The organism is Micromonospora parva (assembly GCF_000718515.1).
In the GTDB taxonomy this organism is placed as follows: Bacteria; Actinomycetota; Actinomycetes; order Mycobacteriales; family Micromonosporaceae; genus Micromonospora; species Micromonospora parva.
In genome coordinates this window covers 221,173-277,287 of the sequence record NZ_JNZS01000010.1, presented here as the reverse complement: position 1 = coordinate 277,287, position 56,115 = coordinate 221,173, and the positions used below count along the sequence as shown (strand labels likewise).

General features: G+C 71.0%; 57 protein-coding genes (2 of these 57 cut by a window edge). 20 read left to right on the top strand and 37 right to left on the bottom strand.

All coding sequences use genetic code 11. The features are described from left to right. Nucleotides 1-301 carry the 5' end (the start) of a proteasome ATPase gene (gene arc, locus IF22_RS0116435; protein ID WP_030332887.1) on the bottom strand. It extends 1,484 nt beyond the left edge of the window, so 301 of the gene's 1,785 nt are visible here — the first part of the coding sequence; it begins with the start codon at nt 299-301; its stop codon lies beyond the left edge, outside the window. 178 nt (nt 302-479) lie between these two features. Here arc and IF22_RS0116430 point away from each other — a divergent pair, with 178 nt between their 5' ends. Further along, nucleotides 480-773, top strand: coding sequence for a ferredoxin (locus IF22_RS0116430; RefSeq protein WP_030332886.1), 294 nt, complete (start codon nt 480-482; stop codon nt 771-773). Between the two features lie 48 nt (nt 774-821). Here the strand turns inward: IF22_RS0116430 and IF22_RS0116425 are convergent, their stop codons facing one another. The 3 genes from IF22_RS0116425 to IF22_RS0116415 are packed head-to-tail and all read right to left on the bottom strand — an operon-like array spanning nt 822 to nt 3,530. Continuing rightward, on the bottom strand, nt 822-1,394 hold the full coding sequence (locus IF22_RS0116425) for a hypothetical protein (RefSeq protein ID WP_030332883.1): 573 nt from the start codon (nt 1,392-1,394) through the stop codon (nt 822-824). A gap of 46 nt (nt 1,395-1,440) precedes the next feature. Next, nucleotides 1,441-2,442 carry a tRNA (adenine-N1)-methyltransferase gene (locus IF22_RS0116420; protein ID WP_030332881.1) on the bottom strand — a complete coding sequence of 334 codons (1,002 nt, stop codon included), beginning with the start codon at nt 2,440-2,442 and terminating at the stop codon, nt 1,441-1,443. Further along, nucleotides 2,439-3,530, bottom strand: coding sequence for a site-2 protease family protein (locus tag IF22_RS0116415; RefSeq protein WP_036411658.1), 1,092 nt, complete (start codon nt 3,528-3,530; stop codon nt 2,439-2,441). Before IF22_RS0116415 ends, IF22_RS0116420 begins: the two co-directional genes overlap by 4 nt. 140 nt (nt 3,531-3,670) lie before the next feature. Between IF22_RS0116415 and IF22_RS0116410 the strand changes: the two genes are divergently transcribed. The 4 genes from IF22_RS0116410 to IF22_RS0116395 all read left to right on the top strand — a co-directional run bounded on the left by IF22_RS0116410 (nt 3,671) and on the right by IF22_RS0116395 (nt 9,130). Further along, nucleotides 3,671-4,585: a RecB family exonuclease gene (locus IF22_RS0116410; protein ID WP_030332877.1), complete on the top strand. Its 915-nt coding sequence runs from the start codon at nt 3,671-3,673 to the stop codon at nt 4,583-4,585. Between the two features lie 177 nt (nt 4,586-4,762). Continuing rightward, nucleotides 4,763-5,449, top strand: coding sequence for a response regulator (locus tag IF22_RS0116405; protein WP_030332874.1), 687 nt, complete (start codon nt 4,763-4,765; stop codon nt 5,447-5,449). A gap of 358 nt (nt 5,450-5,807) precedes the next feature. Continuing rightward, nucleotides 5,808-6,575, top strand: coding sequence for an ABC transporter ATP-binding protein (locus tag IF22_RS0116400; RefSeq protein WP_030332873.1), 768 nt, complete (start codon nt 5,808-5,810; stop codon nt 6,573-6,575). After that, on the top strand, nt 6,575-9,130 hold the full coding sequence (locus IF22_RS0116395) for an ABC transporter permease (protein ID WP_030332870.1): 2,556 nt from the start codon (nt 6,575-6,577) through the stop codon (nt 9,128-9,130). Before IF22_RS0116400 ends, IF22_RS0116395 begins: the two co-directional genes overlap by 1 nt. A 46-nt stretch (nt 9,131-9,176) precedes the next feature. Here the strand turns inward: IF22_RS0116395 and IF22_RS0116390 are convergent, their stop codons facing one another. The 3 genes from IF22_RS0116390 to IF22_RS0116380 all read right to left on the bottom strand — a co-directional run bounded on the left by IF22_RS0116390 (nt 9,177) and on the right by IF22_RS0116380 (nt 11,033). Then, nucleotides 9,177-9,827, bottom strand: a complete 651-nt coding sequence (locus IF22_RS0116390; protein WP_030332868.1) for an HAD family hydrolase — start codon at nt 9,825-9,827, stop codon at nt 9,177-9,179. Nucleotides 9,828-9,947: 120 nt separating this feature from the next. Further along, nucleotides 9,948-10,691, bottom strand: coding sequence for a neutral zinc metallopeptidase (locus IF22_RS0116385; RefSeq protein WP_030332866.1), 744 nt, complete (start codon nt 10,689-10,691; stop codon nt 9,948-9,950). 138 nt (nt 10,692-10,829) lie between these two features. Next, entirely contained in the window at nt 10,830-11,033 is a 204-nt protein-coding gene (locus tag IF22_RS0116380) for a hypothetical protein (protein ID WP_030332864.1), read from the bottom strand. 204 nt (nt 11,034-11,237) lie between these two features. On the opposite strand from IF22_RS0116380, the gene IF22_RS0116375 reads away from it, so the two are divergent. Next, nucleotides 11,238-11,630: a YciI family protein gene (locus IF22_RS0116375; protein ID WP_245233651.1), complete on the top strand. Its 393-nt coding sequence runs from the start codon at nt 11,238-11,240 to the stop codon at nt 11,628-11,630. 3 nt (nt 11,631-11,633) lie between these two features. Next, nucleotides 11,634-12,890 carry an RNA polymerase sigma factor gene (locus IF22_RS0116370; protein ID WP_030332860.1) on the top strand — a complete coding sequence of 419 codons (1,257 nt, stop codon included), beginning with the start codon at nt 11,634-11,636 and terminating at the stop codon, nt 12,888-12,890. Nucleotides 12,891-12,953: 63 nt separating this feature from the next. Here the strand turns inward: IF22_RS0116370 and IF22_RS0116365 are convergent, their stop codons facing one another. Then, nucleotides 12,954-14,054 (bottom strand): calcium:cation antiporter, encoded by a 1,101-nt coding sequence (locus tag IF22_RS0116365; RefSeq protein WP_030332858.1) that lies wholly within the window; start codon nt 14,052-14,054, stop codon nt 12,954-12,956. A 109-nt stretch (nt 14,055-14,163) separates the two neighbouring features. Here IF22_RS0116365 and IF22_RS0116360 point away from each other — a divergent pair, with 109 nt between their 5' ends. Further along, nucleotides 14,164-14,526 (top strand): ArsR/SmtB family transcription factor, encoded by a 363-nt coding sequence (locus IF22_RS0116360; protein WP_030332856.1) that lies wholly within the window; start codon nt 14,164-14,166, stop codon nt 14,524-14,526. After that, nucleotides 14,523-15,029: an SRPBCC family protein gene (locus tag IF22_RS0116355; RefSeq protein ID WP_030332854.1), complete on the top strand. Its 507-nt coding sequence runs from the start codon at nt 14,523-14,525 to the stop codon at nt 15,027-15,029. Before IF22_RS0116360 ends, IF22_RS0116355 begins: the two co-directional genes overlap by 4 nt. On the opposite strand, the gene mug is transcribed toward IF22_RS0116355, so the two are convergent. Next, the gene (mug, locus tag IF22_RS0116350) at nt 15,026-15,595 is read right to left on the bottom strand and encodes a G/U mismatch-specific DNA glycosylase (RefSeq protein ID WP_030332853.1); all 570 of its coding nucleotides are present in this window, start codon (nt 15,593-15,595) and stop codon (nt 15,026-15,028) included. The two genes, IF22_RS0116355 and mug, sit on opposite strands and share 4 nt — an antisense overlap. Nucleotides 15,596-15,656: 61 nt before the next feature. Here mug and IF22_RS0116345 point away from each other — a divergent pair, with 61 nt between their 5' ends. Then, entirely contained in the window at nt 15,657-16,400 is a 744-nt protein-coding gene (locus IF22_RS0116345) for an SAM-dependent methyltransferase (protein ID WP_030332852.1), read from the top strand. Here the strand turns inward: IF22_RS0116345 and IF22_RS0116340 are convergent. The 3 genes from IF22_RS0116340 to IF22_RS0116330 all read right to left on the bottom strand — a co-directional run bounded on the left by IF22_RS0116340 (nt 16,379) and on the right by IF22_RS0116330 (nt 19,553). Further along, the gene (locus IF22_RS0116340; protein WP_245233647.1) at nt 16,379-17,338 is read right to left on the bottom strand and encodes a phosphatase PAP2 family protein; all 960 of its coding nucleotides are present in this window, start codon (nt 17,336-17,338) and stop codon (nt 16,379-16,381) included. The genes IF22_RS0116345 and IF22_RS0116340 overlap by 22 nt on opposite strands. A 104-nt stretch (nt 17,339-17,442) precedes the next feature. Beyond that, nucleotides 17,443-19,083, bottom strand: coding sequence for an MDR family MFS transporter (locus IF22_RS0116335; protein ID WP_030332850.1), 1,641 nt, complete (start codon nt 19,081-19,083; stop codon nt 17,443-17,445). Next, a complete protein-coding gene (locus tag IF22_RS0116330) occupies nt 19,080-19,553 on the bottom strand; it encodes a MarR family winged helix-turn-helix transcriptional regulator (RefSeq protein ID WP_030332849.1) in 474 nt (157 codons plus the stop codon). Before IF22_RS0116330 ends, IF22_RS0116335 begins: the two co-directional genes overlap by 4 nt. Nucleotides 19,554-19,661: 108 nt before the next feature. Between IF22_RS0116330 and IF22_RS0116325 the strand changes: the two genes are divergently transcribed. From IF22_RS0116325 to IF22_RS0116315, 3 genes are all read left to right on the top strand, one after another. Next, nucleotides 19,662-20,324, top strand: coding sequence for a TetR/AcrR family transcriptional regulator (locus IF22_RS0116325; RefSeq protein ID WP_081883856.1), 663 nt, complete (start codon nt 19,662-19,664; stop codon nt 20,322-20,324). Nucleotides 20,325-20,761: 437 nt separating this feature from the next. Beyond that, nucleotides 20,762-21,901: a ThuA domain-containing protein gene (locus IF22_RS0116320; RefSeq protein WP_425339850.1), complete on the top strand. Its 1,140-nt coding sequence runs from the start codon at nt 20,762-20,764 to the stop codon at nt 21,899-21,901. A gap of 87 nt (nt 21,902-21,988) precedes the next feature. Beyond that, nucleotides 21,989-24,820 (top strand): PQQ-dependent sugar dehydrogenase, encoded by a 2,832-nt coding sequence (locus tag IF22_RS0116315; protein ID WP_030332844.1) that lies wholly within the window; start codon nt 21,989-21,991, stop codon nt 24,818-24,820. A gap of 53 nt (nt 24,821-24,873) precedes the next feature. Here IF22_RS0116315 and IF22_RS0116310 read toward each other — a convergent pair whose 3' ends face one another. Further along, nucleotides 24,874-25,641: a helix-turn-helix domain-containing protein gene (locus IF22_RS0116310; protein ID WP_209444566.1), complete on the bottom strand. Its 768-nt coding sequence runs from the start codon at nt 25,639-25,641 to the stop codon at nt 24,874-24,876. 80 nt (nt 25,642-25,721) lie between these two features. On the opposite strand from IF22_RS0116310, the gene IF22_RS0116305 reads away from it, so the two are divergent. Continuing rightward, nucleotides 25,722-26,108 (top strand): nuclear transport factor 2 family protein, encoded by a 387-nt coding sequence (locus IF22_RS0116305; protein WP_030332840.1) that lies wholly within the window; start codon nt 25,722-25,724, stop codon nt 26,106-26,108. On the opposite strand, the gene IF22_RS0116300 is transcribed toward IF22_RS0116305, so the two are convergent. Continuing rightward, nucleotides 26,105-27,049 carry an acyltransferase domain-containing protein gene (locus tag IF22_RS0116300; protein ID WP_030332837.1) on the bottom strand — a complete coding sequence of 315 codons (945 nt, stop codon included), beginning with the start codon at nt 27,047-27,049 and terminating at the stop codon, nt 26,105-26,107. The genes IF22_RS0116305 and IF22_RS0116300 overlap by 4 nt on opposite strands. A gap of 29 nt (nt 27,050-27,078) precedes the next feature. Then, entirely contained in the window at nt 27,079-27,663 is a 585-nt protein-coding gene (locus IF22_RS0116295; RefSeq protein WP_030332835.1) for a hypothetical protein, read from the bottom strand. A gap of 173 nt (nt 27,664-27,836) precedes the next feature. On the opposite strand from IF22_RS0116295, the gene IF22_RS0116290 reads away from it, so the two are divergent. Continuing rightward, nucleotides 27,837-28,748, top strand: a complete 912-nt coding sequence (locus tag IF22_RS0116290; protein WP_030332834.1) for an NAD-dependent epimerase/dehydratase family protein — start codon at nt 27,837-27,839, stop codon at nt 28,746-28,748. Here the strand turns inward: IF22_RS0116290 and IF22_RS0116285 are convergent. Next, the gene (locus tag IF22_RS0116285; protein ID WP_030332832.1) at nt 28,722-29,627 is read right to left on the bottom strand and encodes a LysR family transcriptional regulator; all 906 of its coding nucleotides are present in this window, start codon (nt 29,625-29,627) and stop codon (nt 28,722-28,724) included. The genes IF22_RS0116290 and IF22_RS0116285 overlap by 27 nt on opposite strands. Before the next feature lie 168 nt (nt 29,628-29,795). Between IF22_RS0116285 and IF22_RS0116280 the strand changes: the two genes are divergently transcribed. Then, on the top strand, nt 29,796-30,515 hold the full coding sequence (locus IF22_RS0116280) for an SDR family oxidoreductase (protein WP_030332830.1): 720 nt from the start codon (nt 29,796-29,798) through the stop codon (nt 30,513-30,515). Between the two features lie 125 nt (nt 30,516-30,640). Here IF22_RS0116280 and IF22_RS0116275 read toward each other — a convergent pair whose 3' ends face one another. Beyond that, the gene (locus IF22_RS0116275) at nt 30,641-31,081 is read right to left on the bottom strand and encodes a VOC family protein (RefSeq protein ID WP_030332827.1); all 441 of its coding nucleotides are present in this window, start codon (nt 31,079-31,081) and stop codon (nt 30,641-30,643) included. Between the two features lie 262 nt (nt 31,082-31,343). On the opposite strand from IF22_RS0116275, the gene IF22_RS35025 reads away from it, so the two are divergent. Beyond that, a complete protein-coding gene (locus IF22_RS35025) occupies nt 31,344-31,868 on the top strand; it encodes a hypothetical protein (protein WP_156057580.1) in 525 nt (174 codons plus the stop codon). A 192-nt stretch (nt 31,869-32,060) separates the two neighbouring features. Here IF22_RS35025 and IF22_RS0116260 read toward each other — a convergent pair whose 3' ends face one another. From IF22_RS0116260 to metH, 6 genes are all read right to left on the bottom strand, one after another. Continuing rightward, nucleotides 32,061-32,273: a hypothetical protein gene (locus tag IF22_RS0116260; RefSeq protein ID WP_036411652.1), complete on the bottom strand. Its 213-nt coding sequence runs from the start codon at nt 32,271-32,273 to the stop codon at nt 32,061-32,063. A gap of 326 nt (nt 32,274-32,599) precedes the next feature. Further along, nucleotides 32,600-33,376, bottom strand: coding sequence for an MBL fold metallo-hydrolase (locus tag IF22_RS0116255; RefSeq protein ID WP_051708534.1), 777 nt, complete (start codon nt 33,374-33,376; stop codon nt 32,600-32,602). 76 nt (nt 33,377-33,452) lie between these two features. Continuing rightward, nucleotides 33,453-33,947, bottom strand: coding sequence for a PspC domain-containing protein (locus IF22_RS0116250; protein WP_030332821.1), 495 nt, complete (start codon nt 33,945-33,947; stop codon nt 33,453-33,455). Between the two features lie 37 nt (nt 33,948-33,984). Next, nucleotides 33,985-34,308 carry a PadR family transcriptional regulator gene (locus IF22_RS0116245; protein WP_030332820.1) on the bottom strand — a complete coding sequence of 108 codons (324 nt, stop codon included), beginning with the start codon at nt 34,306-34,308 and terminating at the stop codon, nt 33,985-33,987. An 84-nt stretch (nt 34,309-34,392) separates the two neighbouring features. After that, entirely contained in the window at nt 34,393-36,018 is a 1,626-nt protein-coding gene (locus tag IF22_RS0116240; protein ID WP_081883855.1) for a DUF885 domain-containing protein, read from the bottom strand. Nucleotides 36,019-36,163: 145 nt separating this feature from the next. Then, nucleotides 36,164-39,664, bottom strand: a complete 3,501-nt coding sequence (gene metH, locus IF22_RS0116235; protein ID WP_030332816.1) for a methionine synthase — start codon at nt 39,662-39,664, stop codon at nt 36,164-36,166. A 276-nt stretch (nt 39,665-39,940) separates the two neighbouring features. On the opposite strand from metH, the gene IF22_RS0116225 reads away from it, so the two are divergent. Together IF22_RS0116225 and IF22_RS0116220 are read left to right on the top strand one after the other, a co-directional pair. Next, complete coding sequence (locus IF22_RS0116225; RefSeq protein ID WP_030332815.1) at nt 39,941-40,810, top strand: PAC2 family protein; 870 nt, start codon at nt 39,941-39,943, stop codon at nt 40,808-40,810. A gap of 123 nt (nt 40,811-40,933) precedes the next feature. Then, on the top strand, nt 40,934-41,725 hold the full coding sequence (locus IF22_RS0116220) for a GntR family transcriptional regulator (RefSeq protein ID WP_030332812.1): 792 nt from the start codon (nt 40,934-40,936) through the stop codon (nt 41,723-41,725). 334 nt (nt 41,726-42,059) lie between these two features. On the opposite strand, the gene mshC is transcribed toward IF22_RS0116220, so the two are convergent. The 4 genes from mshC to IF22_RS0116200 form a co-directional block, all read right to left on the bottom strand. Then, nucleotides 42,060-43,298: a cysteine--1-D-myo-inosityl 2-amino-2-deoxy-alpha-D-glucopyranoside ligase gene (mshC, locus tag IF22_RS0116215; protein ID WP_030332810.1), complete on the bottom strand. Its 1,239-nt coding sequence runs from the start codon at nt 43,296-43,298 to the stop codon at nt 42,060-42,062. Nucleotides 43,299-43,364: 66 nt separating this feature from the next. After that, the gene (locus IF22_RS0116210; RefSeq protein ID WP_030332808.1) at nt 43,365-44,183 is read right to left on the bottom strand and encodes an SCO1664 family protein; all 819 of its coding nucleotides are present in this window, start codon (nt 44,181-44,183) and stop codon (nt 43,365-43,367) included. After that, on the bottom strand, nt 44,180-44,761 hold the full coding sequence (locus IF22_RS0116205) for a DUF3090 domain-containing protein (protein ID WP_030332806.1): 582 nt from the start codon (nt 44,759-44,761) through the stop codon (nt 44,180-44,182). The genes IF22_RS0116210 and IF22_RS0116205 overlap by 4 nt, the downstream gene beginning before the upstream one ends. Before the next feature lie 145 nt (nt 44,762-44,906). After that, nucleotides 44,907-45,620, bottom strand: coding sequence for an MSMEG_4193 family putative phosphomutase (locus tag IF22_RS0116200; protein ID WP_030332804.1), 714 nt, complete (start codon nt 45,618-45,620; stop codon nt 44,907-44,909). Between the two features lie 198 nt (nt 45,621-45,818). On the opposite strand from IF22_RS0116200, the gene IF22_RS0116195 reads away from it, so the two are divergent. Beyond that, nucleotides 45,819-46,538, top strand: a complete 720-nt coding sequence (locus IF22_RS0116195; protein ID WP_051708559.1) for a YoaK family protein — start codon at nt 45,819-45,821, stop codon at nt 46,536-46,538. Nucleotides 46,539-46,570: 32 nt separating this feature from the next. On the opposite strand, the gene IF22_RS0116190 is transcribed toward IF22_RS0116195, so the two are convergent. The 10 genes from IF22_RS0116190 to IF22_RS0116145 form a co-directional block, all read right to left on the bottom strand. Further along, nucleotides 46,571-48,232: an ammonium transporter gene (locus IF22_RS0116190; RefSeq protein WP_030332801.1), complete on the bottom strand. Its 1,662-nt coding sequence runs from the start codon at nt 48,230-48,232 to the stop codon at nt 46,571-46,573. Between the two features lie 26 nt (nt 48,233-48,258). Next, on the bottom strand, nt 48,259-49,284 hold the full coding sequence (yut, locus tag IF22_RS0116185; RefSeq protein ID WP_030332799.1) for an urea transporter: 1,026 nt from the start codon (nt 49,282-49,284) through the stop codon (nt 48,259-48,261). Between the two features lie 19 nt (nt 49,285-49,303). Continuing rightward, entirely contained in the window at nt 49,304-50,221 is a 918-nt protein-coding gene (locus tag IF22_RS0116180) for an urease accessory protein UreD (protein WP_030332797.1), read from the bottom strand. Then, nucleotides 50,218-50,847, bottom strand: coding sequence for an urease accessory protein UreG (gene ureG, locus IF22_RS0116175; RefSeq protein WP_030332796.1), 630 nt, complete (start codon nt 50,845-50,847; stop codon nt 50,218-50,220). The genes IF22_RS0116180 and ureG overlap by 4 nt, the downstream gene beginning before the upstream one ends. 43 nt (nt 50,848-50,890) lie before the next feature. Then, nucleotides 50,891-51,568 (bottom strand): urease accessory protein UreF, encoded by a 678-nt coding sequence (locus IF22_RS0116170; protein ID WP_245233646.1) that lies wholly within the window; start codon nt 51,566-51,568, stop codon nt 50,891-50,893. Nucleotides 51,569-51,590: 22 nt separating this feature from the next. Beyond that, nucleotides 51,591-52,154, bottom strand: a complete 564-nt coding sequence (locus IF22_RS0116165) for an urease accessory protein UreE (protein ID WP_051708532.1) — start codon at nt 52,152-52,154, stop codon at nt 51,591-51,593. A gap of 62 nt (nt 52,155-52,216) precedes the next feature. After that, nucleotides 52,217-53,935, bottom strand: coding sequence for an urease subunit alpha (locus IF22_RS0116160; RefSeq protein ID WP_030332788.1), 1,719 nt, complete (start codon nt 53,933-53,935; stop codon nt 52,217-52,219). A gap of 48 nt (nt 53,936-53,983) precedes the next feature. Next, on the bottom strand, nt 53,984-54,445 hold the full coding sequence (locus IF22_RS0116155; protein ID WP_030332786.1) for an urease subunit beta: 462 nt from the start codon (nt 54,443-54,445) through the stop codon (nt 53,984-53,986). A gap of 10 nt (nt 54,446-54,455) precedes the next feature. After that, nucleotides 54,456-54,758, bottom strand: a complete 303-nt coding sequence (locus IF22_RS0116150) for an urease subunit gamma (protein ID WP_030332784.1) — start codon at nt 54,756-54,758, stop codon at nt 54,456-54,458. A 172-nt stretch (nt 54,759-54,930) separates the two neighbouring features. Then, a protein-coding gene (locus IF22_RS0116145) for a sugar porter family MFS transporter (RefSeq protein WP_030332782.1) crosses the window boundary here: on the bottom strand, nt 54,931-56,115 show its 3' portion. Its footprint extends 261 nt past the window's final position; 1,185 of the gene's 1,446 nt are visible here — the last part of the coding sequence; the start codon falls outside the window, past its right edge — the gene reads right to left on this strand; its stop codon occupies nt 54,931-54,933.

The following is a 56,115-nucleotide window of genomic DNA, read 5'->3' as shown; positions in this document are numbered from 1 at the left end:
CGCCGTAACCGCTCGGCGGTTGCGCGAGCCGGTCGATCTCCTCCTTGAGCGTCACGATCTGCGTGCGAGCCTCCTTGAGGGTGCTCACCAGCCGGTCGTTGTTCTCGGTCAGCCGCGCCAACTGCGCCTGGGTGGCCGCCAGCCGCTCTTCGAGCTGCCGGACGTGTCGGGGGCTTTCGGTCAACTTGCGCCGCACCAGGGCGAGTTCCTCTTGCAGGAACGCGACCTGCGTGGAGAGATCGTGGGCTTCCTTCTCCCACCGTGCGGCGCGCGAGTCCGCGTCGTCGCTACGTGCTGCCACGTCCCACCTCCCCGGGGGGCTTGAACGTTCTGCCCTAACACTAGCCGCTATGAGGCCGATTCGGTCCCACGCAACACCCTCGTCACCGAACCTTGATCGCCAAGGGTGGCCTGGCGGGCCGTTACCGGCGTTCGGGTACCGTCGGAGCGTGGGACGGGAGAACATGGGGGGTGCACCGGTGGCCGAGGTCGCGACCGACGAGTTGCAGGTCTGGGTTGACCAGGATCTCTGCACCGGCGACGGGCTCTGCGTGCAGTACGCGCCGGAGGTTTTCGAGTTCGACATCGACGGCCTGGCCTACGTCAAGGGCGTCGACGGTGAGCTGCGGATGGCGCCGGGCAGCCGGGTCGACGTTCCCGCGCACCTGCGACTCGAGGTGATCGACTCGGCGAAGGAGTGTCCGGGCGACTGCATCCACGTGGTGCGCGGCGACGGCGTCGAGGTCGCCGGCCCGGAGGCCGAGGACGACTGACCCACCGGCCGGACCGCGCGGCCCGGCCGGGTCCAGAAGGGGTACGCCTCAGAGCATCGGCCGGCCGACCACCGAGGCGACCAACCGCGCGAACTCCTCCAACCGGGCGATCTGCCCGGCCCCGCCGTCGTCGAGGGTCTTACCGAACCGCAGCGCGTCGTGCCGGGGTGTGCCGGCCATCTCCTCGCTCGGCGGCGCCTCGTCCAACGAGGTGAGCAGCAGGTAGACGTCGATGCTGTCGACCCGGATCTCGCCGCTGTCGGAGCGGTTGAGCCGTCGCCGGCAGCCCACCTCGGTGACGGTGGAGACCGGCACCACCCGCAGCGACGAGGTCATCGAGCCGGGTGGGCCCTCCTCCGGCGGCACGTCCTCGCCGTGCCAGAGGATGAGCCGGCTGCCGTCACAGACGACGACCTCCTGCCACACCCCGTTGACCTCGTTGACGAAGCGTTCCAGGGTGAAGCCGAGCACCGACGCGCCGCGCAGCACGCCACCGAGCGCCTCCAGGGCGACGTCCGGGTCCCGCAGGTAGGCCCGCGCCGCGGACTCCAGGTCCTGGTAGGGCGACCAGTCGGGAAAGACCGCGGGGAGGTCTCCACCGCCGTAGCCCGGTCGGCTCATGCCAGCGTCTCCCCCTGCTCGGCGCTGCCGACACCCCGCTCGATGGTCACGGCCTGTCCATCTCCCCCGTACCGTTGGCCTGAGCGCCCGCGGCCTGGGCGGCGGCGGCCTGTCGGGCCGCCTCCGCCTCGCGCAGGTCCTGGCGGCGCTGCGCGTACGCCTCGGTGCCCTTGCTGGGTTTGCGGCGACGCGGCGGCGCGGTGACCCCCGGGGCCAGCTTGCGCGCGGACACCAGGAAGGCGGTGTGCGCGATCATCCGGTGGTCGGGGCGGACGGCGAGGCCCTCGGCGTGCCAGTCGCGCACCAGGGACTCCCAGGCCCGTGGCTCGGTCCAGCCGCCGCGCTCGCGCAACGCCTCCACCAGCTCGGAGAGCTGCGGTGTGGTGGCGACGTAGCCGATGAACACCCCGCCGGGCACCAGCGCCCGCTCGACCATGTCGAGGGTCTCCCAGGGGGTCAGCATGTCCAGGATGATCCGGTCGAAGCCGGTCTCCTGGCACTGCGCGACGTCGCCGACGTGCAGGTTCCACGAGGGGTGCGGCCCGTTGAAGAACGCCTCGACGTTGCGCTTGGCGATCTGGGCGAAGTCGTCGCGCAGCTCGAACGAGTGCAGCTCGCCCTCGGTGCCGACGGCGCGCAGCAGGGAGCAGCTCAGCGCGCCGGAGCCGGCGCCGGCCTCCAGCACCTTCGCACCGGGGAAGATGTCACCCATCGCGACGATCTGCGCCGAGTCCTTCGGGTAGATCACCTGGGCGCCGCGCGGCATGGACAGCACGTAGTCCGACAGGAGCGGCCGCAGGGCCAGGAACGCGGTGCCGCCACCGGAGGTGGTCACCACGCTGCCGTCGGGGAGCCCGATCAGCGCGTCGTGCGCCAGGATGCCGCGGTGGGTGTGGAACTCCTTGCCGGGCTCCAGCGTCACGGTGTGCATCCGCCCCTTGGGGTCGGTCAGCTGGACCCGGTCGCCGGGCCGGAACGGCCCGCGGTGCACGGGTGTCAGCGCCGGGGTGGCGGCGTCGGCGGCGACGGTGGAGGGAGTTGCGGTCACGGTGTCATCTTCCGGTTGGGTTCGAGGAGCTGTGCCAGGTCCCCGATGTGCAGAATGCCGACGACATCTTCGCCTGAGGTCACCACGTACTGCGCGCCCGGGTGGGTCTGTACGGCCTCCATCACCCGCTCGCCGTCCCACCCGAGCGACAACGTGGGAAGTGTGCCCAGCGACCGGGCGACGGCGTCCACCGCCAGCCACGGTCGGCGCTCGACCGGCACCGCGTGTGCGGCGGTCGGGTCGACCAGCGCCACCGGTCGACCGGTCGAGTCGGTGACCAGCAGCGCGGCGTTCGGCTGCCCGCTCTCGGCGCGCCTGCGCTCGGCCTCGGCCAGCGGTGTGCCGGTGGCCACCGGCCAGACCGGGCGGGCCAGCCGGGCGAGGTCGATCAGCGGGAACCGGCGGCTGACCCGGGCGGCCCGGATCGACTGCCCGGCGCCGCGCCAGAGGGTGACGGCGACCAGCAGCATCAGCGGCAGTGCCAGCGGCGCCAGCCGCCGCTCGACGGTGAGCAGCAGCACCAGGGCCGCGGTGCCGACGGCGACGATCCGGCCGGCCCACCCGGCGACCTCGGTGCCGAGGTGCCGGTCGCGGGTCAGCATCCACACGGCGGCGCGCAGCGCCCGGCCGCCGTCGAGCGGCAGGCCGGGCAGGCTGTTGAACAGCGCCACGATGACGTTGCTGACCGCGAGCTGGAAGGCGAGCTGGTGGGCCACTGTCCCCTCGGGCAGGGCGAGGGTGGCGGCGACCGCCAGGACGCCGAGCACCGCGGAGACGGCCGGGCCGGCCAGCGAGACCAGCAGGTCGACGCGGGGCGACGGGGCGTCCCGGTCCATCTCGGTGTAGCCGCCGAGCAGCTCCAGGGTGATCCCGCGCACACCGATGCCGTACCGGCGGGCGGTGAGGGCGTGGCCCAGCTCGTGCAGCAGCACCGAACCGAGCAGCGACACGACGAACCCGAAGCCGATCAGGTAGCCGCTGAGCTGCGGCAGGCCCAGTTGCCGGCGGGCGAACTCGCCGTACAGCACCGCGATGAGCACCGCGAGCAGGACCATCGAGCCGTTGAGGTGCAACGGCACCCCGAACACCCGTCCGACGTTCAGGCCGAGACGCCGGTCCGGTCGGCGCGGCGGCCGGGTTGTCTGCTCCATCGCCACGATGCTACGGACCGCCGCTGTGCGGGGCGGGCGGCGGTCGGTGTCACACCGGTGCCCTAACCTTTGCCGACATGACGGCGGAATCGGTCACCACCCCCCAGCCCTCCCCCGCGGCGCAGGCGCCGCCGACGGTGCGGGCCTCGCTGTCGCCGTCGCGGGCGGCGGATTTCAAGACCTGCCCGCTGCTCTACCGGTTCCGCAGCATCGACCGGCTGCCCGAGCGCACCACCATCGAGCAGGCCCGGGGCACGCTGGTGCACGCGGTGCTGGAGCGTCTGTTCGACCTGCCCGCCACCGGCCGCACGCCGGAGGCTGCCGGTGACCTGGTGGCCCCCCAGTGGGACCGACTGGTCACCGAGCAGCCGGAGCTGGCCGGGATCTTCGACGACGCGGAGCCGGCCGGCCCGGTGGAGTTCCTCCGCTCCGCGGCCGGGCTGTTGCAGGGTTACTTCGCGGTCGAGGACCCGACCCGGTTGGAGCCGGCCGAACGCGAGAGCCTGATCTCCGCGGTGGTCGACGAGGAGCTGCTGATCCGGGGCTACCTCGACCGGCTCGACGTCGCCCCGGACGGCGCGCTGCGGGTGGTCGACTACAAGACCGGTGGCGCTCCACGGGAGGCGTTCGAGGCGCGGGCGCTGTTCCAGCTGAAGTTCTACGCCCTGGTGCTGTGGCGCACCCGGGGGGTGGTGCCGCGGGTGCTGCGCCTGCTCTACCTGCGCGACGCCGAGGTGTTGGACTACACCCCGGACGCCGACGAGCTGGTCCGCTTCGAACGCACGGTGGTGGCGCTGTGGCGGGCGATCGAGCAGGCCACCGCCCGGCAGGACTTCCGGCCCCGGCCGAGCCGGCTCTGCGACTGGTGCAGCCACCAGGCGCTGTGTCCCAGCTTCGGCGGCACCCCGCCGCCGTTCCCGGTCGCCGCCGCGAGCGCCGACCCGCTGCGCGACTCCCGGTCCACCCCGGTGGCGCCGGGCGCCGACGAGTGAGCGCCCGCTGACCGACGCGCCTGCCCCGGCGCGGCGTCACCGGTGAACCGACCGCAACGGCGCCGCATCGGTCGGGACAGGGCGACCGGCCGGCCTCTACGGTGATCCGCGACGCGCCGGTTCCCGTGGGCGAGGATGACCGGTGCGCGCCACGAGGCCGGCGGGACGGGAGACGAGATGAGCGATCGGGCACCCTCGGCGCGGCCGGTGCGGATCCTGCTCGCCGACGACCAGCCGCTGCTGCGGACCGGGTTCCGGATGGTGCTGGGCGCCGAGAGCGACCTGGACGTGGTGGCCGAGGCCGGTGACGGGGTGGAGGCGGTGGAGTTGTCCCGCCGGCTGCTGCCGGACGTCGTGCTGATGGACATCCGGATGCCCCGGATGGACGGGGTGGCGGCGACCCGGGCGATCGTCGACGCCCGACTGCCGGTACGGGTGCTGGTGCTGACGACCTTCGACCTGGACGAGTACGTGGTGGGCGCGTTGCGGGCCGGTGCCAGCGGGTTCCTGGCCAAGGACGTGCCGGCCGAGGACCTGATCGCGGCGATCCGCACCGTCGCCGGGGGCGACGCGGTGGTGGCGCCTCGGATTCTGCGGCGACTGCTGGACCGCTTCGCGGAGCTGCTGCCCGACCCGGCGGTGACGCCGTCGGCGGCGCTCGACGCGCTCACCGACCGGGAGCGTGAGGTGCTCGTGCAGGTCGCCCGGGGGTTGTCCAACGCCGAGATCGCGAGGGTCCTGTCGGTGAGCGAGACCACCATAAAGACCCACGTCGGGCACGTGCTGACCAAGCTGCGGCTGCGCGACCGGGTGCAGGCGGTCGTGCTGGCGTACGAGTCGGGGCTGGTCCGCCCCCGGGCGTAGCCCACACCGGCCCGGCTACCTCACCTGGCGTACTCGAAGATCCCTCCGTGGGGGGACGGCTGGCGTTGTCGCCGTCACCTACCGTGACCGGAGACGGTCCGGTTCGGTTGACCCTCCTGTGGCGTCAGGCGGAAGTGTTGGTGCTGCCGCCCGCCGGGGGGTGGGGAAAAACGGTCTGCCGGTCGTCATGTCAGGGGCAACCCTGATCCGACATGGGGGTGCACCCGCAGCGGGAAATCCGCACCGGGTCCCCCCAGGGTCGGACGGGACGGGCGAGGAAAGCACCGATGATTGAACGGTCGCGCCGGACCATCGGGGGGCGGCGTGCGTTTTCGGACAGACGGAAGAGGTAGATGACGTGACCGCGACGGTAGGCCAGCAGGCGCAGGCCGCGGCCCGGGCGAACGACGTGTGGAAGGTGTACGGCAGCGGCGAGGCTCAGGTCATCGCGCTGCGGGGGGTCAGCGCCGAGTTCGAACGTGGCCGCTTCACCGCGATCATGGGCCCGTCGGGTTCCGGCAAGTCGACGCTGATGCACTGCCTGGCCGGTCTGGACTCGGTGACCCGGGGGACGGTGTCGATCGGTGAGACGACTGTCACCGGGCTGGGCGACGCGGGGCTGACGAAGCTGCGCCGCGACAAGGTGGGCTTCATCTTCCAGCAGTTCAACCTGCTGCCGACGCTGACCGCCAAGGAGAACATCCTGCTGCCACTGTCGATCGCCGGGCGCAAGCCGGACCCGGCCTGGTACGACACGGTGATCGAGACGGTGGGACTGAAGGATCGACTGGACCACCGGCCGGCGCAGCTCTCCGGTGGGCAGCAGCAGCGGGTGGCGTGCGCGCGGGCGCTGGTCTCCCGCCCCGAGGTGATCTTCGCGGACGAGCCGACCGGCAACCTGGACTCACGCTCCGGCGCGGAGGTGCTCAACTTCCTGCGTAACTCGGTGCGCGAGCACGGCCAGACCATCGTGATGGTCACCCACGACCCGACGGCCGCCGCGTACGCCGACCGGGTGGTCTTCCTCGCCGACGGTGAGATCGTCTCGGAGCTGATCGAGCCGACCGCCGAGACGGTGCTGGACACCATGAAGAAGCTGGACACTCCGGCCGAGGTGGGCAACTGATGTTCCGCGCGACGCTGAAGAGTCTGCTGGCCCGCAAGGTCCGGCTGATCCTGTCCGGCCTGGCGGTGGTGCTCGGGGTGATGTTCGTCTCCGGCGCGTTCGTCCTCACCGACACGCTGGGTCGCTCCTTCGACTCGATCTTCGCCGACGCCTACTCGGACGTCGACGTGAACGTCGCGGCGAAGCCGAAGGTGCAGGTCAACGAGATGGAGGGTGAGCAGACGGCCGCCGCGCTGCCCGCCGCCGTGGTGGACCGGGTCACGCAGGTGCCGGGGGTGGCGTCGGCTACCGGTGTCGTCGCCGCCGACGGCGCCCGGATCATCGGCAGCAACGGCAAGGTGGTGACCTCGTTCGGTCCGCCGCAGTTGGGCGAGAACTGGACCGGCGAGGGCGAGCTGCTGCGGCTGCGTGAGGGGCGCGCGCCGCAGGCCGAGGACGAGATCGTCATCAACAAGGCGTTGGCCACGGCCGCGAAGGTGCAGGTCGGCCAGAAGGTCGGCGTGCTCACCGCGTTCGAGTCGAAGAAGCGGGACTTCACCCTGGTCGGTGTCGTCGGTTACAGCGGTGACCGGGACTCGATCGGTGGTGCCAACGAGGTCTTCTTCACCACTCCGGTGGCGCAGCGGCTGATGCTCGGCGAGCCCGATGTGTTCAGCAACATCACCGTACGCGCTGCCGGCGGGGTCTCCGACGAGACGCTGCGCGACGACGTGAGCGGTGCCCTCGGCGCGGACTTCGAGGTGAAGACCGGCGAGCAGTTGGCCGCGGACGCCGCGGGTGGCCTGAAGGAGGGCCTGTCCTTCTTCAACAAGATCCTGCTCGGTTTCGCGGCGGTGGCGCTGCTGGTGGGCACCTTCCTGATCCTCAACACGTTCTCGATCATCGTGGCGCAGCGGACCCGGGAGTTGGCGCTGATGCGCGCCATCGGGGCCAGCGGGCGGCAGATCATCGGTTCGGTGGTGCTGGAGGCCATCGCGGTGGGGTTGATCGCGTCGGTGCTCGGCCTGGCGGCCGGTATCGGGGTGGGCGCGCTGCTGGCGTTCCTGTTCGGCAAGTTCGCCGGTGGGCTGACCCTGGCCGGGATCGGCGTGCCGGCGGCGGCGGTGATCGGTGCGTTCGCCGTCGGTCTGGTGATCACCGTGGTGGCGGCGCTGCTGCCGGCGCTGCGGGCGTCGCGGATCCCGCCGATCGCGGCCATGCAGGACGTGGCCACCCCGGACCGGCCGTTGACCAAGGTCACCGTGGCCGGATCGCTGGTCACCGGCGTCGGCGCGGTGCTGCTGTTCCTCGGGCTCAGCGGCAACGCCGGCGGTCAGACGCTGTCCACCATCCTCGGTGGGGTGCTGTTCGCCTTCATCGGGGTGGCGCTGCTGACCCCGCTGATCAGCCGGCCGGTGGTGAGCCTGCTGGGCGCGATCTTCTCCTGGTCGGTGCCGGGCAAGCTGGGCCGGCTCAACTCCGGGCGCAACCCGCGCCGCACGGCGATCACCGCCGCCGCGCTGATGGTCGGCATCGCGCTGGTCACCGGCGTCACTGTCATCCTCGACTCGGCCAAGGGCAGCATCAGCGCGCTCGCCCAGGACACCATCAAGGCCGAGCTGGTGATCGCCGGCGTGCAGGGCGGTCCGCGTCCGCCGTCGTTCGACCCGGGGGTGCTGGACCAGGCCAAGGCCCTGCCCGGTGTGCAGCTGGTCGACGGCGAGTACGGCGACATGGCGAAGATCGACGGCGAGAGCACCTGGGTGGCGGCGAGCAGCGACCCGGCGTCGCTGCGGCAGATCTTCGGGGCGAAGCCGACCGCCGGTGACATCGACCGGATCGGGCCGACGCAGATGCTGGCCAGCTCGGACACGGCCACCTCCCGTGGCTGGTCGGTCGGCTCGACGGTGACGGTGCAGCTGACCCGGGGCGAGGCCCGCACCTACACGGTCAGCGGCATCTACGAGTCGTCGCAGCTGACCAACCCGGTGACGCTGCCTCCGGCTGCGGCGAAGAACTTCGCCATCCCGCAGCCCATCCAGGGCTTCATCCAGCTGGCACCGGGCACCCGGGTCTCCGACGTTCAACCGCAGGTCGAGGCGTTGCTCGCGGACAGCCCCGAGGTGTCGGTGGCCGACCGGGACGCGTTCATCAAGCAGCAGACGAGTTCGCTCGACGGGTTGCTCACGATGATCCAGATCCTGCTCGCGCTGGCCATCGTGATCGCCGTACTGGGCATCATCAACACCCTGGCCCTGTCGGTGCTGGAGCGGACCCGCGAGTTGGGTCTGCTGCGGGCGATCGGCCTGCGCCGGTCCCAGACCATGGGGATGATCACCGTGGAGGCGGTGGTGATCTCGGTGTTCGGCGCGCTGCTCGGCGTGGTGGTGGGCACCGGTCTCGGCGCCGCGGTGGTCGAGGCGCTCAAGGACGAGGGCATCACCGACCTGATCCTGCCCTGGGGGCAGATGGGAGTGTTCCTCGGTCTCGCCGCCGTCATCGGCGTGGTGGCCGCGGTGCTCCCGGCCGTTCGGGCGGCTCGGATCAACGTGCTGGGCGCCATCGCCCACGACTGACGCCGCAATCGAAGGGGCTCCCGCACCGCGGGGGCCCCTTCGTGCGTCAGGCTGCGGCCCGGTCGGCCAGCAGGTCCGCGAGAAACGCCAGGTCCACGCCGGTCAGGCTCTCCACCTGGCGTACGCCGACAGTGCTCGGCAACGCCACCTCCGCCGGTACGGCCAGCACCGCCGCGCCGGCGGCGACCGCGCTGGCCACCCCGGTCGGTGAGTCCTCGATCGCCACGCACCGCCCGATCGGCACACCCAGCAGCCGGGCGGCGGTCAGGTAGGGCTCGGGGTGCGGTTTGGCGGCCACCACCTCGTCGCCGGCGACCACCGTGTCGAAGTTGTCCCGGCCGAGGGTGTCCAGGGCGATCTCGACCAGCGCCCGGGGGCTGGAGGTGACCAGCGCGGTGGGGATTCCCGCCGCGCGGACCGCGTGCACCAGCTCGAACGCGCCGGGTTGCCAGGGCAGGCCGGTGCGGAACAGCTCCAGGATCCGGGCGTTGATCCATGCCGCGCTGATCTCCGGATCCCGTTCGGGCTGCCCCAGGTCGTCGTGCAGGATGCGCATCGACTCGGCCATGGCGGTGCCGACGATCGACTGGCGGGCGTCGACGGAGAGCTCCCCGCCGTACTCCTTCGCGAGTTCCTGCAACGCGACGTCCCACAGCTTCTCGCTGTCGACCAGCGTGCCGTCCATGTCGAAGAGCACGGCGGCGGGGTAGGTGCTGCTCAGCGGAGCCTCCAGGGTCGTGGGCGACACCGGCGATCCTGCCAGCACCGCGCGTCTGCGGTGGCGGCAACGGGCGTCGGAGTGACCCGGGCAACCCACTCAGCCCAGGTCGCACTCCTTCAGGGAACCCTCGTAGCCGCGGAAGAACATGTCGGTGCGTTGCTCGGCGGTGCCGTGCGCGCCTTCGGCGAACCACGGCTGGTCCGGGTCGTCGCCGACCGCCGCCACCCCCTCCCGGAACTCGTCCAGGTCGCCCTCGGCGAGGGTCAGGGCGCCCGAGCGCACCGAGTCGCCGAGGTACGCCCCGGCCATGCAGTCGGCCTGCAGTTCCTGCTGGATGGTGAAGCTGTAGTTGATGCCGAGCCGCACCTGGATGGCGTGCGCGTACTCGTGCCCGAGCAGGTAGAAGACGAACGCGTCGCCGACCTGGCGGAACGCCGCCACGGACCAGGCGACGTCGTAGGCGATGAAGTCGCCCCGCGAGCAGTAGACCGCGTTGTTGCGGGGCAGCCGCTGCCCACCGCAGGACACCTCGCCGTCGCGCTGGTACGGAATGATCTGCCGGATCGGTCGGAACTGCTGCCCCGATTCCTTGAACTGGGCCGCCCAGTACCGCTCGGCGACCGCCTGCGCGTCGGCGACGTCCTGTTCGAACTCGGCGATGCTGGTGGTGCTGTCGGCCCGGGTGGTGCTCGGGCCCGGGGAGGCGGCCGGCGGGTTCGCCCCGGGGCGCTCGGCCTCCGGCTCGACCAGCCCACCGCCGGCGCAGGCGAGTGAGACCAGTGCGGCGATCAGCAGGCCCGCCAACGGGCCCCGCGCGTCGCGTCCGAACCGTGCCGCCACTGTGCCTCCCCAGACATCGGTGCTCGGGCTGCGATGTACCCCGACGATACGGCCGTCACGCCCACCACCGGATTCACGCAAGCCGCGCCCAGACGGTTCACGCCGAGCGTCGCCGTGGCGGACGGTCAGGTGGACCGGTCAGCCGCTCGACTCCCGCCCGCGCTGCCAGGTGCCACCCTGGTCACCGTGCCGTTCGGCCTCGTACCGGTGCTGCCGACCCCGGGCCTCCCGCCCCGCCGCCGGATCGTCCGCGGAGTCCACCCGCCCCCGCCGAACGACCGCCGCCCAAGCCGCCCCCGCCACCCCCACAAACGCCCCCACCACCACCCACACCACCGTCACTCCACCAACCTAATCCCCACCCACCATCCCCTCGCTCACTGGTGATCAAGAGGTTGGCGTCAGCCCGCCCGGCGTGTCGTGACGCAAACTTCTTGATCACCAGATCGGGTGGGGTGGGAGTGTCCGGGAGCGGGGGTTGGGTTCGACGTTTCCGGTGGACGGTGCCGGGGCGGCACCGGAGACAGGAGGGCCACTGTGAAGTACATGATTCTGCTCTACGGGTCGCAGCAGGACTATGACGTGCTGTCCGGTCGGGCTTCCGACCGGCCGGCGATGTCGGCCGAGCAGATCGCGGCGATGCACCACCACATGGAGACCTTCCACCAGGCGCTGGCCGAGTCCGGGGAACTGGTCGACGCCCGGGGCCTGAGCGAGCCGGTACACGCCCGCCGGGTGCAGGTACGCGAGGGAGCGCCGGTGGTCACCGACGGCCCGTACCCGGAGACGCAGGAGGTCCTCGCCGGTTACACCATCGTGGAGTGCGCCAGCTTCGATCGGGCCACCGAGATCGCCGCCGGCCTCGTCGACCCGGACGCCCCCGGTGGGTACGTGGACGTGCGGCCGGTGCTCGACGGCGTCGAGGACCTGGCCGGCTGACACGTGCCGGAAACCCGGACCGAGGACCTGCTGCGCGAACTGGCGCCGCAGGTCCTCGGCGCGCTGGTCCGCCGCTTCGGACACTTCGACACCGCCGAGGACGCGGTGCAGGAGGCGTTGATCGCCGCGGCCGACGGGTGGCCGCGCGACGGCGTACCGGACAACCCCCGGGGATGGCTGATCACCGTGGCGTCCCGCCGGCTGACCGACCTGCTGCGGCGCGAGCAGGCCCGGATGCGGCGGGAGGACACCGTGGCGCGGTGGACGCTGCCCGAGCAGTGGCACACGCCCGCCGCCGACCATGAGGCGGCGGACGCCGACGACACGCTCATCCTGCTGTTCCTGTGCTGCCATCCGGCGCTCTCGCCGGCCTCACAGATCGCGCTCACGCTGCGTGCGGTGGGCGGGTTGAGCACCGCCGAGGTGGCGCGGGCGTTCCTGGTGCCGGAGGCCACGATGACCCGGCGGATCAGCCGGGGCAAGCAGCGCATCCGCGACAGTGGACTGCGGTTCACGCCGCCCACCGGCCCGGAGCGCGCCGACCGGCTCACCGCCGTGCTGCACGTGCTCTACCTGATCTTCACGGAGGGGTACGCCCGTACCGCCGGGCCCGGGTTGCTGCGGGCCGACCTGACCGCCGAGGCGATCCGCTTGGCCCGCCTGGTGCACCGGCTGCTGCCCGACGATCCCGAGGTCACCGGGCTGCTCGCGTTGATGCTGCTCACCGACGCCCGCGCTCCGGCGCGGATCGGCGCGCACGGCGAGCTGGTGCCGATGGCCGAGCAGGACCGCACGCGGTGGCGGGCCGACCAGATCGCCGAAGGAGTCGAGCTGATCACCGGTGCGCTGCCGCGCGGGGTCGTCGGGGCGTACCAGCTCCAGGCGGCCATCGCGGCGGTGCACGACGAGGCGCCCAGCGCGGCGGCCACCGACTGGGCGCAGATCACCGCCCTGTACGAGGTGCTCCTCGGGATGTCCGACAACCCGGTGGTGGCGCTCAACCACGCGGTGGCGGTGGCGATGAGCCGGGGCGCTCCGGCCGGGTTGGCGCTGCTCGCCGACCTGGCCGACGACAGTCGGCTCGCCGACGACCCTCGACTGCCGGCCGCCCGTGCCCACCTGTGGGAGCGGGAGGGTGAGCGGGTCGCGGCGCGCGAGGCGTACCGGATGGCGGCGGCGCGCTCGACGAACCTGGCACAGCAGCGCTACCTGAACGCCCGCGCGGAACGCCTCGCGGGCGACCCGCCCCCCACCGACTGAACCAGCGGGCCGTGCCGGGGCACAGGCTGGCGGCCAGGAAGCGTCAGGGGCTGCCAGGGGGCGTCACGGGCTGGCGGCCAGGAAGACGAAGGCCGCCAGCAGCACCAGGTGTACGCCGCCCTGCAACACGTTGGCCCGGCCGGGCACCACGGTGAGGACGGCGGTCACCGCGGTGAGCGCGAGCAGGGCGAGTTGGGTGCCGCCGAGGCCGAGCAGCAGCGGGCCTTCCAGCCAGATCGAGGCGACCGCTATGACCGGAATGGTCAGGCCGATGCTGGCCATCGCCGAGCCGAGCGCGAGATTCAGGCTGATCTGCACGCGGTCACGGCGGGCGGCGCGGGCGGCGGCCAGGGTCTCCGGCAGCAACACCAGCAGGGCGATGATCACACCGACGAACGCGTGCGGCAGGTTCGCCGCGGCGACGCCGGCCTCGATGGTCGGGGAGACGGTCTTGGCGTCGCCGACCACCGCGATCAGTGCCACCAGCAGCAGTCCCAGGCTCATCAGGGCCGCCCGGGTGCTCGGCGGCTTGGCGTGCTCCTCCGCGTCGATCACCTTGCCCTTGCTGTCGACCGGCAGGAAGTAGTCGCGGTGCCGACCGGTCTGCACGAGGACGAACAGCCCGTAGAGGGCCAGCGAGGCGACGGCGGCGAACGCGAGTTGGGCCGGGCTGAACTCCGGGCCGGGCCGGGCCGTGGTGAAGGTCGGAATGACCAGGCTCAGGGTGGCCAGGGTGATCACGGTGGCCAGGGCCCCGCCGGTGCCCTCCGGGTTGAACACCGCGACGCGGCGGCGCAGCGCCCCGAGCAACAGGGACAGGCCGAGGATCCCGTTGCAGGTGATCATGACGGCGGCGAAGACGGTGTCCCGGGCGAGCGACTGGGTCTTCTCCGGCCCGCTGATCATCAGCGTGACGATGAGGGCGACCTCGATCACGGTGACCGCGACCGCGAGCACCAGTGACCCGTACGGCTCCCCCACCCGGTGGGCGACCACCTCCGCGTGGTGCACGGCCGCGAGCACGGCACCGCCCAGCAGCACCGCGACCACCACGATGAGCAGGCCGGGCAGGTCCCGCCCCCAGGTGGCGACTAACACCAGCAGAGCGAGCACGGGTACGGCGAAGGTCCAGTCGGTCAGGCGGGAGCGAAGCAGGGCGGCCATGCCGTACAGAGTGCCAGGCCAGGTGATCATGTGCCCACCATCGACGCAGCGTCTGCCGTGTCGAGGTCCACAACGAGCAAACCCGTAACCTGTAGGTTACTCTTTCGGGGTGGATGAGGTGGCCGTCGCGATCGCCGACCCGGTACGCCGGCGCATCCTGAGCATGTTGCGCGACGAGCCCCTCTCCGCCGGCGTCATCGCCGCGCGGTTCACGATCAGCCGACCCGCCGTCAGCCGCCACCTACGGTTGCTGCGGGAGAGCGGGCTGGTCCGTGACGAGCTGGTCGGACGGCAGCGGATCTACCGGCTCGACCCCGGCCCGCTCGCCCCGCTGCTCGACTGGCTCACCGGGCTCGCCACCGTCGACCGCTGGGAGCGGCACCTCGACGCGCTGGAGACCGAGGTCTATCGCACCCGCCGAGAGCGCCGCAGCCGTGGCCCGGCGGAGCACCGAAGGGAGCACACGGCATGACCCGCACACCCGCAGGACGCCTGTTTCGCACCGCCACCGGGCACGATCTCGTCCTCACCCGGACCTTCCGCGCCCCAGTGGAGGACGTCTGGGCCAGCCTGACCGAGTCGGAGCGCACCGCCCGCTGGTTCGGCCCGTGGGAGGGCGAGGCCGGGCCCGGACGGACCATCCAGGTCCAGATGGCGTACGAGGAGCAGCAGCCCTGGTGCGCGGTACGCATCGACGTGTGTGAACCGCCACTGCGCCTCGCCGTGTCGATGATCGACGAACACGGCAACTGGCTGCTGGAGCTGTCGCTGACCGAGACCGACGGCACCACCGAGCTGCGATTCGTGCAGCACCTGAGCAGCGTGGCGGGCATCGCCGAGGTGGGCGCCGGTTGGGAGTACTACCTGGACCTGCTGGTCGCCTCCCGCGACGGCTCGCCCCGCCCGCGGTTCGACGACTACCACCCGGCGATGCAGCAGTACTACCAGGGGCTGGCCGCCTCGACGGCCGGCTAGGGGTCCAGCTCCCGCCGCAGCCTGGCGAACTCGGCGGTCAGCGCCGGCAGGGGAAAGTGCGCGTTCAGGCCGCTGGGGTTCGGCAGCACCCAGACCCGGGCCGGCCCGAGCGGCTCCGGTCGCGGACCCAGGACGGCCGTCGGTCGGGCGAAGGCGACCCGGTACGCGGTCACCCCGAGGATCGCCACCCACCGCGGCCGGTAGCGCTCGGCCTTCATCGCCAACCCGGTGACCCCGGCCACCAGCTCCTCCGACGTCAGCTCGGCGGCGCGGGCGGTGGCCCGGTTGCTCAGGCTGGTGATGCCCAGGCCCTGCCGCAGCAGCTCGTCGCTCTCCCAGGAGCGCAGCTGGCGGTCGGTGAAGCCAGCCCCGTGCAGGGCCGGCCAGAAGCGGCTGCCCCGGCGGGCGAACGGCTGCCCCACGGCGGCCGAGTAGAGGCCCGGGTTGTAACCGCAGAACAGCACGCGCAGCCCGGGGCCGATCACGTCCGGCAGACCTCGGCCGGCGGCATCCGCCACCTCCTGCCGGGTCGGCCGTCGCGGCGGCCCCGCACGCTCCGCGTCCACGGCACCGATCCTGCCGTACGCCCGGCGCCGGCACCGGCGCGCGCTCTGACACAGTGACCCGATGCAGTCCGACGACCACCTCGCCGCCAGCCGCTACGCCCGGATGCGCTGGAACACTCCGCTCTCACCGGAGCACGCCGCGCTGCTGCTGCAACGGCTCGACGTCCGCCCCGGCTCACGCGTGCTCGACCTCGGCTGCGGCTGGGGTGAGCTGCTGCTGCGGGCGGTCGCCGCCGGCGGTGTGTCCGGCCCGGTCGCGACCCGGGGCGTCGGCGTCGACACCGACGACGCCGTTCTCGCCCGAGGGCGGCGACTCGCCGCGGATCGGTCGCTGAACCGGCACGTCGCGTTCGTGACGGGGGAAGCGGCCGCCTGGCAGGAGCCGGCCGACCGGGTCCTCTGCATCGGTTCGGCACACGCCTTCGGCGACACCGCGGCGGCCCTCGACGCCCTCGCCGCCGTGGTACGACCCGGTGGGCGACTGCTGTTCGGCGACGCCTACTGGGAACGGCCCCCCACGGCGGAGATCGCCGAGGTCTTCGGCCCGGATGTCGCGACCCTCGCCGGGCTGGTCGAGGCCGCCCGCGAACGCGGCTGGCGGCTGCTGCACCTGAGCACCGCCGACCAGCGGGAATGGGACGACTTCGAATCCAGCTGGCTGGCCGGCCGGCAGGAGTGGCTGCTGGCGTACCCGGAGGATCCTCGTGCGGCCGACGTCCGCGCGGAACTCGACGACCGGTTGCGCGAGTACGTGGAAGGTTACCGAGGTGTCCTCGGCCTCGCCTACCTCGTCCTCGGTCGCTGACGGCCCCGGTCACGTCTGGACCGAACGGCCGAGCTGAACTGGCAGGCAGGAGAACCGGAGCCGACCGGTTGACAAGCCCGTTCGGCGCCGCTCGTTCTCACGACGTCACCGGCGTCGGCTCGCGCGGGTGGGTGACCAGACGGTGCGTGCGGAGCCCGTAGGCGCTGGCGGGGCCATCCGGTCCGGGCGCCGCGCCCGCGGGTGGGTGGGCTGGTCGGCTGTGCGGGCCTCGGCAGCCCGACGTAGACGACGGCGAGCAGCACCGCCGCGACGATGCCGTCGAGCCAGTAGTGGTTGCCCGTGGTCACGACAACCAGCAGGGTGACGAGCGGATGCGCCAGCCACAGCCACCGCAGGCGCCCGCCGGTCACGGCGATGAGCGCGACGGCGACGGCGAGCGCCCAGCCGACGTGCAGGGAGGGCATGGCGGCGTACTGGTTGCTCAACGCGTCCGTGTCGGGCGGGCCGTAGACGGCGGGCCCGTAACGGCTACCGGTGTCCACCATGCCGGTCAGGGCGGTCAGTCGCGGCGGCGCCAGCGGAACCAGGAAGTGCAGCGCCAGTGCGGCCGCGGTGAGCCCGGCGAGCATGCGACGCGTCCAGAGATAACGCACGGGGTGTCGCACGTACAGCCAGATCAGACAGCTGATCGTGGCGGGGAAGTGCACGTACGCGTAGTAGCCGTTGGCCAGGTGCACCAACAGCTCGTGGGAGAGCACGGGACGTTGGAAGGCGGCCTCGTCGGGCAGGTGGAACAGACGCTCCACCCGCCAGATCCATTCCCCGTTTCCCACCGCTGTCGACGCCCGGTCGGCCCCCGCCACCCGCGCCGCCTTGTAGACGAGGAACAGGGTGGCGACGAGCCCCAGCTCACGCATGGCCCGGCGCAGTGCTACGGCTCGCCGGGCGGGTGCCGCTGGCAGCTCCGCGGTATCCACAGACCCCTCGATTCGGTGACGTTCGCTCGTACCGGCCCTGGCTGAACAGACCGGGGCCGCCGCCGTCGGAGGACGGCGGCGGCCCCGGGTCGGATGGCCCGACGTCAGCGTGACCGGGTCGGTCCGTCCTGCGTGGTGTCGACGCGCACCTGGTCGAAGGCGGGAGCGCCGTCGACCGCGTCGGCGGCGACGGCCGCCGACGTGGCGGCGTCCGGCAGGTCGAGGCTGGTCCGCAGGGTGATCGGCTTGAGCAGGAGCGCGGCGATGATGCCGACGACCCCGATGGCGGCGGAGATGAGGAAGATGTGTCCGGTGGCGTCGCCGTACGCCGCCCGGACGATCTCCTGGACCTGCTCGGGCAGGGCGGTGATGTTGAGGTTGCTGCTGCCCGAGCCGCCGGAGGCGGGGATCCCGGCGGCGGTGAGGTCGTGGGTGATCTGGTCACCGACCCGGCGTGCGAGGACGGCGCCGAGCACGGAGACGCCGATGGTGCCCCCGAGCGACCGGAAGAACGCGACGCTGGAGCTGGCCGCGCCAATGTCCTTGAGCGAGACCGTGTTCTGAACGGCGAGGACGAGGTTCTGCATGGTCATGCCGACGCCGACGCCGACGGTGAACATGGCGGCGCCGACCAGGACGAGCGACGTCTCGTGGTCGATGGTGCCGAGCAGCGCGAACCCGGCGACGAGCAGGACCGAACCCGCGACGATGTACGGCTTGATCTTTCCGCTCTTGGTGATCAGCCGGCCCGCGACGATGGAAGAGCCGAGGACTCCCGCCATCATCGGGATGGTGAGCAGGCCTGCCTCGGTCGGGCTGTAGCCGCGGCCGATCTGGAAGTACTGACCGAGGAAGACGGCACCGCCGAACATGGCCATGCCGACCGCGAGGCTGCCGAGGATGGCCAGCGCGGTGGTGTGCTGGCGCACGATACCGAGCGGGACGACCGGCTCGGCCGCGCGCGACTCGACCCAGACCGCCAGGGCGAGCAGGATGAGCGAACCGCCCACCATGGCCGCGGTCTGCCAGGAGGCCCAGGCGAACGAGCCGTCGACGAAGGAGATCCAGATCAGCAGCACGCTGACGCCAGCGGCGATGAGGCCGGCACCCAGGTAGTCGATCTTGACATTCTCACGCCGTGCGGTCGGCAGGTGCAGGGTGGCCTGGAGCAGGATCAGCGCGATCGCGGCCACCGGCACGCCGACGAAGAAGCACCAGCGCCAGCCGAGCCAGGACGTGTCGACGATGAGGCCGCCGAGCAGTGGGCCGCCGACCGTCGCGACGGCCATGACACCACCGAGGTAGCCGTTGTAGCGGCCGCGCTCGCGCGGCGGGATCATGGCCGCGATCGCCACCTGGACGAGCGCCTGCAGACCGCCGACCCCGATGCCCTGGAACGCGCGGGCGGCGATGAGCTGGCCGGCGCTCTGCGAGAAGCCGGCGACGACCGAGCCCACCAGGAAGACCACGATGGCGACCTGGATGAGGATCTTCTTGTTGAACAGGTCGGCCAGTTTGCCCCAGATCGGGGTGGTTGCCGTCGCGGTGAGCAGGGTCGCGGTGACCACCCAGGTGTACTGGTTCTGCGAGCCGTTCAGGGCTCCGATGATCTTCGGTAGCGCGGTCGAGACGACAGTGCTGCTCAGCATCGCGACGAACAGCACCAGCAGCAGGCCACTGAGCGCTTCCAGGGTCCGCCGATGGGTCATCGGCTCAGCGCCGGCCGTGATGGTGGGTGCGCTCATCGCGCGGCCTCCAGGTTGTCGTTGTCGTTGTTTCCGAGGGCGATCTCGATGTCGCCGGTGAACCGGCCGAGGGCGGCACTCAGCGCCGCCACCTCGCCGGGAGTCCAGTCGGCGAGCGCCCGTTCGAGCACCTCGCCGTACCAGCGGTGGCTGTCGGCCAGGGCGGCACGGCCGGCCGGGGTGACCGCCAGGATGGTCGCCCGCTTGTCGGTCGGGTCTGGCCGCCGCTCGACCAGCCCGTGCGCGACGAGCGCCGCGACGGAGCGGCTGACGGTCGACGCGTCCAGCCGAATGCGCTCGGCCAGGTCGCGGGCGTGGCAGTCGCCGGAGAGCTGTTCGATCTGCACGAGCATGCCGAGCATGCCGGCCGGGATCGCCGGGTGCTCGTCGGCCCGGCGTTGTTTCAGCAGTCGAACGCTTCTGACCAGGTCGTACAGGCGAAGGCCGAGCTCACCGGCATCGCTTTCCACATCCGCTCCCCACCCCAGTTGGTTGCCTCAAGCAAGCATCTACCGATCTTTCCCACTGCGCAAGTTTGCTCATTGAGAAGTCCCTCACCCGCACGTACCCTCGGTGCGATGGACGAGACGACCGGCCTGCGGGAGCGCAAGAAGGCGGCCACCCGCCTCGCTCTGCACGAGGCGGCCCTCCGCCTCGCCGCCGACGAGGGCATCGACGCGGTGACGGTCGAGGCGATCGCCGACGCCGCCAACGTCTCCCGGAGGACCTTCTCCAACTACTTCTCCAGCAAGGAGCAGGCCCTCTTCCACGGCGACACCATGCGCCTGCACCGGCTGTTGGAGCTGATCCGGGAGCAGCCCGTCGACGAGGCGCCGTGGACCGTCCTGAGCCGGGCAGCCGAGCGCCTCACCGAGGAGGTCTTCGGCGGTTCTGAGCCCTCCTGGCTGACCCAACGCCGGGAGCTACGCGCGCACCCCGGCCTGGCCCCACACCAGGTGGCGGCGTACGCCGCGATCGAGCGCGAGCTGGCCGCGGAACTCGCCCGCCGGCTGACCGGCGACGACGTGGCACTGCGCTCCCGCCTCCTGGCCGCGACCTTCCTGACCATCCTGCGGGTCGCCGTCCAGCACTGGATCGAGCACCCGGGCGAGCCGATGACGGAAACCGTCCGGACCGCGCTCGTCGCGGCCGCGCCCGCGGTGCCCCCCGGAGGCCACCGGACCAGCACCGGCACCTGGCACCGCCCTCCGATCCCCGCAGAATCCCCCAGGGCCCAGTGAGTGGTAGCCAACGGGCACGGTCTTGACGGAGCGCAGACATCGGAGGTTTACTGCGTCAGCGATAGCAGTCGATGCGCCTTGACCATCCTTTGTGGTAAGTGGGGCACCTCGGCGACGCGATCGCTACTGGTCGCCACTGCTGAGCCAGCCGTCTCCTGGCGCTGGCGGTAGCGACGCTCCCCCCTCGGCGGGCGGGGAGCACCGGCACGGCAACCCGCACGGCGCAGCGTCGCGCTCCCCGCAGGACGATCCCCACAGGTACGGCACCACCCCGAACCATCTCAGCCGAGCGTCGGCGGCCCGGCTCCGTACCACCGCCAACCTCGGCCCGGCGAGCCCACAGCTCCGTGACGCGCGCCTGGGCCGACGCTCAGCAGAGGAGCAAGATCATGCGTTCCCGTCCCCGCCTGTTGGCACTCGTCACCGGGCTGGCCGTCATGCTGGCCAGCCTGGTCGCCCTGCCGACCCCCGCATCGGCGGCACCACTGACCAAGGTCCTGGTGTTCAGCAAGACCGCCGGCTTCCGGCACTCGTCGATCCCCAACGGCATCGCCGCGATCCAGCAGCTCGGCTCCGCCAACGGCTTCACCGTGACGTCCACCGAGGACGCGGCCCAGTTCACCACCTCCAACCTGGCCCAGTACCAGGCGGTGGTCTTCCTGTCGACGACCGGCGACGTCCTCAACGCCAGCCAGCAGACCGCCTTCGAGTCGTACATCGCCGCCGGTGGCGGGTACGTCGGCGTGCACGCCGCCGCCGACACCGAATACAACTGGCCGTGGTACGGCGCGCTGGTCGGCGCGTGGTTCGACTCGCACCCGGCGATCCAGAACGCCACGGTGAAGATCGAGGACCAGACCAACCCGTCGACCGCGCACCTCGGCACCACCTGGGTCCGCTCCGACGAGTGGTACAACTACCGCACCAACCCCCGCTCCAGCGCACGGGTTCTCGCCAGCCTCGACGAGTCGTCCTACAGCGGCGGCAACATGAACGGCGACCACCCGATCACCTGGTGCAAGGCGTACGGCGGCGGACGCGCCTGGTACACGGGCCTCGGGCACACCGAGGCGTCGTACACCGACCCGAACTTCACCCGGATGCTGCTCGGCGGCCTCCAGGTCGCCGCGGGCTCGGTGACCGCCGACTGCTCGCCGCGTACGACCACCCCGCCGCCCACCGCCACCGGCTCGACCCTGCGGGCCCGCGCGAACAACCAGTACGTGAGCGCGCCCAACTCGACCACCGCGCTGATCGCCAACAAGGCTTCGGTCGGCACCACCGAGCGGTTCGACCTGGTCAACCTCGCCAACGGCAACGTGGCGCTGCGCGCCAAGGGCAACGGGCAGTTCGTCGCGGCCGAGAACGCGGGCGCTTCCGCGCTGATCGCCAACCGGGCCACCGCCGGTGCCTGGGAGACGTTCCAGCTCGTCCGCAACTCCGACGGCACGGTGAGCCTGCGGGCCACTGTGAACAACCGCTACGTCGCGGCCGACAACGGTGGGTCCTCCCCGCTGATCGCCAACCGGACCTCCATCGGCCAGTGGGAGAAGTTCGACCTGGTCACCACCAACTGACCTGATCCCCCGCTCGCTCTCCACCACCCCACCTGGTCGTGGTGCGCCCCCGCGCGCCCGTCCCCCGGTCGTCGAGAAAGGACGATCATGCCCTCGTACCCCCGGCGCTGGCCCCGGGCGCTCTTCGCGGCGGTGCTCACCGTCGCGAGCGCGGCCCTCGCTGTGGCTGCACCGTCCACCGCCCAGGCGGTGGTGATTCCCGCCTCCGACTATCAACAGGTCAAGCTCGCCACCGGCTCCGCCGAGCTGGGTGAGGCCATGTCCCTGGCCGTGCTGCCCAACCGCTCGGTCCTGCACACCGCCCGAAACGGCGTGCTGCGGGTGACCGACGTGGCCGGCAACACCAAGGTCTCCGGCACCCTGTCCGTCTACACGCACGACGAGGAGGGGTTGCAGGGCGTCGCCGTCGACCCCAACTTCGCCACCAACCGGTGGATCTACCTGTACTACTCGCCCACGTTGAGCACCCCGTCCGGGGACGCCCCGACCACCGGCTCGCAGTCCGACTGGGACCGGTGGAAGGGGCACCTACGGCTGTCCCGGTTCACCCTCAACTCCGACGACACGCTCAACCTGAGCAGCGAGAAGATCGTGCTGCAGGTCGCCAACGACCGTGGGCAGTGCTGCCACGTCGGCGGTGACCTGGACTTCGACGCCGCCGGCAACCTGTACCTGACCACCGGCGACGACACCAACCCGTTCGAGTCGTCCGGCTACGCACCACTGGACGAGCGGACCAACCGCAACCCGCAGTTCGACGCCCAGCGCACCGCGGGCAACACCAACGACCTGCGGGGCAAGCTGCTGCGGATCAAGCCGCAGGCGGACGGGACGTACACCATCCCGTCGGGCAACCTGTTCGCGCCCGGCACGGCCAACACCCGCCCCGAGATCTACGCGATGGGGCTGCGCAACCCGTTCCGGATGAGCGTCGACAAGGCCACCGGCGTGGTCTACCTCGGTGACTACGGCCCCGACGCGGGGAGCACCAACTCCAGCCGGGGCCCGCAGGGTCAGGTGGAGTTCAACCGCATCACCGCGCCGGGCAACTTCGGCTGGCCGTACTGCACCGGCACCAACACCAGCACGGAAACATACAACGAATACACCTTCCCGTCCGGGCCGTCGCAGTCGAAGTACAACTGCACGGGCGGGCCGACCAACAACTCGTTCCGCAACACCGGCCTCGGCACGCTGCCCGCGGCGAAGCCGGCCTGGATCAAGTACGCCGGCGACTCCGGCTCACCGTCGGAGTTCGGCAGCGGCTCCGAATCGCCGATGGGCGGACCGGTCTACCGGTACGACGCGTCGCTGAACTCCAGCATCAAGTTCCCGCAGTCACTCAACGGCCAGTTCTTCGCCGGCGAGTACGGCCGCCGCTGGATCAAGGCGATCGCTGTCAACTCCGACGGCTCGCGCGGGGATATCTCCAACTTCCCGTGGTCCGGCACCCAGGTCATGGACATGGCCTTCGGCCCGGACGGGGCGCTGTACGTGCTGGACTACGGCACCGGCTCGAACAACCAGGCGCTGTTCCGGATCGAGTACATCGGCGGCGGCAACCGCAACCCGATCGCTGTCGCCTCGGCTAGCCCGACGTCGGGGGCCAACCCGCTGACAGTCAACTTCTCGTCGGCCGGCAGCTCGGACCCGGAGGGTGGGGCGCTGAGCTACCTGTGGACGTTCGGGGACGGCACCACGTCGACGGCGGCCAACCCCACCAAGACGTACACCACGAACGGCACGTACTCCCCCACGTTGAGGGTCACCGACCCGAATGGGTTGACCGGCACGGCGAGCCTGGTCATCACCGTCGGCAACACGGCCCCGACGGTGACGCTCACGTCCCCCGCCGACGGGCAGTTGTTCAGCTTCGGTGACACCGTGTCGTACCAGATCAGCGTGAGCGACCCGCAGGACGGCACGATCGACTGTTCCAAGGTCAGCCTGACGTACGCGCTGGGCCACGACAGTCACGCCCACCAGATCACCTCGAAGAACGGGTGCAGCGGCTCGATCACCGTCCCGACCGACGGGGAGCACGACTCGGCCGCGAACATCTACGGGGTCTTCGACGCCGCCTACACCGACAACGGTGGGCTCACCACGCACAGCATCAAGACCCTGCAACCGAAGCACCGCCAGGGTGAGCACTTCGGCGCGCAGTCCGGCGTCCAGGCCACCGACCACACCAACGCCGAGGGTGGCCGCACGGCCGGGTTCATCGAGAACAACGACTGGATCTCGTACCAGCCGTACAACCTGACCAACGCGAACCGCATCACCGTGCGGGCGTCGTCGGCCGGTGCCGGCGGCACCATCGAGGTACGGGCCGGGTCGGCCACCGGCACGCTGCTGGGCACCGTCTCGGTGCCGGTGACCGGCAACTGGGAGACGTTCGTCGAGGCGTCCGGCACGATCAGCAACCCGCCCAGCGCGTCGACGACGCTGTACCTGGTGTTCAAGGGCGGGTCCGGCTACCTGTTCGACGTGGACGCGTTCACCTTCACCACCGGCACCGGTGGCAGCACGCCGGTGACCACGCTGCGGGCACAGATCAACAGCCAGTACGTGTCGGCGGTCGGCTCCACCGCGCTGATCGCCAACAAGGCCAGCGTCGGCAGCACCGAGCAGTTCGACCGGGTGGACGCCGGCAACGGCAACATCGCGCTGCGGTCACGCGCCAACGGGCTCTTCGTGTCGGCCACGAACGCCGGCGCCGGAGCGTTGGTCGCCAACGCCACGGCGGTCGGGTCGTGGGAGACCTTCCAGCTCATCACCAACTCGGATGGGACGGTGGGTCTGCGGGCCACTGTCAACAACCAGATCGTGTGCGCCGAGAACGCCGGGGCCGGATCCCTGATCGCCAACCGTACGTCGGTCGGGGCCTGGGAGAAATTCACCCTGACCACCGGCTGACCGGGGGGTGAGTGCACGGTGGGGCCCGGCCTGGTGACCGACCAGGTCGGGCCCTACCGTGTGAAGTAGGCGGCGCTCTGCGCGTCCGCCGGGTAGTAGGACTCCACAGCGATCTCCTCGATCGTGATGTCCGTCGGCGTGCCGAACGTGGTGATGGTCGAGAACAGCCGCAGCTCGCGCCCGTTGATCCGCAGGATCATCGGGAGCACCACGTCGGCGTCGACCCGTTGACCCGTCGGCTCCTCCGGCAGCGGAGCCAGCAGTTCGTGGTAGAGCGCCGCCAGTTCCGCGTCGGGAGCGGCGGCGAGCTGACGCGAGATCCGGCTGCGGAACACCGCCCGCACGTCGGCCAGGTTGACCACCAGGCGGGCCAGCCCGCGCGGGTCCAGGCCCAGCCGGATCAGGTTCACCGGTGGCCGCAACAGGTCGGGGGCCACGTACGCGAAGAACGGGTCCACAGCACTGTTGGTCAGCACGATGTTCCACCGGCGGTCGAAGACCAGCGCCGGATACGGCTCGTGCGCCCGCAGCACCCGGCGGACCGCGTCGAGGGCACCGGACAGGGCGATGTCGTCGAGCGGACGCTGCGCGTACCGGGGTGCGAAGCCGGCGGCGAGCAGCAACTGGTTGCGATCACGCAGCGGCACGTGCAGCTGGTCGGCGAGCCGCAGGATCATGTCGGCGCTCGGCGTGGACTTGCCGGTCTCGACCAGACTGACGTGCCGGGCCGAGACATCCGCGGCGATCGCCAGGTCGAGTTGGCTGAGCCCCCGGCGCTTGCGCCACTGCCGTAGGAGTTCCCCGACCGCATACACGATCATGAGCCTACTCATCGTCGGTGCGGACGCCATGAAGTGCGATGTCATCGACAACCACCCGGGCCGGGGAAACACTTGCGCCCATGACCACCGAGAACAAGAGCATCGTCGCACGCGCGTTGGCAGGGCTGGTCGACACGGGCGACGTCGACACGCTCGCCTCGTTCCTGAGCGAGGACTTCATCCACCACCGGTCGGATTCGACGACCTCGACCAGGACGCAGTGGCTCGCCGCCGTCCGCGCCGCGCTGGGCCCGACCGCCGGCATGCGGGTCGACATCCTGCACCTGCTGGCCGACGGTGACCACGTCGTGGTGCACTCGCGACGCCGCCTACCCGACGCGGGGCCGGAGATCGTCGTGGTCGACGTCCTGCGGATCGCCGACGGGGCCATCGTGGAGGCGTGGGAGGTCATCGAACCGGCGGCCCACGCGACCGCCAACGGGACGTGGTGGAACCCGGCCGTCTAGATCGGGAAGTGGCCGCGACGCCAGTGCCAGTGGCCGCCGTCCCGCAGGTGGTCGATGATCGCGCGCTGGAGCACGGTGCGGCGCGGCAGCTCGTCCAGCGGCGTGATCAGGGTGCGGAACCCGAACCGCAGCATCTCGATGTCGGCGTCCGGCCCCTCCGACTCCTGGTGGGGTTCCAGCTCGAACCGGCGCTGGAACCGCAGGATGTTGGAGTCCTCCGGAAGGTACTCCCGCAGCTGCGGGTCGAGCAGCCACGATCCGCAGGAGAACACCGTGTAGCGCTCGTCGGGAAAGTGCCGGGGGAAGAACGCGCGGGCCTCGTCCAGCGACGCCGTCACCGCCTGCGGGGTCAACGGCCCCGATTCGGGGACGTGCAGGCCGAGGGCGCCGTCGCCGCGCTGGTACTGCAGCCGGCCCAGCTCGTAGAGGCCACCGCGCGAGTGCAGCGTCAGCCAGCTCTGCATGACCGGCCAGCCGTCACCGCGCATCCGTCGGTCGACGGCGAGGTTGCGGCCCAGGTCGGCGAGGGTCACCCAGGACACGGCATCGGGGACGCCGTGGTCGCTGTGGTACCCCCGCACCACGTCGACCAGGGCCAGGTACGCGTACACGTAGAGGTACCGCCAGGCGGGCCCCCGCTCACGCGGCAGCTCCGGGCCGGGCGGCAGCCAATCGTAGCCCCCGAGGTCGGCGCGGACCGCGGCGATCGAACGGTCGAGCAGCCAGCGCAGCTCCGCCGTCCACAGCGGTGAGCCCGGCTCCGGCCAGCCCGCCATGATCTCGGCGGCGTCGTCCGGCGGCACGGCGAGCCGGTCGAGGATCGGGGCCGCGTCCGCCTTCGGCGGCAACGGGGCGGACGGCCCGTCACCGGCGAGCCGGTGCACGCGGTCGACCTCCTCGACGGGCACGCCGAGCCGGGCAGCGATGTCGTCCAGATCCACGCCGACGAACCTACCGCCCGACGGGCATCTCAGGAGTCCGCCGGCACTCCGGCGTCGAGCTGCCCGATCATCGGCGCGAGGAGGTCGTTGAGTTCCCGGGCCAGCACCACCACGGCCCGGCGTGCCGCCGCGGCGACGTCGTCGTCCGGACCGTCGGGCGTCGGCGGCAGATCGTCGAGTGGGACCGGCGCCTCCACCTGCAGCAGCGCGCGCAGGTGCGGGCGGCGCGTCTGGTCCTGCTCGGTGGGTGTGGTGAACTGGCCGAACATCTGGGGCCAGTCCTGCCAACCACGGTCGCGCTGCCACTGCTTGGTCCAGGTCAGCTCGGCCGGCCAGCGGGAGGCCACCGTCACCGCACAGACCAGGCTGCCGTCCCAGGGGCTGCGGGCGCAGGTCGCCGAGATGATCCGCCGGTGCCAGCGGACGAAGCCCGGCGACAGCTCGGTGGCCAGCCGCCAGGCCGTCACCGCGAACGCCACCGGCGCGAAGTCGCCCCAGGTGTCGGCGAAGTCGTCGATCCGCCGCAGCACCTCGGCCTCGTACCGGCCGCGCCCCTCGACGCCGTGCTCGCGGTCGAACTGCTCGTCCAGCCAGAAAGCGCGCGGATCCGGCATCCTCAACCCCGTTTCGCCAGTGATGGTGTCCCGCACCCTCGAATCTAGGCGAATGTCGGGGTGTGGACGGCATCCTCACCGGTTGTCGACCCGCGCCGGAGCAGCCCGTCGGCTGCCGCCGCCGCAGCGGCAGACGCTTGACAAGGAGTGGGTTCCAGAGTGGACGATGCACCGTGCGCATTCTCGTGGTGGGTGGCAGCGGCCTGATCGGCGCTCACGTGGTGGACGTCCTGCGGGAGCGTGGCCACGCCGCGACAACTGTGGCGCGTACCGCCCAGCCGGGCGTCGACCATCTGCTCGATGTCGGGTCCGCCTCGATCGAGGACCTGCGGCAGGTGCTCGCCGGTCACGACGGTGTCGTGTACGCCACCCGCACCGACGAGCAACGGCCGCTGCCCAAGCCAATCTATCCGGAGTTCCGCCGCGACAACGTCGACCCGGTGGTACGCCTGTTCACCGCCGCCCGCCTGGAAGGTCTCACCCGGGGCGTGGTGATGGGCTCCTACTACACCTACTTCGACCGGCTCCACCCCCAGTGGCGCCTGGCCGAGCGGCACACGTACATCCGGTGTCGCCTGGAGCAGGCCCGGGAGGGGCGGGCCGCCGCCGGCGAGGGCCTGCCGGTCGCCGTCCTCGAACTGCCTTTCGTCTTCGGTCGGGCCGGCGACCGGCTGCCCAACTGGGCCGGTCCGCTGGACCGGTGGGCGCGCTCGCGTACCCCGCTGGTCGCCCCGGTCGGCGGCAGCGCCGCGGCCTCCGCGCGCAGCGTGGCCGAGGTCGCCGTCGACGCCCTGGAGCAGGCCAGCGGCGCCGACCTCCCGGTCGCCGACGAGAACCTCAGCTGGCACGACATGCTCGCGCGCATCGCCGCGGCGGTCGGCCGGCCCCGCCGGGTCGGCCGCCTGCCGGCCGGCGCGGCGCGGGCCGCCCTGCGACTCGGCGGTGCGGCGCAGGCCCTCGGCCGCAAGGAGTCCGGGGTGAACCCGACCTACCTGGGCGATCTCCTGCTCGCCGACCTGTTCATCGAGCCGACGAGTGGCCGCCCGCTGGACCCGGCGCTACGCGAGACCTTCCGGAGCGCCTGACCCTCCTTGGCACCGATCACCCGGTGGTGGCGCCGCGAGGTCGACGAACTCGTGCACCAGCGGTGACCGGTTGTCCTCGGCCCAGGCCAGGCACACCTGGTTGGGGCCGAGGTCGGCGACGGGCACGTGAACGACGTCCGGTCTGGTGTAGAACGTCGCCGTCGACAGCGGCAGGATCACCGTCCCGGCGTACGCGGCGACATGCTCCAGCTTCTCCTCGACGGAGTTCAGCGCGGGCCGAGGGCGAGGGTCGCTGTCGATGGGACGGTTCGGCAGGTCCCGCCACTCCGGCACCGCGTCCGGGTCCTGCAACAGCCGTTCCCCGGCCAGCTCGGCGAGGTCGACCGACTCCTTGCCGGCCAGCCGGTGATCGGTGGGCAGGACGACGACGCGGGGTTCGCTGAACAGTGGCCGCAGGCGCAGGCCGCGCTGGTCGACCGGAAGCCGGACGTAACTGACGTCCGCGCGCCCGTCACGGACGATGTCGGCCTGGTCGTCGAAGGAGGTCCGGACGACGTTGACGGCCAGGTCGGGGTGTCGCTGGCCGATGGCGCGGGCGTCGGCGGTGACGAGCAGGCCGGGCATGAACGCGATGGTGAACGTCGGCCTGCCGTGGGCGGCCCGCTGCACCCGCCGCCGTAGGGCCTCCGCCGAGGCGAGCAGCGCACGGGCGTCGGTCAGCAGCTGCCGACCGGCCTCGGTCAGCACCGTGGAGCGGCGGTCCCGAACGAAGAGCTCGGCGCGCAGTTCGTGCTCGAACGCCCGGATCTGCCGTGACAGGACCGGCTGGGCGATGTGCAGCCGGGCGGCGGCCCGACCGAAGTGCAGCTCCTCCGCGACCGCCACGAAGTAGCGGAGCTTGCGCAGATCGACGTCCACAGCGCCCCCGTCCGGTTGCCGCTCCGGGCGGTTCCACGATACCCGACGGGTATGAGTGGAGTGATGCCCAACGGGCATCACAGGAGGTGAAAGAGGTCTTGGACGCGGACGTTCCCGGCGGAGCACGGTGGTAGCCGTCTCCATCACCCGACCCGGAAGGACACGATCATGACCCTCATCGACAAGCGCGTCGTCGTACTCGGCGGAACCTCGGGGATCGGCCTCGCCACCGCCGCCCGCGCCGCCCGCGAGGGCGCCCAGGTCGTGGTCGCCTCCAGCAACCAGCGCAGCGTGGACCGCGCCCTGACGACCCTGCCGACCACCACCCAGGGGTACGTCGCCAACCTCACCGATCCGGGTGCCGTGTCCCGGCTGTTCCGCGACCTCGGCTCGTTCGACCACCTCGTCTACACCGCCGGGGAACCCCTCGCGCTGATGGCCGTCGACGCCCTCGACCTCGACGCCGCCCGGACCGCCTTCGACCTGCGCTACTTCGGCTCCCTGTCGGCGGTCAACGCGGCACTGCCGCACCTGCGCCCCGGCGGGTCGATCACCCTCACCACCGGCACCGCCAACCACCGGCCCAACGCCGGCTGGTCGGTAGCGGCCAGCATCACCGGGGCGATCGACGCGCTGGTCCGCGCGCTCGCCGTCGAACTCGCCCCGATCCGGGTCAACGCCGTCTCCGCCGGCGTGATCCGCTCACCGCTGTGGGACTCCCTGCCCGAAGAAACCCGAGAGCAGATGTACGCGCAGCTCAGCGAGTCCCTTCCGCTCGGTCGGGTGGGTGAGCCCGAGGAGGTCGCCGAGGCGTTCGTCTACCTCCTGCGGGCGACCTACGCCACCGGGACCGTGGTGACGGTGGACGGCGGCACCCTGATCTCCTGAGCCCGCCGTCGGCGGTGGCGTGGCGTCGCCAAGGGCCGCACTACTTCACTGATGTAGTGGTCTGCGCCGCTCGCGAGGCCCCGACAACAGTGAAGTGGTGCGGGTGGGACCGACCGGCGGCGGCGTCAGCGGAGCTGTTCGGCCAGGCCGACGACGATGCCCTCGGGGCCGCGGACGTAGCAGAGCCGGAAGATGTCCTCGTACCGCTCCACCTCGCCGACCAGTTCGGCGCCGTGGCCGCGCAGCCGGGCGACCACGTCCTCGATGTCGTCGACGGCGAACATGATCCGCCGAATGCCCAGCGTGTTCGCCGGCGCGTCCCTCGGTGCCGTGATGATCGCCGCTGGTCGGTGGAACATCGCCAACTCGACCTTGCCGTGGCCGTCCGGGGTCCGCAGCATCGCCACCTCCTGCCGGACGTCGTCGATCCCGATGACCCGCTCCACCCACCGCCCCTCGACCGGCCCCCGCCCCTCCACCTCCATGCCGAGTTCGACGAAGAACGCGATGACCGCGTCAAGGTCCTCGACCACGATGAGGACGTTGTCCATCCGCTGGATCGCCATGCCGGATCTCCCTGCTCTGCTGCGATCACGATGACCGCATCCTCCCCGAGGACGGAGCCACCCGGCGGTCTTCGACATTCAGAGCAGACCGTCTGCCGCGTCGCGGCTGTCGCACCGCTGGTACGGGACCAGATCATGAATGCGGACGGCACGCTCGCCGGGTGACGTGCGGTCACCGCATCTGGTGTGCCACAGCAACCGGGCTGTCGACCAGGGAGATACCGCAAGATCGGCAGTTGCGGCCGGCGTGCAGAATCGATCCATGCAGATATCCGACTGGATAGCCCTGGCAGGCACCGCGGGCGGCCTTCTGATGAGCCTGGCAGCAATTTTCGTAACTTATCATATTTATCACCTCCAAACCGAAGAGGCGAGGAGGAACGGACGTGATGTGGAAACCCCTGCGCTGCTCGCGCACATCCTGCGCCTGATCGAGATGATCCTGTCGATCATGCCCTCGGCGTGGAACGAATCGCGCAGGAAGCGAGGCCCGGACATCAGCGGACGACAGTGGACAAGACCCGCCCAGCCACGACATGTCCCGCCAGCGCCGCGACCACCGAAACGATCCGACGGCGACTCTCCACGTCAACGGTCAATCGCGCAACCCGAGAAAGACCGCGCGCACGCACCGGAACCAGCGGGCAGAGAGCCGACGGAACGCCCGTCCTACCAAGAACTCATAGAAGAAATAGATAGAATGATGCCGTCCGATGAGCACGGAGAGAAGCACGATCCACCGAACCGTGAGCGTGACACCCCCGATTACGGCATCCCAGGGCTCTAACATCCTGCCCCAGTTGCGGAACTGGGGGCTGCGGCGTGCTGTCTGCCCGGCTGCTGCGAGGGAGCGGCAAGTGCAGTGGACCGACGTCGGTCGCCAGCTGCCCGACGTTGGAGATCGTGGCACGTTGACGTTCGACGTCGACCAGTACGCCGCAAACCTGAGGCCCTTGGCCGAGCTGCGGCCCCGCGGTGACTAGTCCCGGTCCCACTCCGTCGAGGCCGTGAGCACCAGCGGGATCGTGTCGACCAACTCTTGCGGTCCCTCGATCTGCCACGCACGTACGCAGCAGCCGCAGCCGCTCTCCGCGATTGAGGTCAACGACTCGCGATATCGCGCGATCCAGGCTTCGGCGTCGGCCACCTCGCTGGGGATGTCGACGCGGGCCATCATGCTGAATCGAGACACAGCGACACCGTAGCGGGAACCAGGCCCCTGCGCGCTACCAGTGCCGACGCCATTCGAGGCCACCCCGATGCGCCACCGCCGGGGCGTCACCGCGCCGGACGTACAGCACATCATCCTCAACCCACCAGACGTCAGCGGCACGAAGAAGAACCGGACATGCCAACGTCAGGGCAAGGCGACAGCCGCCCGAGCTGCCAGGCAAGCCCTCCAGCCCGTCCACGAACACCGCCCGGCCAGCTGTGACGGGCTCAGTCTCCACGCCACCATCTTGCCGGTGCCCGTGTGGCCCGGCGACCCCTTGACCTTCAAGCGACAAACGGGGCTGATCAGCCGCAGCGGCGACAGGCGCATCCGCTGTCTGGCGTCCCGAGCATCAGCGTGAGCCCTTCCTCAGCCGCCATAACGGCACTGCCGAACTCCACCTGCGCGGCCGCCACCGCCACCTCCCGGTCGTTGCCCGGCCAGAAGTGGGTGAGCACCAGGCGGCGGGCGCCCGCCCGACGAGCCCACCGACCAGCCTCGGTGGAGGTCAACAGGTTTCGGGTGGGACGGCTCGTCTCGCCGTCGCGGTCCGTCGCCTCGACGATGAACAGGTCAGCGTCACGTCCCAGCTCGGCCAGCGCGGGAGTCGGCCCGGTGTCCCCGGAGTAGGCCAGGACAATCCCGTCGGCCGCGATCCGGACGCCGGCGTTGGGCACGAAGTGCGGGAGAGACAGCCCGGTCAGGTCGAACGGCCCGACCCGGTACCCGCCGGGTAACGGGTGCAGGTCGAAGACCGCCTGTAGATCGACATCGGGCTCCAAGCCGCTGAGCCGGTCGAGCACGCCGGGCGGGCAGAACAACGGCAGCCGTGGTCCCCCGGGTTGACCGTAGAACCGCATCCTGAACAGACCGTGCAGGTCGACGCAGTGATCCGGGTGCTCGTGGGTGACGACGACAGCGTCCAGCACGCCGTCCGGCCAGTGTCCGAGCAGCCGCGGCAGCGTGGCATAGCCCAGGTCCAGCACCAAGCGGTAGCCGTCCCAGTCCACGGCGAAACCGCTGCAGGCGCGGCCGGGTTCGGGGAAGCCACCGCAACTTCCGAGCACTGTGACCTGTCGCATCCCGGCAGCGTCGCACCTGAAGGGCCGGCGCCGCATGCCCGGGCGGGACTGTCCCTTCCGGCTGTGCGCTGTCGGTTCACGGGTATCGCGGTGCGTCCCGTTGGCGCTCATAGTCGGCGACCGTCGGGACGACGGGCAGCACGAGCAGCAGGACCAGGTACGCCACGCCGAGCAGCCCGCCGGTGACCAGGGTCAGCAGCAGCACGACGGTTCGTACCCAGTCGACAGCGAACTCGCCGTACGCCGCGACGCCGAGACAGATGCCGCCGAACCACTTGCCCTCGTTGATCCGACACCAGAACCGGCCACGCGACCTCCCCTGGGCGGACGGCGGCGCGGGGCGTGCCGGGCTCACCGGCCCCAGCTCGGCCAGGATCGCCGTCATCCGGGCACCGGTCACCGCGTCGTCGCCCGAGGCCGTGCGAGCGCTCAGCCGGTCGCCGATCGCTGATTCGAGGTCTCGGACGATCTCGTCAGCGTCCGGGTCGGTGCGCAGCGCGCGTCGCGCGTCGTCGAGGTACTGCCGCAGGGCGTCGCGCGCGTCGGGGGTAGCCGGGGAAGGCCGTGACATGCCCGGTGAGGCGGATGGATACCGACTCGTTCATGAATCATCGTCCAATCGTGTTGATCATGAGGGTCAGTTCGCCCCAGTAGTCGCGGAACGCGGTGAGCTGCCCCCTGCCGGCATCCGTGAGGGAGAAGTACTTCCGGGGTGGCCCGGACGGCGACTCACGCCACTCGTGGTGCACGAGCCCGTCTCGACGGAGTTTGCTCAGCAGCGGATACAGCGTGCCCTCCTGGGCGGGAAAACCTGCCTGCTGTAGAGCGGCGAGGATCTCGGCCGCGTACCGCTGCTGGGACTCGACGGCAGCCAGGACGAGTGGTTCGAGCAGGCCGCGCCGCAACGCAATGAGCTTCGGATCGGGCTGCATACCACTACCTTGTCATGGCAAGGTACCTATCACAATGCCAGAGCGCGCGGCGTGCACACCACCTGACCACCCCTGGCGATCGCCCTACGGCGCGCGGCCAACCTCAAGGGCCGCCGTCAACTGGTCCAGCCCCAGCGAACCCAGCCCCAGCGCGTAGCGATGGAATGCGCGCCGGTCGCCGGGGAAGGACGAGCGGCCTGCCAGCCACACGCGCTCACCCACCTTGTAAGCCAGCGCCTGCCCTGGCCGGCCCAGGTAACGCGCAAGCTCGGCGGACGCGTACGGCCCCTGATGACAGCGGTCCCGCAGCAGCTGCAGCGCAGCATCCGGCGTCCACACTGCTCCGTCACCAGACGGCACCGGCAGCCGCAGGTGCAGACCGATGTCGAGCACGACCCGTGCCGCCCGCAGGAGCTGCATGTACAGATAGCCCAGTCGAGCACCCGGCTGGTCGTAGAGCCCGAGCTCGTCCATGAACCGCTCGGCGTACAGGGCCCAGCCCTCCTGGCTGCCGGCAAGGCCGCCGAGCAGGTTCAGCCGCTGTCCGAGGCCTCCCCGGCAGACCTCGGAGCCGAGGTGGAGGTGGTGCCCGGGAACGCCCTCGTGATAGGCGGTGCTGTACGCGTACCAGGTGGGGAAACTCGTCGCGTCCTCGAGGACGGACCACCAGACCCGGCCCGGCCGCGCCACGTCCCGCGACGGCCCGATGTAGGCAATACCGGACGACGTGGTCAACCGCGACTCGATGCGCCGCAGCGGGGCGGGAATGTCAAAATGTACGCCGTCCAGTCGCTCGGTGGTGGCCTCCAACAGCTCCTGCAACCACCCGCCGAATGCCTCCCTGCTGTGCAGCGTGCCAGGCGCGTCGGGGCTGGCGAGCCAGGCGAGCACCTCGGGCACGCTCCCGCCCAGGGCCTTCGCTTCCGCGATCAGTTCTGCCTCTGTCGCTCGGAACTCGTCCCAGCCCCAGTCGTACAACTCGCGCAGATCAGGGCGGGCCGCGAGGAAGGTACGCACCCAGAGTGCGTACCGCTGCTGACCGAACGCCTCCTCCTCAACGGCCCGTGGTGCCAGGTCTGCGGTCAGCATCTCGGCCAGTCTCTGGTACGCCGCTCGCGCGCCCGTCGCTGCGGCCTGCAACGACGCCCGCTGACGCCCATCGCCGTAGCGATCCACCAAGGCGACATCGTCGTCGATCCAGGTGCGACAGCGCTGCGTGACGAGCTCCACCTGACGCCGGGCCGGCACATTGCCGCGCTCCGCAGAAAGCAGGAGGCTGCGGGCGTACCCGTCCAGGGCCGTGGGAATCGCGGCCAGGCGTGCGCAGACACGAGCCCAACCCTCCTCGAAGGCCGCGCCCTCGGCGCCGTGGCCCGGAACCGCAGCCTCGACGGCCTGGCGGATGAGCTGGAGCGGACCGGTGGCCGCCGCGTGCAGTTCGCGCAGGTCCTCCCCGGCGTCATGCACGGCGATCCGCGCACTCAGCCGTTCGGCGAGGTGGGCGTGCAGCGCGGTCGCGGCCGGCAGTGCGTCACCCACGGTCTCGAGTTCGTGCAGGGCGCGGGCCGCGAGGTCGGCGCGGGCCTGGTGGCCCTCCGGGCTGTAGTCGGTAAGCCCGTCGACATCCTGCTCGCCGGCCTCGACGACCGCTGTGCACGGGTCGAGGCCGGCCATGTCGCGCAGGAGCCGACCCGCGAAGTCCTCGATCATGGGGCCGATGCTAGGGCCTTGCCTCAGCTGCCGTGGTGCGAGCAGCATCGATCGCGGCAAACGGACTAGCACATCTGACCGCGGCATGATCATGACTCAGCCGCCGTTCGGACGAGCTCACATGCAGGTCAGGGCACTTGCGCCGTTATTTGGCGTTGAAGTAGTTGGCCTCCGGGTGGTGGACGACGATCGCGTCGGTGGCCTGCTCCGGCATCAGCTGGAACTCCTCGGACAGCTCGACCCCGATCCGGTCCGCCCCGAGCAGGTCCATGATCTTCGCCCGGTCCTCCAGGTCCGGGCAGGCCGGGTAGCCGAACGCGTACCGGCAACCCCGGTAGTCGTTGTGCAGGATGCCGGCCAGGTCCGCCGGGTCGTCGTGCCCCAGCGGGCGGCCGTCGGGCAGGGTCATCTCGGCGCGGATGCGCTGGTGCCAGTATTCGGCGAGCGCCTCGGTGAGCTGCACGGAGAGCCCGTGCACCTCCAGGTAGTCGCGGTACTCGTTGCGGGCGAACAGCTTCGCCGCGTACTCGCTGACCGGCTGACCCACGGTGACCAGTTGCAACGCGACCACATCGAGCTGCTCGCCCCGGGGCTTGAAGAAGTCCGCCAGGCAGAGCCGCCGCTCCTGCCGCTGCCGGGGGAACGAGAACCGGGCGCGCTCCGCGTGCCCGTTCTCGTCGAGCACCACCAGGTCATTGCCTTCGGAGTACGCCGGGAAGTAGCCGTACACCACGGCTGCCTCAAGGACCTGGTCGGCGATCAACCGGTCCAGCCAGTACCGCAGGCGCGGGCGGCCCTCGGTCTCGACAAGCTCCTCGTAGGAGGGTCCGCTGCCGCCCCGGGCGCCGCGCAGGCCCCACTGCCCGGAGAAGGTGGCCCGCTCGTCGAGCAGTGCCGCGTAGTCGGCCATCGGCACGCCCTTGACCACCCGGGTGCCGAAGAACGGCGGGGTGGGCACCGCCACGTCGGCGGCGACGTCGGAGCGGACCGAGGAGTCGTGCAGCTCCGGCAGCGACGTGCTGACCACCGAGCGCTGCCGTTCCCGGCGCGCCCGCCGGGCCGCGAGGGCCGCCTCCCGCTCGGGGTCGATCACCGGCGCGCCGCCACGCTTGGCGGTCATCACCCTGTCCATCAGGGACAGACCCTCGAACGCGTCCCGCGCGTAGTGCACCTGCCCGGGGAACATCGCGCGCAGGTCGTCCTCGACGTACGCGCGGGTCAGCGCCGCCCCACCCAGCAGGACGGGCCACCGCTCGGCGACCCCGCGGGTGGCCATCTCGGCCAGGTTCTCCTTCATGATGACGGTGCTCTTCACCAGCAGCCCGGACATGCCGATCGCGTCGGCGCGGTGCTGCTCGGCGGCATCCAGGATGGCGCTGATCGGCTGCTTGATGCCGATGTTCACCACCTCGTAGCCGTTGTTGGACAGGATGATGTCGACCAGGTTCTTGCCGATGTCGTGCACGTCGCCGCGCACTGTGGCGAGCACGATGCGGCCCTTGCCGCCGTCCTCCGCGGTCTCCATGTGCGGTTCCAGGTAGGCCACCGCGGTCTTCATCACCTCGGCGGACTGGAGCACGAACGGCAGCTGCATCTGGCCGGAGCCGAACAGCTCACCGACCACCTTCATGCCGTCCAGCAGGATGTCGTTGATGATCGACAGCGGGGACCGGCCGCCGGCCATCGCGTCGTCCAGGTCGGCCTCCAGGCCGTTGCGCTCACCGTCGATGATCCGCCGCTTGAGCCGTTCGTCCAGCGGCAGCGCGGCCAACTCCTGGGCCCGGCTGGCCCGGGCGCTGGTCACGTCGACGCCCTCGAAGAGCTCCAGGAACCGCTGCACCGGGTCGTACCCCTCGCGGCGCCGGTCGTAGACCAGGTCCAGGGCGACCTCGCGCTGCTCGTCGGGGATCTTCGACATCGGCAGGATCTTGCTGGCGTGCACGATCGCCGAGGTCAGGCCGGCCTGCACGCACTCGTGCAGGAACACCGAGTTGAGCACCTGCCGGGCCGCCGGGTTGAGGCCGAAGGAGATGTTCGAGATGCCCAGGGTGAAGTTGACGCCCGGGTAGCGGCGGGCGATCTCGCGGATCGCCTCGATCGTCTCGAGGCCGTCGCGGCGGGTCTCCTCCTGCCCGGTGGCGATCGGGAAGGTCAGCGCGTCGATTAGGATGTCGGAGCGGTCCATCCCCCACCGGCCGGTCAGGTCGTCGATCAACCGGGCCGCGACCCGGACCTTCCACTCCTGGGTACGGGCCTGGCCCTCCTCGTCGATGAGCAGCGCCACCACCGCCGCGCCGTGCTCACGGACGATCGGCATCACCCGCGCGTACCGGGACTCGGGGCCGTCGCCGTCCTCGAAGTTCACCGAGTTGACCACACAGCGGCCGCCGAGCATCTCCAGCCCGGCCTCGACGACCGCCGGCTCGGTGGAGTCCAACATGATCGGCAGGGTCGACGCGGTGGCGAACCGGCCGGCCAGCTCCCGCATGTCCTGGGTGCCGTCACGGCCGACGTAGTCCACGCAGAGGTCGAGCAGGTGCGAGCCGTCGCGCGCCTGGCTGCGGGCGATCTCCACACAGGCCCGCCAGTCACCGGCGAGCATCGCCTCCCGGAACGCCTTCGAGCCGTTGGCGTTGGTCCGCTCCCCCACCATCAGCACCGACGCGTCCTGGGCGAACGGCACCGGGTGGTACACCGAGGACACACCCGCCTCGTGTCGGGGCTCGCGGGCCGGGGCGGTCACGCCGTGCAGCCGCTCGGACAGCACCTGGATGTGCTCCGGGGTGGTGCCGCAGCAGCCGCCGACAAGCCCCACGCCGTACTCGGTGACGAACCGCTCCAGGGCCTCGGCCAGCTCCACGGGAGTCAGCGGGAAGTACGCCCCGTCGGCGGTCAACACCGGCAGGCCGGCGTTCGGCATCACCGACAGCGGGATGCGGGAGTGCTGCGACAGGTACCGCAGGTGCTCGCTCATCTCGGCCGGGCCGGTCGAGCAGTTGAGCCCGATCAGGTCCACGCCCAGCGGTTCGATCGCGGCCAGGGCCGCACCGATCTCGCTGCCGACCAGCATCGTGCCGGTGGTCTCCACGGCGACGTGACAGATGATCGGCACCGACTGGCCCAGCTCGGCCATCGCCCGCTTCGACCCGACCACCGCCGCCTTGACCTGGAGCAGGTCCTGGCAGGTCTCGATGATCAGCGCGTCCGCGCCGCCAGCGATCAGACCGGCGGCGTTCTCCTGGTAGGCGTCGCGCAGGGTCGAGTAGTCGGCGTGCCCGAGGGTGGGCAGCTTGGTGCCCGGCCCGATCGAGCCGAGCACGAACCGGGGCCGCTGCGGGGTGCTGGCCGCGTCGGCGGCCTCCCGGGCGATCCGCGCGCCCGCCTCGGACAACTCGCGGATGCGCTGCGGGATGTCGTACTCGGCGAGGTTGGCGAGGTTGGCGCCGAAGGTGTTGGTCTCCACGCAGTCCGCACCGGCGGCCAGGTAGGCGTCGTGCACCCCGCGCACCACGTCCGGGCGGGTGACGTTGAGGATCTCGTTGCACCCCTCGAGCCCGTCGAAGTCGTCGAGCGTGAGGTCCGCGGCCTGGAGCATCGTGCCCATCGCACCGTCGGCGATGAGAACCCGCTCAGCCAGCACATCCATCAATGAAGTCCGCACCCGTTCAGGTTAGTGCGATTCGGCCGGACTCCACGACCATCCTCGAGCGATCCCCTATTGTGTCACGGGGATCACCCTGTCTGGTTCGTTCGGGTATGACCTGCTGTCGGAGCGGCCGACCGGCGCGGCCGACGGGCCGTGCCCCCGCCCTGCACGTAGGCTGACGGACGTGAAGGACAACAGGGACGCCACCGTGCACCACGGCATGACGACCGGGCGCGGTCCCGGCGCCAGCCGCGACGAGCAGGGTGAGGTGACGGCGTGACCGAGTTCGACGGACTGCCGGTGCTGCGGTCCCCCGTGGCGATCGCCGCGTTCGAGGGCTGGAACGACGCCGCCGACGCGTCCACCGCCGCTGTCGAGCACCTGGAGCAGGTCTGGAACGCCCGGCAGATCGCCGAGTTGGATCCGGAGGACTTCTACGACTTCCAGGTCAGCCGGCCCACCATCACCATGGCCGACGGGGAGACCCGGCGGGTGGAGTGGCCGACGACCCGGTTCATGGTGGCCAGCCCGGAGGGCACCGACCGCGACGTGGTGCTGATCCGCGGCATCGAGCCGAGCATGCGCTGGCGGACGTTCTGCGAGCAGGTGCTGGAGATCTGCCACAGCCTGGAGGTGGAACGGGTGGTGCTGCTCGGCGCGTTGCTGGCCGACGTTCCATACACTCGGCCGTTGCCGATCAGCGGCAGCGCCTCGGACGCGCAGGCCGCCGAGCGCTACCAGCTCACCCCCACCCGGTACGACGGCCCGACCGGCATCGTCGGCGTGCTGCACGACGCGTGCACCCGCGCCGAGGTGGACGCCGTCTCGTTCTGGGTGCACGTGCCGCACTACGCCAACAACCCGCCCTGCCCGAAAGCCACCCTCGCCCTGCTGCACCGGGTCGAGGAGGTCGTCGACCTGCCGGTGCCGATGGCCGACCTGGCCGAGGAGTCCGCCGAGTGGGAGCAGCGGGTGCGCAGCGCCGCCGAGCAGGACGCCGAGTTGGGCGAGTACGTCCGCGAGCTGGAGGAACGGGTCGGCGACGAGGGCATCACCCCGTTGACCGGTGACGAGATCGCCCAGGAGTTCGAGAAGTACCTGCGCCGCCGGGGCGGTTCCGCCGGCCCCACCGCCGGTTCCTGGTAGCCGCCGCTCCCCTGCGGGCCTTCGGACCTTTGTGGTCCGGGGGCCCGTTTTGGCGTGTCCGGGGTGGCGCCGTCACACCCGCTAGGGCATCCTAGGAACCTAGATGTGATCAAGGAGGCGGGTGTGCAGATCAACCCCGGGGCCGCCGAGTTCCCGCACCGACAGATCGCCGCGCAGCTCAAGGCCCAGGTCCGCCGCGGCGACTGGGGGCCGGGCGAGCGGCTGCCGTCCATCCCGGCCATCGCCGAGATGTTCGGCGTCGCCAAGCAGACCGTGCAACGCGCCGTCGACCAGCTGCGGGTCGAGGGCATCCTGATCACCAAACCCGGCTCCGGTACGTACGTCCGGGGCACCCGCCGCCGACTCAACCGCCTCTCCCGGGGCCGCTACGGCGGCTTCCGCGGCTACCACACCGACCTGGCCGCCCGATACCGGCAGCAGCTCGTCTCCGTCGGGCCCGCCCCCGCCCCCGCCGAGGTGGCCGACGCCTTCGGCGTGTCCGACGGCACCAGCCTGCTGTGCCGCCGGCACCTCGTACGCACCGACGACTCCCCCGTCGAGGTGGGCGCCTCCTGGTTCCTGCCCCGCGACACCGCGGGCACCTCCCTGGAGCGCACCGAGGCGTTCGGCCGACCGCTCTACCAGGAGGCCGAGGAAGCCACCGGGCGGCGCTACGTCTCGGCCACCGACACGATCAGCGCCCGCCAGCCGAGCCGGGAGGAGGCCGAGATCCTCCAGATCCGACCCGACACCCCCGTGCTGCACCTGCTGCACATCGCGTACGACGCGCACCGGAAGCCGATCGAGGTGTCCCAGGCGACCTGGCCCGGCCCGATGACCACGCTCACCGAGGAGTACAAGATCCCGGGCCCGACCCCCGACCCAGAACCCGACCCCGGCCTGGTCCTGGGCTGACGGTCCCCACGGACCACAACCCCGCGCGACCCCGCGCGCACCCCGCGCGACCCCGCGCGCACCCCGCGCGCACCCCGGTCGATCATGAGGTTGACGGGTCCGGCAGAGATCGAAATGCCCGCCAACCTCATGATCAACGCGGTCGGGGTTAACTGTGCGGCGTCTTGTCGGGGTCGATCGGGTGTCTTGGGGTGATCGACTCGGCTTTGTGGAAGTCGGGGCATCGCACTGGTCGGGACGCCGCGACTTCCTGAAAACCGAGTCGATCATCCTCCCGCCGCGACATGGCGCACGGCACAGCGCGGCGCGGGTGTCCGCCGCCGGGGCCGATGGGCTAGAGGCGGATGCCCAGGAGAGCGTCCACCGTGTTCGCGAAGAGCGCGGGGGCCTCCGGGTCGTCCGTGGCGCCGGCCAGGGCCGCCTCGGCCCAGCGGTCGGCCACCGCCAGCGCGCCGGGGGTGTCGAGGTCGTCGGCCAGTCGGGCGCGTACCTCGGCCAGCAGCTCAGCCCCGGACGGCCCGGCGGGCGCGGCGGCGGCCCGCCGCCAACGGTCCAGACGCTCGTACGCGGCGGCGAGCAGCTCGTCGGTCCAGGTACGGTCGCTGCGGTAGTGCCCGGAGATCAGCGCCAGCCGGATCGCCATCGGGTCGACCTTGTCGGCGCGCAGCCGGGACACGAAGACCAGGTTGCCGCGGGACTTGGACATCTTCTCGCCGTCCAGGCCGATCATCCCGGCGTGCACGTAGTGCTCGGCGAACGGCGCCTGACCGGTGAGCCGCTCGGCGTGCGCGGCGGACGCCTCGTGGTGCGGGAAGAGCAGGTCGTTGCCGCCGCCCTGCACGTCGATCCGGTCGCCGAGCAGGTTGAGCGCGATCACCGCGCACTCGATGTGCCAGCCGGGGCGGCCCGGGCCCAGCTCGCCGCCCGGCCAGGACGGCTCGCCCTCGCGGGCTCCGCGCCACAGCAGCGGGTCCAGTGGGTCCCGCTTGCCGGCCCGGTCGGGGTCGCCGCCGCGCTCCGGGAAGATCTCCAGCATCTGCTCGCGGGTCAGGTTCGACTCGTAGCCGAAGCGGGGCGTGGCGGAGATGTCGAAGTAGACGTCGCCGGTGCCGTCGTCGAGCCGGTACGCGGCGCCGTCCTTGAGCAGCACCTCGACCTTCTCGACGATGTCCGGGATGGACTCGACGGCGCCCACGTAGTGCGCCGGCGGGATGATCCGCAGCGCTTCCATGTCCTCCCGGAACAGCGCCGTCTCGCGCATCGCCAGGACCACCCAGTCCTCGCCGTCGCGGGTGGCCCGCTCCAGCAGCGGGTCGTCGATGTCGGTGACGTTCTGCACGTAGCGCACCGGGCGGCCGGAGTCGCGCCACATCCGCTGCACCAGGTCGAACGTGATCATGGTGGCGGCGTGGCCGAGGTGGGTGGCGTCGTACGGGGTGATGCCGCAGACGTACATGCTTCCCGCGTCGGCCGGCTCACTCGGGTGGACACCCTGCCGCGCCGAGTCGTACAACGCCAGCGGCTCGCCCCTGCCCGGCAGCCGTGGCACCTCGTGTCCCGCCCAAGACTCCATGGGATCAGCCTAGCCAGCCCGGCGACGACGCCGGAGCACCCCACGGGTGATCAAGATGACAGCGGCTCACATGGGTGGCCAGGGCATCGCCGGCCAGTCCTCCGGTGGCAGCGGGAAGCTGCCGGTCTCGCGCAGCCGGTCGACCCGGGCGGCCACCCCGGCCACCTCGCTGATCGTCAGGTGGTCGGCCAGCTCCGCGCCGAGCGGCCCGGCGACCTGCCCGGCCAGCGCGTCGAGCATCTCCACGGCGTCCGGGGGCAACTGCTTGCCGGCCCAACCCCAGAGCACCGTGCGCAGCTTGTCCTCCACGTGGAAGCTCACCCCGTGGTCCACGCCGTAGATCCGGTCGTCGGCGCCGACGAGCACGTGACCGCCCTTGCGGTCGGCGTTGTTGAGCACCGCGTCGAGCACCGCGAGCCGGGCCAGCCGTGGGTCGTCGGCGTGGGCCAGGGCGTACGCGGCGCCGTCGTCGTCCCGGGCCGCGGCGATCGGGATCCAGCGCGGCGGCAGTTCCCCGGCGGGCAGGAAACCGACGAGCGCTTCGGCGTCCTCCGGCTCGTCGATCCAGAGCTGGCAGGAGCCGGGGCCGAGCGGGCCGTCACGCAGCACGGTGGGCGGCACCAGGCCCCACCCGGTGGCCCGGGAGACCAGGTACGCCGACACTTCCCGACCGGCCAGGGTGCCGTCGGGAAAGTCCCAGAGGGGGCGCTCGCCACGGACCGGCTTGTAGACGCAGCGGGCGGTCATCCCGTCCAGGGTCAGGATGCCGCGCAGCGTCGTGTTCGACGCGTCGACCAGCCGACCCTCCAGGTCGAGGACGCCGTCACGCAGCAGCCGCAGCGCGGCGTCGCCGTCCTGGCGAGGCTGGAGGCCGGACGAGGTCACCGGTGGTAACCGTTGTGCCGCGGGCAGAGGTGCCCGGCGGGGTCCAACGGTTGGCCGCAGAGCGGGCACGGTGGCCGGCCCGCGTTGACCACTCGCCGGGCCCGCTCGATGAACTGGCGGGTCGCCTGCGGGGTGAGTCGGACCCGGAGGCGATCGAGGTCCTCGTCCGGCTCGTCGTCGTCCTCGTCGTCTTCGTCGTCGTCCTCGTCGCCGAGCTCGACCTCGGGCTCCACCTCGCCCGCCGCGATCGCCTCGATCACCACGGTCGCGGTGTCCACGTCGAAGGCCAGCCCGAGGGTCCCGACCCGGAACTCCTCGTCGACCGGAGTGTCCAGCGGCTCGTTGTCGCCGATCACCGGCGCCAGCTCGGGGAGGTCCACCCCGAAGCGACGCTGCGCCTCGGTGAGCAGCTCCTCCAGCTTCTCGGCGAGCAGGGACACCTGGACCTTCTCCAGCGCGACGCTGACCAGCCTGCCGCCGCCGCGGGCCTGCAGGAAGAACGTGCGCTCCCCCGGCGGCCCGACAGTCCCGGCGACGAACCGCTCCGGCGGTTCGAAGGCGTGCACCTGGTGGGTCATACCCACGACCCTATCCGGCCCGCCTGGGCACCGCGCACCCCACCGACGCGAATCGCCGCAGTGGCGGCGCGCCCGGCGTACCAGGGGCTGCACCCGGGCGTGGCGGGCGTTGACGCAGCGGCCGGGGGTGGTGTGGTGACCCGCCTCACCGCGACGCACCCGCCCCGCCGCCGACGGCCGCGTCCGAGTCGGCCACCCGGCTCGCACGCCGACGCCGCTTGGCCGGGGGCGGCACCAGCGCCGTCAGGTCGCCGCCGGTGTCGTTGAGACGCACCAGAAACGGACGCAGCGGCGTGAACCGGATCGCCGTCACCGACGCCGGGTCGGCCACGATCCGCTGAAAGGCGTCCAGGTGTACGCCGAGCGCGTCCGCCACGATGGCCTTGATCACGTCGCCGTGGCTGCAGGCCAGCCAGACCGCCTCGGGCCCGTGTTCGGCGTTCACCCGGGCATCCCAGGAGCGCACCGCCGCCACGGCCCGCGCCGCCATCGCCGCCATCGCCTCCCCGCCCGGGAAGACGGCCGCGCTGGGGTGCTGCTGCACCACCGGCCAGAGCGGCTCCTTGGCGAGCTTCTTCAGCGGCTGACCCTCCCAACTGCCGTAGTCGCACTCGATCAGGCCGTCCTCGACGACCGGGGTGGCCTGCGGGAGCGCCAACTCCAGGGTCTGCCGGCAGCGGATCAGCGGGCTGGTCACCACGGCGGCCAGCGGCACCTGCCGCAGCCGCTCGCCGACCGCGCTGGCCTGGGCGCGCCCGGTGTCGTCCAACTCGACCGGCTGGCGGCCGGCCAGACCGCCGTCCGCGTTCGCTGTCGTCCGGCCGTGTCGCAGAAGCAGGAGGGTCGCCACGGGGACCACCCTATGACCTGCGCCCGACCGGGGTCGTCGCCCGCCGCCCCGGCCGGGTTCGCGTCGCCCAGGCCGACCCGGCGCGAGAGCGCCGACCAGGCGTGAAACCGTCGAGCCGCCGCGAAACGGGCTGAGCCGCGTGACCGGTTCGGTACAGTGCGTTGTGCCTGGCGTGTCCGGGGCCGCTGTCGGAGGGTGCGCAACGCGATGGGCGACTCGGCATCCGCGCGGCCGTCGTTCACCGCGGACCCCCAGGACGTGTACCGGGAGTTCCGCCATCCGCTGCTGGTCCTCGCCCTCACCACCGGCACCGCCGGCTTCGTCGACGCCTTCGCCTTCCTGCACTACGGGGCCTTCGTCGCCAACCAGTCGGGCAACGCCGTCCTGCTGGGCATCGGCCTGGCCGGCAGACACGCCGCCTGGCCCGAATCCGCGGCCTCGCTGGTCGCGTTCGCCGTCGGGACGGGCGTCGTCTCGCAGGTCCGAACGGCACCGGGCCGGTGGTCGCAGTCCTCGCGAGGGCTCGCCTGCGCCGTGCTCGCCATGGCCCTCTGGACGGCGCTCAACGTGCTGCTCGACTACGGCCGGGAGGGCGGGCCGGCGCGGGTCGGGCTGGCCGCCGCCGGCGGTCTCGCCATGGGCGCGCTGGCGACGCTGTTTGCCCGTACCGCCGGGATCACCACTGCCGTCACCTACCAGTCGGGCACGGTGGCCAAGCTCGGTGAACGCATCGGACGGTGGCTGGTCGGACCGGACACCGGCCGATCGCGGGCCCGGCAGGGCACCTTCCTGGGGCTGCTGGCGTTGACCTGCTACGCCGCCGGGGGCGGCCTCGGCACCGTGGCACAGCAACAGCCGCTCTGGGTGCCGGCCTGGGGAACGCTGGCCCTGGCCAGCCTGTCGCTGCTGCTGCGTACCGGCCGGTGACGGTGGTCGGTGTCGCGCCGGGGCGTACCTGTTCAGCGCACGTCCGTCGCGAGCTGAACGTCCTGCACGAAGCACTCGGAGCGGTCCGCGCCGTAGCGGACCAGCACGTCCAGCACCGCGGGCACCGCCGCGCGTTCCACCACCACCTCGACCCGGGCCCGGCCCACGAGGTCCTGGTCCTGCCAGAACCCTCGGGGCAGCGAACGGGCGGCCGGCTCGGCGGTGGAGACCGTGGCGTCGAAGAGCACGATGGCGGTGGCGCCGGCGCCGACCAGCGCGTCGCGTAGCTCCCGGGTGGTCGGCAGCAGGGTCGGGTCGACCGTCGCGGTCACCAGTCGGGCGTCCTGCGGCGGCCGGGCCGGTCGTTGCGCGTCGCGCCCGCGTTCGGGTTCGCGCCGACGCTGGGGCGCGCCGCTGCCGTTGAGACCCGCCACACCGCCCAGGTGGTACGCGTCGGCGTCCTGCTGGGCGTGGTCGAGGTTGTCCTGCACCTCGGCGCGGGCCCGCAGCCCGAGCGTGGCCTGCACGCCGGCGGCGATCGCCCAACTGAGCACGAAGGAGAAGACCACCACGGTGACCACGCCGACGACCTGGTGCCAGAGCAGGGATCCGCCGCCGCCGAAGAAGAGTCCGTCCTTGCCGAGCGGGTTGACACCGCTGTCGCCGAAGAAGCCGACCAGCAGCGAGCCGAGCATGCCGCCGACGAAGTGGACCGCGAGGACGTCCAACGCGTCGTCGAGCCGCAGCAGGTACTTCAGCCGCAGCGCGAAGTGGCAGACGAACCCGGCGATCGCGCCGATGGCGATGGCGGAGAGCGTGTTGACGTACCCGGCGGCGGGGGTGACGGTCGCGAGCCCCGCGACCGCCCCGGAGACGCCGCCGACGACGGTGCTGTGGCCGTCCTTCAGCCGCTCCGCCACCAGCCAGACGATCATGCCGGCGGCGGCCGCCAGGTGGGTGTTGATCAGCGCCTGGGCGGCCAGGCCGTTGGCCTGGAGTCCGTCTCCCCCGTTGAAACCGAACCACCCGAACCACAGGATGCCCGCCCCGAGGATGGTCAGCGGGATGGAGTTGGGTGGGGAGGCGGTGCGTGGCCAGCCACGACGGCGTCCGACGACCAGCAACGTGCCCAGCACGGCGGCGCCCGCCGAGGCGTGCACCACCATTCCACCGGCCCAGTCCTGGGTGCCGAACGCGGCCAACCAGCCGTCCGGGTGCCAGAGCCAGTGCGCGATCGGCGCGTAGACGACGATGGACCAGATCGCCAGGAACGCCACCCAGCCGGCGAACCTCAGCCGACCGGCCGTGGCGCCGGTGACGAGCGCGGGGGTGATCACCGCGAACATCATCTGGTAGGCGACGAAGGCCAGCGTCGGAATGGTCACCTGGCCGGCGACCACGTGCAGGTGGGGTGCGGGTGGGGTCTTGAGGTCGGTCAGTCCGAAGAGTTCGAGGTTGCCGAAGAGGCCGCTGCCCGCGTCGTCGCCGAAGGCGATGGTGTATCCCACCAGGACCCAGGTCAGGCTGACGACGCCCAGCGCGACCATGTTCTGCTGCAACATCGCGAGGACGTTGCGGGTGCGGACCATACCGCCGTAGAAGGCGGCCAGGCCGGGGGTCATGAACAACACCAGGCCGGTGCAGACGAGCACCCAGGCGGTGTCGCCCGAGTTCACCGCTTCCTGAGCGAGCATGGGGGCCCACCTCTCCTGTCGGGACGTCAGACGGTGTGTCGCACCGCGGTGACGACGGACTCCTTGACGCGTTCGTGGTTGGGCACCGGCGCGAAGTGCCGTTTGGGCAGCAGCAACAGCCAGGTGGTGATGTTGAACGGTCCGGTCAGCACCGGGATGGCGAGTGGGGTGAGCACGCTCGCCAGGGCCAGCTGGACGAAGAGCGTCAGGGCGATGCCGAAGAGGGTGTAGAGGGTCACCAGCGCGCCGGGGCGGTGCAGCACCGCGCCCACGGCGATCGCCGTCAGCACCGCGTTGAAGCCGAACAGTCCCTTGTCCAGCGAGGCCGAGTCGGCGCCGAACCAGAGCGCCAGCAGGGTGGCCCCGACCGCGCCGATCACCGCGAACAGCGCCGACCAGCGGGAGTTGACCAGCAGCGCGACCAGGATGATCAGCCCGGTGACCCAGCTGTCGATCAGGAAGACCTGGGACACCCCGCGCAGGAAGGTCGGGATCAGGTCCCAGTCGAAACGGCCACCGGTCAACTGCCCCTCACCGGGGAACATCGGCTTGAGGTTGGTCAGCACCGTGAAGCGGTCGAACTGGTACGCGGCCAGCAGCAGCACCCACGTCGTCAGCACGAACGGCATGGTGAACGCGGTCAGGCCCCAGGTCTTGAAGATCGTGTTCAGGGCCAGCGTGACCACCGTCGTGCCGATCGCGCCGAGCACCAGGTAGAGCCACATCAGCGGCCGGTCGTCGAGGAACGTCGGCACGGCGATGCCGGTGAGGAACGGGCTGAAGCCGAACAGTCCCTTGCGCAGGGAGGGCTCGTCCACCCGCAGGGCGAGCGCGGTGGCGGTGCCGACGAGCAGGCCGACGACCCCTCCCCCGAAAATCCGTGGCTGCCCGTTCTCGACCGCCCCCCACGCGACCGCGACGAGGACCAGGAGGCCGGTGAGCGGGTTGTTCTGCAGCAGGACCTGCGCCGGCCCGCGCAGGCAGGCGTCGACGAACCCGACAAGCGGGTTGCCGTCACCGAGCCGGTCCCAACGGTGCGCCACTGCGGTCACGGAACGTCTCCTCGCCAGATCAACGCCAGCTGAACGCCGGCGGGAAGGTCCGGCCGGTCACCTCTTCCCGGGCGGCCACGCAGAAGGCGCGGACCGCGGCGCGAACCGGCTCGGTCTCCTGACCGAGCACCTTGAAGATGAGCCCGGCGTCGTTCGGCAGCCGGCCGACGGCGCTGGCCAGGGGGGTCTGCTCGTCCCAGACCGGCGTCGACGTCCGGTCGAAGACCCGCGCCGCCCGTTCGGGGCTGGTGAGCAGCACGACGTTGCCGAAGATGTGGAAGCGGTCCATCACCCCGACCCTCTCCACGCCGAACTGCCGGGGGGTCACCACGAACTTCTCCACGAACAACTGCCGGCCGTCGGGGCGTTCGGCCCGCAGGGAGCAGGAAAAGAGGTCGTACGCGAAGAGCTCACCGTCGCGGTAGTACTTGCGGCCGGGTTGCAGGATCTCGCCGTAGAGCAACGTGGCGCTCTCCGGCAGGCGCACCCGGCTGTCGGTGGCGAACCGGCTGGCCCGGTAGGGGATCGTCGGCTCCGGGAGGAACTCGAGGTAGGCGTCCTCGTCCAGGGTGAACCGCTGGACCTGCGTCCCGTAGTTCGCGTCCATCTCCTGGATCTTGGTGGCGGCCTGGGTGGTGAGGTGCGCCTGGCTGCCGGCCGCCAGTGTGACGTCCAGGTGCAGGCGGTCGCCCTGCAGGACACCCCCGGAGGTGGTGAGGATCATGACGCAGGGCAGCTGCGGCATCTCCTCGTCCCAGTAGAGCGCGCGCTGCACCAGCAGCGGCGACTGCCGGTAGAGGTCGTGCAGGATCGTGCGGTCCCCACGCCGCTCGAACCCGAGGCGCAGGATGCCGACCTTGCCGTTGGCGGCGGCGGGCAGCTGCGCCGGTTGGTCCTGGTACGGCGCCAGCTCACGGGCACTGTCCAGTGAGATCATGCGACCACTTCGGCGTCGAAGAGCGCGTTGCGGCGGACCAGCGAGACCAGCTCGTCGACGCCCTCGCCCGTCTTGCAGTTGGTGAAGACGACCGGCTTGCCGTTGCGCATCAGCTCCGCGTCGCGGGCCATGACGTCGAGGTCGGCGTCCACGTAGGGCGCCAGATCGGTCTTGTTGATCACGAGGATGTCGGACTTGGAGATCCCCGGGCCGTTCTTGCGCGGGATCTTGTCACCGGCGGCGACGTCGATGACGTAGATGAAGAAGTCCACCAGGGCGGGGCTGAAGGTCAGGGTGAGGTTGTCACCGCCGCTCTCGATCAGCACCACGTCGCTGTCCGGGAACTTGGACTCCATGTCCTCCACGGCGGCGAGGTTCATGCTCGGGTCCTCCCGCACGGCCGTGTGCGGGCAGGCCCCGGTTTCCACCCCGATGATCCGCTCCTCGACCAGGACCCCGGTCAGCGCCCGCCGGACGTGCTTCGCGTCCTCCGTGGTGACCACGTCGTTCGTGATCACCAGTATCCGCAGCCCGTTCTCCACGAGCCGTGGCACCACGGCCTCGATGATCGCGGTCTTGCCGCTGCCCACCGGGCCGCCCACTCCGATACGACTTGCCGACTTCATGCGGTGCCTGTCCTTCCTGGGTTCGTTTGCGCGGACTGCGGATTCAGCTCATGAACATCCGCACGTGCACGTGCTGGTGCGCGGCGGCCAGCACGTCGGCATGCGGTCCGAAGGTCTGCATGTCGTCGAGGTTCGCGGTGTGCACCTCGCGGTAGTCGTCGGCGACCCGCTCGTTGACCGCGAAGAGGATCGACTGCGCGTCGAGGTGGTCCACCGGCATCAGCCGGATCGCCGCGCTGAGCACCGTCGACGCCGCGCCGTACTGGTGGGCCGCGAACGCGTCCTGCTCGCCGACCCCGAGGTCGGCGAAGACCACGCCGAGCGCGACCGGGTAGGTGACCGGCACCCCGTTCGCCGACTCGTCGATCCGCTTCTTGAGCAGCGTCTCCCCGACGATCCGGGTGGCGGCCTCGGCCAGTTTGCGGCCCATCCGGACCGACATGGTGCGCATCTCTTCGTTGATCTTGCGCAGGTGCACGGCCTCGTCGGCCTGGCGGATCCGGTCGAGGTCGCCGGCCCGGGCCGCCCGGTGACCGGCGAGCAGCGCCACCCCGTCCCCCGTGGCGGCGAGCCGGGTGACCGTCCGGACGAAGTCCTGAAGGGTGCTCCGGTCGTGCACGACACCGTGCTGGACGGCCATCTCCAGCCCGTTGGAGAAGGAGAAGGCACCGACCGGGAAGACCGAGTCGCCGAACTGCAGGAGCTTCAGGGTCTCGGCCATGGTGCGCACCGCCCGGCCCCGCTCAGTTGAGGTCGGCGGGGAGGTGGGAGTGCGGCGTCGAGTCGGCGCCACCGAACAGCCGCCGCGACTCGTGCGGGGCGAGGTACGCGATGATCTCGGTGCCCGGAACGAACTCGTGCGTGATCCCGCTGAACGCGTGGGTCCGCATCACCGAGTCCATCACCTTGCGATCCACTGTCAGCGGGACGTACATCCGGGTGCCCTTGACCACCGCCGGCCAGTGCTGGTTGCCGATCGCGTGACCGAGTTCGACGGCCGAGCGGATCAGCAGCTCGGCGGACTCGCCGCGCAGCTGGTCGAGGTGGACCACCATCACCTCGCCCAGCTGGACGCGGGCCACCACGGCCGTGGCGGTCAGGTCGTCCCAGGCCAGGATGTCGCCGTCGCGCAGCCGGACCCCCCGGGCCAGCGCCACCGACAGCTCCGCGCCGGAGCTGGTCATCTTGCGGATCCGGCTCTTCTGGGCGTCCCACTGGTCCAGGACCAGGTCGTCGATGCGCGCTTCCTTCAGCCGGAGTGTCCAGTCCGGCTCGTTCATGTTGCCCAGCACCGATTCGACGAGCACGGGCGTCTCCTTTCCATGGGTGCGCCGGCGCCGCACACGGCGGCGCGGGCGTCCGGGGGGGGTCAGCTGAAGAAGTAGAGCTGGCTCAGAGGCAGGTTCCGGGCCGGCGGCACTGTCGCGTGCACGCCGTCCATCTTCACGGCGAAGGTCTCCGGGTCGACTTCGAGCGTGGGCAGCCGGTCGTTGCGGACCATGTCCCGCTTGGTGAGCCCCCGGGTCCGGTACACCGGCATGACCTGCCGTTGCAGGCCGAGTTCCTCGGCGATGCCGGCTTCGTGCGCGGCCCGGGACACAAAGGTCACGCAGGTCTTGCCGAGCTGGCTGCCGTACGCGGCGAAGGACGGCCGGTAGTACACGGGCTGCGGCGTCGGCAGGGAGGCGTTCGGGTCACCCATGATCGACCAGGCGATCATGCCGCCCTTGAGGACCAGCTTCGGCTTCGTGCCGAAGAACGCCGGCTCCCAGAGCACGAGGTCGGCCATCTTGCCCGGCGTGACCGAGCCCAGCACGTGCGAGATTCCCTGGGTGATCGCCGGGTTGATGGTCATCTTGGCGACGTACCGCAGCACCCGGAAGTTGTCGTTGGCGCTGGAGTCCTCGGCGAGCTTGCCGCGGGCGGTCTTCATCTGGCCGGCGAGCTGGATGGTCCGCAACCAGGTCTCACCCACGCGGCCCATGGCCTGCGAGTCGCTCTGCATCATCGAGATGACGCCCTCGTCGAGCAGGACGTCCTCGGCCGCGATGGTCTCGGTGCGGATCCGGCTCTCCACGAAGGCCACGTCCGAGGGAACCTGCGGGTTGAAGTTGTGGCAGACCATGATCATGTCGTACAGCTCGGACTGGCTGTTGATGCCGTAGGGCACCGTCGGCGTGGTCGAGCTCGGCAGCACGTTCATCTGACCGGCGACCTTGATGACGTCCGGCGCGTGCCCACCACCGGCACCCTCGGTGTGGAAGGTGTGGATCGTCCGGCCCTCGAACGCGGCGATGCTGTCCTCCAGGTAGCCGCTCTCGTTGAGGGTGTCGGTGTGGATGCTGACCTGCACGTCGAATTCGTCGGCGACGTCCAGGCAGGCCCGGATCACCGCCGGCGGCGCACCCCAGTCCTCATGGATCTTGAAGCTCGGCGCGCCGGCCATGATCTGCTCCACCAGGGGCGCGCGGCCGGTGCTGTTGCCCTTCGCCATCAGACCGATGTTGATCGGGATGGTCTCGAAGGCCCGCATCATCGCGTGGATGTTCCACGGGCCGGGAGTGATGGTGACACCGTTGGTGCTGTCGGTCGGGCCGGTCCCGCCGCCCCACAGGGTGGTCACCCCGTTGCTCAGGGCGGCGTACGCCTGCAGCGGCGTCACCAGGTGCACGTGCGTGTCGATGCCCCCGGCGGTCAGGATGAGGTGCTCACCGGAGATCGCCTCGGTGCCCGGACCGGTGATCAGCTCGGGGGTGACCCCGTCCATCACGTTCGGGTTGCCCGCCTTGCCGATGCCGGCGATCTTGCCGTCCTTGACGCCGACGTCGGCCTTCACCACGCCGAGGGTCGCGTCCAGGATGGTCACGTTCGTGATGACCAGGTCCAGGCCACCCTGGGCGTTGGTGTACTGGTTGTTGACGCCCATGCCGTCGCGCAGCGTCTTGCCACCGCCGTACATCACCTCGTCGCCGAGGACCCGGAGATCCTTCTCGATCTCGATGTACAGGTCGGTGTCGCCGAGCCTGATCTGATCGCCCGTCGTGGGGCCGTACATGCCGGAATACTCTTGCCGGGAAATCTGGCTCATCGAATCATCTCTCCTGCCCGAGGCACACAGCCCTGCGGGTTAGTCGATCTACTTCTTCTTGCCCTTGGGCTGGTCCTGCTCCTCGGGGCCGAACTTGAAGCCGCGGGTCTTGGCGTTGTGGATCGCCTCGGTCCGGTCCGGCCGGTAGCTGGGGGTCGACTCACTGCCGCTCCACCCCTGCACCAGGCCGTTGAAGCCGTACACGCGCTGCTGCCCGCCGAAGGGGATGAGCTGCACCGTCTTCTTGTCACCGGGCTCGAAGCGGATGGACGTCGTCGCCGGGATGTTCAGTCGCCGCCCGAACGCGGCCTCACGGTCGAAGGCGAGCATCCGGTTGGCCTCGAAGAAGTGGAAGTGCGAACCGATCTGGATCGGCCGGTCACCGGTGTTGTGGACGACGACCTCGGTGACCGGTCGGCCCGCGTTCAACTCCAGTGGCTGGTCGCTCAGCACGTAGCCGCCGATGGGTCGCACGTGCTTCGAGTTGGGGCCGGGATGTTGGTTGGCCATGTCCTGCTCCCTATCGGATCGGTGAGTGCACGGTGACCAGTCGCGAGCCGTCGGTGAAGACCGCCTCGACCTGGATCATGGGCACCATGTCCGCCACGCCCGGCATCACGTCCTCGGCGCTCAGCGTGCTGCGGGCCTCGTTCATGACCTCTTCGACGGTCTTGCCCTCGCGGGCGCCCTCAAGGGCGGCGGCGCAGATGACCGCGACGGCCTCGGGGTGGTTGAGCTTGATCCCCCTGGCCTTGCGGGCGTTGGCGACCATCGCCATCGAGAGGATCGTCAACTTGTCGAATTCCCGTGGTGTCAGATGCACTGTCCTGGTCCTTCTGCGACGGTCGGTCGGGGCCGCCATCCCGCCGAACGGTTCGCCTCCCGGGGAGCGCTGACGGTCACCCCGAATGAGCTGTTTGTCCAACAGGTCCCTTTTAGGCGGCTTCGGGTCGACCGTACGCCCTGCCCCTGCGTCACGGGTCAGAAGCCGCGAATCAGCGGGATCCGTCGCCGGCACGGTGCGGACGCCGAGCACGGGCGTCCGCCTGCCACATCCGCTGGATCTCTTCGAGGGTCCTGCCCCTGGTCTCCGGCAGGTACCGCCAGATGAACAGGAAGCCGAGCACACAGGTGCCGGCGAAGAGCGCGAACACGCCCGAGCGCCCCAGGGCGTCGAGCATGCTCAGGAAGAACTGGGTGATGAGGTACTCGGTGCCCCAGTGCGTGGCGGACGCGATCGCCACACATCGGCCCCGGATCCGGCCCGGGAAGATCTCGTTGATCACCGTCCAGGCGGTGGGGCCGATCGACATCGCGTAGAACGCCACGAACATGACCACGCCGACCAGCAGGAAGATGCCCGCGTCGGTGGGGTGGTGCCCGGTCGCTCCGGCCGCCTGCGCCCCCGGATCCATCTTCGCGAAGCTGACGCTGACCACCACGAGCGAGACCGCCATACCCAGCAGCCCGACCAGCAGCAGTGGACGGCGGCCCAGCCGGTCCAGGAAGGCGACGGCGACCAGCGTGAAGAGGGAGTCGACAGCGCCGATCGCCCAGGTGGTGGCGGTCAACTGCGCCTGCGGCGTGTGGAATCCGGCGGCGGAGAAGATCTCGTCGGCGTAGTAGATGATCCCGTTGATCCCGGTCAACTGCTGGAACAGGGCCAGGCCCACGCCCAGCGCCAACGGACGCCGCCACTCGGGCGAGAGCACCTCGCGCCAACCCGCCTTGCCGGCCGCCAGGCTCTCCTGCACGGCGTGCAGCCGCTGGGGCACCTTCTCCGCTGGCACGGTCGCCCTCAGCGACGCCTCCGCCCGGCGTTTGTCCCCGCGCCCGACGTACCAGACGGCCGAGTCGGGGATCACCGTGGTGACCAGGGCGAGGGCCACCCCCAGCAGCACCGCGGCGGCGAGAAGGTAACGCCAGGAGTTGCCCGCCTCGAACAGTTCGTCGGCGAGGTACCCGATGAAGATCGCGAACGTGGTGGAGAACTGGTACAGCGCCAGGAGGCTGCCCCGGATGCGTTCCGGCGCCGCCTCCGCCGCGTACATCGGGCCGGCGACCGAGGCCACCCCGATGCCCAGACCCAGGATCAGCCGGGCGCCGAACATCACCCCGATCATCGGCGCGAACGCCTGCACGAGGGTGCCCACCCCGAACGCGGCGGCGGCGACCCACAG

Excerpts from the sequence above, each read along its gene's own strand:
- IF22_RS0116425 (WP_030332883.1), bottom strand. The coding sequence starts at position 1,394 with ATGAGCCGACCGGGCTACGGCGGTGGAGACCTCCCCGCGGTCTTTCCC.
- IF22_RS0116410 (WP_030332877.1), top strand. The coding sequence starts at position 3,671 with ATGACGGCGGAATCGGTCACCACCCCCCAGCCCTCCCCCGCGGCGCAG.
- IF22_RS0116405 (WP_030332874.1), top strand. The coding sequence starts at position 4,763 with ATGAGCGATCGGGCACCCTCGGCGCGGCCGGTGCGGATCCTGCTCGCC.
- IF22_RS0116395 (WP_030332870.1), top strand. The coding sequence starts at position 6,575 with ATGTTCCGCGCGACGCTGAAGAGTCTGCTGGCCCGCAAGGTCCGGCTG.
- IF22_RS0116375 (WP_245233651.1), top strand. The coding sequence starts at position 11,238 with ATGATTCTGCTCTACGGGTCGCAGCAGGACTATGACGTGCTGTCCGGT.
- IF22_RS0116365 (WP_030332858.1), bottom strand. The coding sequence starts at position 14,054 with ATGGCCGCCCTGCTTCGCTCCCGCCTGACCGACTGGACCTTCGCCGTA.
- IF22_RS0116355 (WP_030332854.1), top strand. The coding sequence starts at position 14,523 with ATGACCCGCACACCCGCAGGACGCCTGTTTCGCACCGCCACCGGGCAC.
- IF22_RS0116345 (WP_030332852.1), top strand. The coding sequence starts at position 15,657 with ATGCAGTCCGACGACCACCTCGCCGCCAGCCGCTACGCCCGGATGCGC.
- IF22_RS0116335 (WP_030332850.1), bottom strand. The coding sequence starts at position 19,083 with ATGAGCGCACCCACCATCACGGCCGGCGCTGAGCCGATGACCCATCGG.
- IF22_RS0116325 (WP_081883856.1), top strand. The coding sequence starts at position 19,662 with ATGGACGAGACGACCGGCCTGCGGGAGCGCAAGAAGGCGGCCACCCGC.
- IF22_RS0116320 (WP_425339850.1), top strand. The coding sequence starts at position 20,762 with ATGCTGGCCAGCCTGGTCGCCCTGCCGACCCCCGCATCGGCGGCACCA.
- IF22_RS0116315 (WP_030332844.1), top strand. The coding sequence starts at position 21,989 with ATGCCCTCGTACCCCCGGCGCTGGCCCCGGGCGCTCTTCGCGGCGGTG.
- IF22_RS0116310 (WP_209444566.1), bottom strand. The coding sequence starts at position 25,641 with ATGATCGTGTATGCGGTCGGGGAACTCCTACGGCAGTGGCGCAAGCGC.
- IF22_RS0116305 (WP_030332840.1), top strand. The coding sequence starts at position 25,722 with ATGACCACCGAGAACAAGAGCATCGTCGCACGCGCGTTGGCAGGGCTG.
- IF22_RS0116295 (WP_030332835.1), bottom strand. The coding sequence starts at position 27,663 with ATGCCGGATCCGCGCGCTTTCTGGCTGGACGAGCAGTTCGACCGCGAG.
- IF22_RS0116280 (WP_030332830.1), top strand. The coding sequence starts at position 29,796 with ATGACCCTCATCGACAAGCGCGTCGTCGTACTCGGCGGAACCTCGGGG.
- IF22_RS0116275 (WP_030332827.1), bottom strand. The coding sequence starts at position 31,081 with ATGGCGATCCAGCGGATGGACAACGTCCTCATCGTGGTCGAGGACCTT.
- IF22_RS35025 (WP_156057580.1), top strand. The coding sequence starts at position 31,344 with ATGCAGATATCCGACTGGATAGCCCTGGCAGGCACCGCGGGCGGCCTT.
- IF22_RS0116255 (WP_051708534.1), bottom strand. The coding sequence starts at position 33,376 with ATGCGACAGGTCACAGTGCTCGGAAGTTGCGGTGGCTTCCCCGAACCC.
- IF22_RS0116250 (WP_030332821.1), bottom strand. The coding sequence starts at position 33,947 with ATGTCACGGCCTTCCCCGGCTACCCCCGACGCGCGCGACGCCCTGCGG.
- IF22_RS0116245 (WP_030332820.1), bottom strand. The coding sequence starts at position 34,308 with ATGCAGCCCGATCCGAAGCTCATTGCGTTGCGGCGCGGCCTGCTCGAA.
- IF22_RS0116240 (WP_081883855.1), bottom strand. The coding sequence starts at position 36,018 with ATGATCGAGGACTTCGCGGGTCGGCTCCTGCGCGACATGGCCGGCCTC.
- metH (WP_030332816.1), bottom strand. The coding sequence starts at position 39,664 with ATGGATGTGCTGGCTGAGCGGGTTCTCATCGCCGACGGTGCGATGGGC.
- mshC (WP_030332810.1), bottom strand. The coding sequence starts at position 43,298 with ATGGAGTCTTGGGCGGGACACGAGGTGCCACGGCTGCCGGGCAGGGGC.
- IF22_RS0116205 (WP_030332806.1), bottom strand. The coding sequence starts at position 44,761 with ATGACCCACCAGGTGCACGCCTTCGAACCGCCGGAGCGGTTCGTCGCC.
- IF22_RS0116195 (WP_051708559.1), top strand. The coding sequence starts at position 45,819 with ATGGGCGACTCGGCATCCGCGCGGCCGTCGTTCACCGCGGACCCCCAG.
- IF22_RS0116190 (WP_030332801.1), bottom strand. The coding sequence starts at position 48,232 with ATGCTCGCTCAGGAAGCGGTGAACTCGGGCGACACCGCCTGGGTGCTC.
- IF22_RS0116180 (WP_030332797.1), bottom strand. The coding sequence starts at position 50,221 with ATGATCTCACTGGACAGTGCCCGTGAGCTGGCGCCGTACCAGGACCAA.
- ureG (WP_030332796.1), bottom strand. The coding sequence starts at position 50,847 with ATGAAGTCGGCAAGTCGTATCGGAGTGGGCGGCCCGGTGGGCAGCGGC.
- IF22_RS0116170 (WP_245233646.1), bottom strand. The coding sequence starts at position 51,568 with ATGGCCGAGACCCTGAAGCTCCTGCAGTTCGGCGACTCGGTCTTCCCG.
- IF22_RS0116160 (WP_030332788.1), bottom strand. The coding sequence starts at position 53,935 with ATGAGCCAGATTTCCCGGCAAGAGTATTCCGGCATGTACGGCCCCACG.
- IF22_RS0116155 (WP_030332786.1), bottom strand. The coding sequence starts at position 54,445 with ATGGCCAACCAACATCCCGGCCCCAACTCGAAGCACGTGCGACCCATC.